Below are 55594 nucleotides of genomic sequence, written 5' to 3'. Positions count from 1 at the left end.
GCCGTCGAACGCCGAGCAGGATCGAAAACACCAGTGTGATGACCGGCGACAGCGTGAACATGATGCCGGTATAGCCGGCGCCGAGATGCGGGATAGCCGAAAACATCAGCAGATTGGGCACGGCGTAGGACACGGCGGCGGTGATGAAGAAATAGCGCAGTCTGTGCGAGGTGAGCCGCATGCGCTCGCCGTTCGCGAGCAACGCGCACAGCAGCACGCCCCCGGCGCCGAACGAGATGACGAAGGCCCAGACCATGGCCGGAACGCCGGCAGCCGTCGCCAGCTTGCCGAACGGCAAGGTCAGGCCGAGCAGGCCGCCGGTGACGACCAGCAGGCCAAGCGCCGATTCCCAGAGAAATTTCATCGGATGGTCCCGTCACTCACTTGCGGCACTGGGTCGAAACTGTATCTTGAGGTAGCATACCACAAAGATTCTTAACGTCAAGATACTTAGCGGTGAGACAAATGGATCGCGCGGCAAAGGCGGTGGAGCAATGGAAGCGGGAACGGCCGGACCTGGAGGTGTCGCCAATGCTGGTGCTTGGGCGGCTGAACGAAGCCTCGTCGCTAATCGCCCGCGAGCGCCTCGCCCCGCTGTTTGCCCGTTTCGGACTGCAGGCCGGCGAATTCGATGTGCTGGCGACGCTGCGCCGCTCCGGCCAGCCCTACGCGCTGACACCGACCGCTCTATACGAGGCGACGATGGTGACCTCTGGGGCCATGACCAACCGGCTCGACCGGCTTGAGAAGGCCGGACTGATCCTGCGCGGCCCGCACCCCAACGACCGGCGTGGCATTGTCGTGCAACTGACCGAAAAAGGTCTGGCCTTGATCGACGAAGCCCTGACCGCCCACGTCGCCAACGAGCATGAAATCCTCGCCGGGCTCACCGGCACGGAGCGGGGGGCACTGGCTCAGTTGCTTGGCAAATTGATCGATAGCGCCAGCTGATCGCTCAATTGCGCTCCTCGGGAAAACTCGGGATCGGCATGAAATCGATGCCATCCTCGGCCAAGCTCTTGGCTTCGTCCAACGTCGCCTCGCCATAGATGCCGCGCGCATCGCTCTCGCCGAAATGGATCTTGCGCGCTTCCTCGGCAAACTTGTCGCCGACATAGTCGGCATTCTCGCGCACCTTCTCGGCCATCGCCTTCAGTTGCGCCAAAGCCTGCTTCTGGGTTTCGCCCATGGCCAGCGCAATTGTTTCCTGCTTCCGCGCGGTGGAGACGGCTGGCGCCATCAGCGCCTTTTGCACCTTGTGCGAGCCGCAGCTCGGGCAATCGACGAAGCCGCGCTTCTTCTGCGTGTCGAAATCGTCATTGCTGCGAAACCAGCCCTCGAATTCGTGCTCGTGCTCGCAGATCAGGGCAAAGCGGATCACGAAGCCGCGCCCCTGAGCCGCGGCGCTTCCACTGCGCCGGCATTGACGGCAAAATCACGCGCGTTCTTGAGATTGGGGATTTTCTTACGCGCGGCCGACGACTGCGCCGTGTCGATCTCGGCGATGATCACCTCCGGATCGTCATGGTCGGCCTCGGCGAGAATTCGACCCCATGGGTCGACGATCAGCGAATGGCCATAGGTTTCGCGGCCATCCTCATGCAGGCCACCTTGTGCTGCAGCAACCACATAGGCGCCGTTCTCGATGGCACGGGCTCGCAGCAGCACATGCCAGTGCGCTTCGCCGGTCTGGCGAGTGAAGGCGGCAGGCACCGACAAGAGGTCGGCGCCGGCCATCGCCTCGGCGCGGAACAGCTGTGGAAAGCGTAGATCGTAGCAGACGGCAAAGCCGAGCCTAGCGCCGTCGATCTCGGTGACGACAGCCTCGGTGCCCGGCTCATAGGCGGCGGATTCGCGCCAGCTCTCGCCATTGTCGAGGTCGACGTCGAACATGTGGATCTTGTCGTAGGTGGCAAGGGTGGCGCCGTCCGGCCCAAACAGCAGCGCCCGGTTGGCGAGCTTGCCGTCGGTGCGCAGGATGGCGGTCGAGCCGATGTGCAGGAAGACGCCGAGTTCGCTGGCGAGCTTGCGCGCGGCCGCCACGACGATGTCCTTGTCTTCCAAGGTGAAGGAAGCAGCCCTGGCTTCCTTGTCGCGGATCAGCGCACCGGTCATTTCCGGGGTCTGGATGTAGGTTGCACCGAGGCCTGCCGCTTCGCGCACCAGCCGTTCGAGATCGACCGCATTGCGCTCGGGGCTCTCGCCCGAACGCATCTGGATCGCCGCCGCCTTGAAAATACCCATCGTCACGTCCTCTTTGAGCAATTCCAGGAAAAGTGTGTAACGGTTTTCCGTCCGGAATTGCGTAAAAACAAAGACATAGAGCGGCGCTACGAACCGCTCTTTGTCGTCGAGCCGTTGGCAAGCAGCCTATCCAGCTGCCCCCGTGCCTCCAACTCGTGGAGGTCGTCGGAGCCGCCGACATGCGTGTCGCCGATGAAAATCTGCGGAAACGTCGAGCGGCCATGCGCCCGCGAAATCATTTCCTGGCGCAATTCCGGCGAAAACGAAGCGTCATGCTCGGTGTAAGCGACGCCCTTGCGGTCGAGCAGCCGCTTGGCCGCCGCGCAATAGCCGCACATCATACGGGTGTAAATCGTCACATCGAGCATCGGTCCGTGCCTTTCCTCGACCTTATATAGTCGCGGACTCGTCGGCCCGAAAGTCCCCCGGCAGGACACGCGCGAAGGTCAGCACATCGACCGCTCCGGCGCCGCCCTTCTTCAGCGCCCTGGCGACCGAGCGCACGGTGGCGCCGGTGGTGTAGACATCGTCGACCAGAAGCACGCGGCGCCCAGTGATCTCGATTTCGGCTTCCGCAGGCACACGGAAGGCGGCGCGGACATTGGCCTCGCGCTCCTGCCGCTCCAGCCCGACCTGCTGGCGCGTGAGCTTGACGCGCCGGACCGCCGAGGGCGAGAAAGGCAGCCCGCTAAGCTGCGCAACCGCCCTTGCCAACTCCGCCGACTGGTTGAACTGCCGGCGAAAGAAGCGCCGCCAGTGCAGCGGCACCGGTACGACGACATCGGCGTCTGCAATTAGCTCAGCGCCGGCGCGCAGCATCCAGCGCGCCATCCACGGCGCCAGATCGGTGCGATCCTGGTATTTCAGACCTTGCACCATCTGGCGGGCGACACCTGAATAGGCCACGGCCGCCCGCGCCCGCTCGAACGGCGGCGGATCGGCGATCGCCTCGGCCGACAGGAATCCCTCGCCCATATCGTGCGTGAATGGCGTGCCCATCACCGCGCACCATGGCCGCTCCAGCAGCCTGAGTTTCGGCCAGCAGGCACCGCACAAAACGCCGGGTTGCGAGACGTGCCTGCGACAGCCGGCACAGACCGGCGGGAACAGCATCCGCGCCGGCCAGTCCAACATGGCCAGTTTCAACATGGTTTGAGCGAGGCTCTTGATCTCCATCACCGGATCGGCCACGTGGTTTTGTCGTCCGCGCCAGGATATCACTAGACGGACAAACAGGGATGTCTACCGTTGCAGCCGATCATCGATACTGAACTTTGGCTGGTGCGCAAGCGCAGGGCGCTGGCCCACCCCGTAGCCGGCGCGGATTTTCTGATGCGGCGGGCGGCGGAAGACCTTGCCGACCGGCTCGGCGCGGTCGAGCGGAAATTCGGCAAGGCCGCGGTGCTGTTTTGCCAGACGCCGGACGCAACGGACGTGGTCGCTGCAAGCGGCAAGGCAGCGGAGATCGTGCGCGTCGAGGCAGATCCAGCGTTTCTGGACGGCCGGCCAGGGCTGATAGCACCGCTGGAAACAATGCCGTTCCAGCCGGAAAGCCTCGACCTCGTCGTTTCGCTCCTGTCGCTCCAGGCGATGAACGACATTCCCGGCATGCTGGTGCAGATCCGCCGCGCGCTCAGGCCCGACGGGCTTTTCCTCGGCGCCTTTGCCGGCGCCGGCACGCTTTCCGAATTGCGCGAAAGCCTGCTCGCCGCCGAGACCGAACTCTATGGCGGCGCCAGCCCGCGTGTCATCCCCTTCACCGATGTTCGCGACGCCGGCGCACTGCTGCAGCGCGCCGGACTGGCGCTGCCGGTGGCCGACGTCGAAACGGTGACCGTCCGCTACGATACCCTCTTCGACCTCATTGCAGATCTCAGGGCGATGGGCGAAACCAGCGCGCTGACCGATCGCAGCCGGCGACCGGGAGCGCGAAAGCTTTTTACCCGTGCCGCCGAAATCTATGCCGAACGCTTTTCGGACGCTGATGGCCGCATCAGGGCAAGCTTTTCCATCGTCTGGATGTCGGGCTGGGCGCCCGATGCCTCGCAGCAAAAGCCCTTGAAACCGGGTTCGGCGAAGGTCTCGCTGAAGACGATACTGGAAAACCCCGGCGGGCGGTGACGGCGCTCCGGATCAGTGCTCGGCGAAGGCGTTTGCGAGCCTGCTGTTGTTGTCGCTGAACAGAAACTGGATCGCATTGCTGGCCTTGCCGACACCCCCGACGATGGCAAGCGACAGCACCGCAACGATCAGGCCATATTCAATGGCCGTGGCGCCTGTTTCGTCCTGCAAAAATCGGCGCAGCAATGGCTTCATGATCGTCGATCCCTCTCATCCCCGACCATATCGCCGACCTGTTAAGAAAGGTTAACGGCACAAGCTTAACAGGCTGTGAAATGGGCCTGCGTTGAGGAAGTTCTCAAGCTGGTGTCGACCTTGTTGGTCAGCAGTCGCCGCTGCGTTGGCCGTCGGCGCGGATGATGCAGACTGAGTTCGGTGAGGGCTGCAGCACGCTTCTGCGCAGCGTATAGGTGGCCCGCGAGCCGATCGAACCCGTGCTCATCGGGTCGAGACCGCCTGCAAGAGCATCGCGGCTGGACGATCGCGTCTGGTTGTCCAGCACGGGGACCGCGATCAGCGCCAGCGCCACTGCGGCCGAGCCGAACAACAGCGTGACGCGCAATAAGCCGACGCCGGCGGCGCGAAAGCTGCGATCTGGCCGGATCGAGTCCCATTCCCTGTCGAGGCTCATGCAATCGCTCCCCGCGAACCCGCTTTGCCGCAATTTTTCACGACGAGATAAATCTTCCATTAACGCTGGCTAGATCAGACCGCGAAATGGCTTTGTATCACAACAGGTCGATGAGGAACTGGATTAGCGGCGCGTCGGCCGGCGGCATGGGATAGTCGCGCATCTGCTTTGGCCGCACCCATTTCAACGCCTGCCCTTCCCTGGGCTGCGCGATGCCGCGGAAGCGGCGGCAGACGAACAGGGGCATCAGGAGATGGAAATCATCATAGGAATGGCTGGCGAAGGTGAGCGGCGCCAGGCAAGGAATGTCAGTCTCGATGCCGATTTCTTCCTGCAGTTCGCGGATCAGGCATTGTTCCGGCGTCTCGCCTGGCTCTACCTTGCCGCCGGGAAATTCCCACAGGCCGGCAAGCTGTTTGCCCTCGGGCCGCTGCGCCAGAAGCACGCGGCCATCGGTATCGACCAGCGCGCACGCGGCGACCAGCAGCAGGCGTTTGCCGGTGATCTCGCTCATGCGCCCGGCGGCCGGCGATAGTGGTAGCGATAGACTTCGTCGAAGCCCAGCGAGCGATAGAGCGCCAGCGCCGGCGCATTGCCGGCCTCGACCTGCAGCCAGGCTTCGCGAGCGCCACGCAGCCTCGCCCACTTCAGCGCCGACAGGATCAGGTTGCGGCCATGGCCCTGATTGCGCGCCGACTTGGCGGTGGCGATCTCGAACAGACCGGCAAGATCGCCGTCATGGACGCAGATCAGCACCGCCAGAGGGTCGGCCCCTTCCTCCAGCGCAAACAGCCCGACTTCGGGTTGGATAGCGCCGATGATTTCCGAAAGACCGGGCCGCAGCGATGCATCCGAGCCGCTGACCTTGAGCGACGCGCCGAGAAAGCGGCTGATATCCTTCAGCGGAATCTGGTCCATGGCCGGCGCCAGTTGCGCGTCCGCCAGCGGCAGCCGCATCACCAGGGATTCGTCGAATGTGCTCCAGCCCTCATTGTCGAGATGCTTGGCTAGGTCCGGCCCCGACAGCGGCGAGATGCGGAAGGTCAGCGGCCTGCCATAGGCGTCGAAGCGCCGGCTGGCGCGGCCGATGCGCTCGGCAATGTGCTGGGTGTCGCCGGGATCGAGCGGGTTGACCGAGTTCAGCCGCTTGGCCGGATGGCCGGCTGTCAGCCGCACCACCCAGGTGCCGTCATAATGCACGGCCGCCGCCGGCCAGGCGCGAAACCCCGCAGCCTCGTAGCGGCGCACGATGGCGAGCATGCTTGCCGGATGCCTGGAAGCCAACTCCATCAGCTCCGGTAATCGCCATTGATGGCGACATATTCCTTGGTGAGGTCGCAGGTCCACACCGTCGCCTTGCCGCGGCCGATACCGATATCGGCGCGGATGCGAATGTCGTCGCGCTTCATATAGGCCGAGGTCGCTTCCTCGGAGTAGCCCGGGTCGCGTTCGCCCTCATGCGCCAGACGGTTGTCGCCGAACCAGATCGACAGCCGGTCGCGATCGGCCGGCTCGCCGGCCTTGCCGACGGCCATGACGACGCGGCCCCAATTGGCGTCCTCGCCGGCAACCGCCGTCTTGACCAGCGGCGAATTGGCGATGGACAGCGCGATGCGCTTGGCCGAGCGCGCCGATTTGGCGCCGGTAACGGTGACTTCGACCTGCTTGCGGGCGCCCTCGCCGTCGCGCACCACTTGCAGCGCCAGCGATTTGAGCACCTTGCCCAGCGCCCGGCGGAACGCGCCGAGACGCGCATCCTTGGGATCGCTGATGGCGGGCGCGCCGCGCTTGGCAGCGGCTCCGGTGGCGAACAACAGCAGCGTGTCGCTGGTCGAGGTGTCGCTGTCGACGGTGACGGCATTGAAGGTCTTGGCCGTGCCGCGCGACAACAAGTCCTGCAGCACGGGGGCGGCGATCGGCGCATCGGTGGCGATGAAGGACAGCATAGTCGCCATATCGGGCGCGATCATGCCGGCGCCCTTGGAGATGCCATTGATGATGACGTCGGTGTCGCCGAGCTTGACCGTCGCTGTCGCCACTTTCGGATAGGTGTCGGTGGTCATGATGGCCTTTGCGGCCTCGGTCCACAGATCCGGCTTGCCGTCCTTGACCAGTCCGGCGAGCAAATGGCTGAATTTGGTGGTGTCGAGCGGCTCGCCGATTACCCCGGTAGAAGCGAGGAACACTTCGCCTGGCGTGCAGCCTGCGGCCTTGGCCGCGGCCTCGCCGGTCAGTTGGGTGGAGGCGCGGCCCTTCTTGCCGGTGAAGGCGTTGGCGTTGCCGGAATTGACGACCAGCACCCGCGCCTTGCCGGCGCCAAGGTTCTCGCGGCAGAAGTCGACCGGCGCCGAGGGGCATTTCGACTTCGTGAACACGCCGGCAACCGCTGTGCCGGCATCGAAGACCATGGCCAAGAGGTCGGTACGGTTCTTGTACTTGATCCCGGCCTCTGCGGTGGCGATGCGCACGCCCTCAATGGCAGGCATTTTGGGATATTTCTTCGGCGCGAGCGGCGAAATCGTTGCGGACATTGGAGACCTCGGGCGAGGGAAAAACGCTGGGCGAAGGCCGGTTTGCCCGATAGCACGGCCCGGCGCAAGGGCGTTTTCTTGGCCGCCGCTGTCGGCAAGCCACCAGGGATTAAGCTTGCATTTCAAATCCGTTGGCGTCACCGGGGCCTCTGGCGTTATGATATCGGCCATGGGCAGGCTGGTGATCTTGGCGGTGGCGTTTATGGGGCTTTTGCTCCTGAGCGCCGATGCGCAGCCGGAACGGCGCGTGGCGCTGGTCATCGGCAATGGCACCTATGCCGAAGCCGGCACGCTCACCAATCCGGTCAACGATGCGCTCGATATTGCCGGCAAGCTGCGCTCGATCGGCTTCGAAGTCATCGAGGGCAACGATCTCGGCAAGCGCGAACTCGAGCGCAAGATCGGCGAATTTTCCGATGCGCTGGAAGGTGCGGGCGTCGGGCTTTTCTATTACGCCGGCCACGGCCTGCAGGTGGAAGGGCGCAACTACATCGTGCCGGTCGACGCCCGGCTCGACATGCCGGTCAAGCTGCAGCTCGAAGCCGTGCCGATCGACGAAGTCCTCGACATCATGGAGCAGCAGACCAAGGTCAGCCTGGTCTTTCTCGATGCCTGCCGCAACAATCCCTTTGCCCGCAGCCTGAGCCGCACCGCCACCACGCGCTCGGCAACGGCGCTTGCCGGTCTGGCGCAGTTCGATTCGACGCGCGGCTCCTTCATCGCCTTCTCGACGGCGCCAGGCGCTGTCGCCATGGACGGCACCGGACGCAATTCGCCGTTCGCCGCCGCCCTGCTGCGGCACATGGCCGAGCCCGGCCAGAGCATCAACGACATGATGATCGCGGTGCGCCGCGACGTGGTCTCCGAAACCCGCGAGGGACAGCGCCCATGGGAACAGGGTTCGCTGCTCGAACGGTTTGAGTTTGTGCCCGGCGGCGAAACGGTCGCACAGCCGAAGCCCGCCGTCCCCCCGGCGCCCGAAACAAAGGTTGCGGCACTCGAACGGTCTGTAGGCGACGACAAGACCGCAATCGAGAAATTCCTGCGCGACGACTATCTTGCGCCCGATGCCGCGGCGATCGGCGAGACCGTCAAGCGGCTCTATGCGCCTTCCGCCACCATCTTCGGCACGCGCTATGACAGCGACGCCGTCGTCAAGCTCAAGACGGACTGGTTCGCGCAATTTGCATCCTGGTCGTTCAGTCTCGAGCCCGGCAGCCTCGAGGTGACGCCGCAGGGCGAGAACCGCGCCGAAGCCGTGTTCGCGATGAGCTACGACTATATGTCGAAAGACAAATCGGCGGCGCGCATGACCGGCAAGGCACGAGTCACGCTTGGGCTGGTGAAGAGCGACGGCCAGTGGCGTATCGCCTCGGAAACCTCGCAAGCGATGAACTGAAATCCCCGCGAAGCGAATGTGAGACCTGCTTCTACAAGCGCTGGAAACGGGCCGTTTCGTTTGCCTGCCAGCTCACCTATATTGCCGGCGAGATTGTTGGCGAGGGCAGACATTGTTGGCGAGGACAGACATGGGCGAGGATCCGGCCCGCAGATCGATCGGGGCGCGGCGCAACCCAGACAGCGCCGAGGCCATTCTCGAGGCCGCGGAGGCGGTGCTGGTCGAGGCCGGCTATGCCGGCTTCTCCATAGAGGCCGTGGCGCGGCGGGCGCGCGCCGGCAAACCCACGATCTATCGCTGGTGGCCGAGCAAGGCGGCCCTGCTGCTGGAGGTTTACAAGCGGCAAAAGCGTGTCGACGTCCCCGATACCGGCAGTCTCGAAGACGACCTCGTCGGTTTCCTGAGGAACCTCTTCGCGCATTGGCGCGACACATCCTCGGGCAGCGTATTCCGCTCGCTGATCGCCGAGGCCCAGTCCGACGAAGCGGCGGCCGCGGCCCTGACTGGCTATGCCGATGGGCGCGTGTCCCACATCGCTCGGATCATCGAGCGCGCCAAGGCGCGCGGCGAGGTTGCGGCCGATATCGACGCAGCGCTGGTCGCCGACCTCATCGCTTCCTATGCCTGGAAACACCTTTTGACCAACCGGCTGGACGAAGATGAGGCGACAATCCGTGCCACTGTCCGCTATGTGATGTCCGGCATCTCCCGCAATTGAAAAGGGCGCCGAACGGCGCCCTTTGCATGTTTTTTCGGTGCCGGCCTTACTTGCCGGCTTCCATCGTGTCGACGGCCTTCTTCAGATTGGCGTCGGGGATTTCAACCTTTGCGGCGCCGCGCAGCTGCTTGACCAGTGCGAAATACTTGTCGCGGATCACCGCCTGCTTGGCCTGGTCCTTGACGTCGTCGAAGGCCGGCGGCTGTTTGGTGCGCTTGTCCTCGAGCTTGATGACATGCCAGCCGAATTGCGTTTGCACCGGCTCCTTGGTGTATTTGCCGATTTCGAGCGCAACTGCCGCCTTGTCGAATTCCGGCACCATCTGCCCCGGGCCGAACCAGCCGAGATCGCCGCCATTGGTCTTGCCCGAGGGATCGCTGGTATGCTCGTTGGCGAGCTTCTGGAAGTCGGCGCCGCCATCGAGCTGCTTGATGATCGCCTCGGCCTCTTCCTTCGTCTTCACGAGGATGTGACGGGCATGAATCTCATTGACCGGCGGCGTGCTGGCGATTTCCTGGTCGTAGCGGGCGCGCACCTCGGCATCGGTAACCTTGTCGACGACGCCCTTCTCGACCATCTCGCCATGCAGCGCGCGCTGCTGCAGGAACGCCATGCGGCGCTGGAATTCGGGATCCTTGTCGAGCCCGGTAGCGACCGCCTGGGCGGCCATGACGCGGATTTCGATGGCCGCCGAAAGGGCCGCGGCGCGGCGCTGCTCGGGTGGCAACTGCGAGAACTGCTGCGACAGCTCGCCCTCGGCAAGCCCAAGGTCCGCCTCGGTCAGCTTCTGGCCATTGACTGTAGCGATAACGGTGTTCGGATCGACGGGGGCTGCCGCCGGCGCTGCTGCGGCATCGGCCGGGGCGGGAGCGGCTTCCTGGGCCATCAGCGGAGACAGCGACAGGGCCGACAGGCCGAAAGCCAGGCCAAGGCTGGCGAGCGACGCACGGCGAAACAGTAGGGACATCAAGATTAACTCCAAGGGGGGATTGGTAGGGCTTGCAGATCAGCCGGATTGTGGCGGAATTTGGCGCTGCCCATAGGGCTAACGCGGCGTTGACATCAGTTGAGCCCCCTCTTATCTGTCCAACGACTTTGCGTCCAGAACCGTTTTCCGGGCGCTTTTTGTGTTTGTCCGCGTTTCACGCGGAATTGATGGGGCCGGCCGGCGCTCATCTCAAGATTGAGAATTCTATCGAAAGGACCATCGGATGGTCAGTCTCGGCGGTCTCGCCCGTAAGGTTTTCGGTTCCTCCAACGATCGTCGCGTAAAATCGACCCGGCCGCGTGTCGAGGCGATCAACGCCATGGAAAACGAGATGCGGGCGCTGTCCGACGCCGAGCTTCAGGCCCGCACGAAAAAATTCCGCCAGGATATCGCCAACGGCGCCACGCTCGATGACCTGCTGGTGCCGGCCTTCGCCACCGTCCGCGAGGCATCCCGCCGCGTGCTCGGCATGCGCCCGTTCGACGTGCAGCTGATCGGCGGCATGGTGCTGCACAATGGCGGCATCGCCGAAATGCGTACCGGCGAGGGCAAGACCCTGGTCGCCACCCTGCCCGTTTATCTCAACGCGCTTGCCGGCAAGGGCGTCCATGTCGTCACCGTCAACGACTACCTTGCCACCCGCGACTCCGAATGGATGGGCCGCGTCTACAAATTCCTCGGCCTCTCGGTCGGCGTCATCGTCCATGGCCTGTCCGACGAGGAACGCCGCGTCGCCTACGCGTCCGATGTTACCTATGCCACCAACAACGAGCTCGGCTTCGACTATTTGCGCGACAACATGAAGTATGAGCGCGCGCAGATGGTGCAGCGCGGCCACAATTACGCGATCGTCGACGAAGTCGATTCCATCCTGGTCGACGAGGCGCGCACGCCGCTGATCATTTCCGGTCCGCTCGAGGACCGTTCGGAAATGTACAACACCATCGATGCCTTCATGCTGCAGCTCGGCCCGGCCGACTACGAGATCGACGAGAAGCAGAAGACCTCGATCTTCACCGAGGAAGGCACCGAGAAGCTGGAAAACCTGCTGCGCGCGGCCGGCCTGCTCAAGGGCGAGTCGCTCTATGACGTCGAGAACGTCGCCATCGTCCACCACGTCAACAACGCGCTGAAGGCGCACCGGCTGTTCCAGAAGGACAAGGACTACATCGTCCGCAACGACGAGATCGTCATCATCGACGAATTCACCGGCCGCATGATGCCGGGCCGCCGCTATTCGGAAGGCCTGCACCAGGCGCTCGAAGCCAAGGAGCATGTGGCGATCCAGCCGGAAAACCAGACGCTGGCATCCGTCACCTTCCAGAACTATTTCCGCCTCTACAAGAAGCTGTCCGGCATGACCGGCACGGCGCTGACCGAGGCCGAGGAGTTCGGCAACATTTACGGCCTCGAAGTCACCGAGATCCCGACCAATCTGCCGGTCATCCGCAAGGACGAGGACGACGAGGTCTACCGGACGGTCGAGGAGAAGTACAAGGCGATCGTCAAGGAGATCAAGGAAGCGCGCGCCAAGGGCCAGCCGACGCTGGTCGGCACCACCTCCATTGAAAAATCCGAGCAGCTGGCCGAGCGCCTGCGCAAGGAAGGGTTCAAGGATTTCGAAGTGCTGAACGCCCGCCATCACGAGCGCGAAGCGGCCATCGTCGCCCAGGCCGGCAAACCCGGCGCCATCACCATCGCCACCAACATGGCGGGACGCGGCACCGACATCAAGCTCGGCGGCAACGCCGAGATGCGCATCGAGGACGAACTGGGCGACATGCCTGCTGGTCCCGAGCGCGAGGCGCGCGAAAAGGAAATCATTGCCGACGTCGAGCGCCTGAAGGAAAAGGCGCTGGCCGCCGGCGGCCTCTACGTGCTGGCCACCGAGCGCCATGAATCGCGCCGCATCGACAACCAGCTCCGCGGCCGCTCCGGCCGCCAAGGCGACCCCGGCCGTTCGAAATTCTTCCTGTCGCTGCAGGACGATCTGATGCGCATCTTCGGCTCCGAGCGCATGGACGGCATGCTGCAGAAGCTTGGCCTCAAGGAAGACGAGGCCATCATCCATCCGTGGATCAACAAGGCGCTGGAAAAGGCGCAGAAGAAGGTCGAAGCGCGCAACTTCGACATCCGCAAGAACCTGTTGAAATACGACGACGTCTCGAACGACCAGCGCAAGGTGGTGTTCGAGCAGCGCATCGAATTGATGGACGGCGAAGGCCTGTCCGAGACGATCGCCGAGATGCGCGAAGGCGTCATCGAGGAGATCGTCACCAAGAACATCCCCGAAAACGCCTATGCCGAGCAGTGGAACGTGGCCGGCCTCAAGGCCGAGGTCGCCGAATTCCTCAATCTCGACCTGCCGGTCGAGGACTGGGTCAAGGAAGAAGGCATTGCCGAGGACGACATCCGCGAGCGCCTGACCAAGGCCGCCGACGACGCCGCCAAGGAGCGCGCCGAGCGCTTCGGCCCAGACGTGATGAGCTATGTCGAACGCTCGGTGGTGTTGCAGACGCTCGATCATCTGTGGCGCGAGCACATCGTCAACCTCGACCATCTGCGTTCGGTCGTCGGCTTCCGCGGCTACGCCCAGCGCGACCCGCTGCAGGAATACAAGAGCGAGGCGTTCGAGCTGTTCCAGGCGCTGCTCGGCAATCTGCGCCAGGCCGTCACCGCCCAATTGATGCGCGTCGAGCTGGTCCGCCAGGCCGCCGAAGCGCCGCCGCCCGAAGCGCCTGAAATGTTCGGCAGCCACATTGACGGCACCACCGGCGAGGACGATTTCGAGGGTGGCGAGACCGCACTTCTGGTCCGCCAGGAGAGCAACGCCATCGTCGCTCCCGAAGACCGCGATCCGAACAACCAGGCGACCTGGGGCAAGATCGGCCGCAACGAAGCCTGCCCCTGCGGCTCCGGCAAGAAATACAAGCACTGCCACGGCGCGTTTGCCTGATTTCGAAGGCTAGGTCGGCGGGACAGCACCCCCCTCTGGCCTGCCGGCCATCTCCCCCTCAAGGGGGGAGATCAGCAGCTTCGGCGCCGTAACTTCTTTCAATTTCGACAATTGGCGAAAGCCACAGTGACAGCCAATCTCCCCCCTTCAGGGGGAGATGTCCGGCAGGACAGAGGGGGGTGCGAAGGATCGCGACCTCTCGGTCCAACCCTCGTCAAAACCTCACAACAACCCCGAATCGCGCGCGGTCGCTGTCGCCTCGCCGCGCGACACCGCATCCAGCTTGCCCAGCACCGCCGAGACATGGTGATCGACCGTCTTTGGCGAAATCGTCAATTGCTCGGCGATCCGCTTGTTGGAGAGGCCGCGTTCGATCAGCTGCAGCACCTGCATCTGGCGCAAGGTGAGGCCGGCGAGGTTGGCGCGCGTCGAGCGGCGCGGGCCGCGGGCGATGCCGCCAACGCCGTTCTTGCGCATGATATCGCGCAGGCGCTGGGCTGCCGGCCTTGCCCCCAGGCCGTCGAAAATATCCAATGCCAGCCGCTGCCCCTCGTCGTCGCCGAGGATGAGCGCCAGTCCGCGCTCGTATGGCGCATTCAATTCGGACCAGAGTGCCGAAGCCGAACGCCAGTCGCCGGTCAGGAGCAGCCGGTATGGTGTCGCCATCTCGGCGGTGTCGCCGGCCGGCATATCGGGAGAGAGCAATGTTCGCCACAGAGCCAGCTCACCGACATGGGCACGCGAGCGCACCGGCGTTTCGGCGCGGGTGATCAGCGCCAGCGCCTCTTGCCTGTCGGCCAGGCCCAGCCATGCCTGCTCCGCCATCAGCGCCGCGTAAGAGCTCAGCATCTGCAGGTCGCCGCCGCTTCCGACCAGACGCGCCATTTCGGCGAACAGCGGCTCGGCCGAGGGATCGCCGCGCCTCAGGCGCAGTTTCGCCAGTGCCAGCAGCGCCGGAAACCGGCCCACGGTGGTTGTCCGCTCATTGTCGATGACATCGCTTGCCGTCGCGGCGGCCTCATCCCATTGGCCCTGACGCAGCTGCACATCGGCCAGCATGCCCCTGAGATAGTCGCGCCAGGTGCCGAGGTCGTTCTCGGTGCAATAGTGGATGCCGCTCTCGAGCACCGGACGTGCCGCGTCGTAGCTCATCTGGGTGATCTCGAAACAGGCGCGGTTGGTGAAGGCGCGCGCGGCATGCTCCTGGAAATTGCCCTGGAGCGCAATTTCAAGGCTTTGGTCGAGGCGCAGGCGTCCCGCATCCGGATTGAGCCACTGCTCGACGCAGCCGACATTGTTGAGGGCATGCGAGGCGATGTCGGGACGGTTCATGCGCGCAGCCAGCGCCGCTGCCTTCTCGCCATAGAACAGCGTGTCTTCCACCCTCTCCGACAGCATCGCCAGATGTGAGAGGTTCGAATAGGCCATGGCGAGTTCGGGACCGGCGGGAGCCGCTTCCAGCATCGCCACAGCCTCGGCGCCGAAGGCGGCCGCCGCCTCGCGGTCATCGCCCATTTCGCTCAGCCGGGAGAGCCATCTCAGGCTGTCGCCCTCCTTCAGCCTGTTGCCGTCTGCCTGATGCAACCGGCGCGCCTGTCCCTGCGCTGCAAGCGCATCATCGATCTTGCCGATGAGATGGCACTCGAAGGCATGACTTTCGTAGAGCGCGGCGCGCTCGATCACCGGCAGGCTGTCGGCCTGCTGCAAGGCGATCTCGTAATAGCCGGCGGCATCGCGATGGGCGCCGACGCGCGACGCCTCGCGCGCGGCGATTGGCGCAAGTTCGCGCACCGCCGCCAGATTGTGCGCCTCGACCGCATGATGCACCAGGCGGCCTGTGGAGACGTCGCCATTTTCGAGCAGTGCCGCCAGCGCACGCTGGTTGAACTGCCGCCTGTGCGACGTCGTCAGCATCATTTCGATGGCGCGTCGCGCGATGTCGTGGCGGAAGGCGTAGCCGTCGCCCAGATCGTCAAGCAGGCCGTTGGCGACACACTCGGCCAACTGGCCGGCGCTGGCGACGCCGCACAGGCCTTGCAAGGCCCAGGCGTCGGCGCGGCGCGGAAACACCGACACCGCGTCGAGCATGGCCCGGGCGCCAACCGACAGCCGCTCGGCCCGCGCCAGCACCGCGTCGCGCACGCTTGCCGGCAGCGCCATTTCGTTTTCGGCGCACAACAATTCGGTGACGAAGAAGGCATTGCCTGCGGTCGCCCGGTAGATGGCGTCGCCATCGCGGCCGGCCGCATCGGCGAGCGACAGCACGGCCGCCTCGCTGAGCAGCGGCACGTCGATGCGCGCCACGCTGCCGGCCGGGATTTCGCCCAGGGCGCGGCGCACCCGCATCTGTCCTTCGCTGCGGTCGGTGCGGGCCGTCAGCAACAGCAGGATGTGGGTGTTGACGATACGCCGGCCGAGGAAGCGCACGAAATCGAGCGTGGCATCATCGGCCCAGTGCAGGTCTTCGATCACCAGCAGGCTCGGTCCCTTGGCCGCAAAGGCGTCGAGCGCATCGGAAAACAGCGGCAGTCTCTGCCCATGCCGGGCGTCGATTGCGCGCGGCAGCGCCCATTGCGCCTCACGGGCCAGATCGTAAAGCGGCCCCAGCGGATCGGGGATCGACAGATCCTCGCAAGCGCTGCGCAACATTGCCGCGCTCTGCCCGACACGGGCCGCGAACGCCTCGACAATCGCCGTCTTGCCGGCGCCGGCCTCCCCCGCCAGCACCGCGACTCGGCCATGGCCGCCTATTGCATCGCCAAGCAGTGTCTCGAGCTGCTGCAGCTGCGTCTGCCGTTCCAGAAGCATCATTGTCATCGTCTCACAGGATCGGAGTTTTCCCACCATGGCGGGCCGCTCACGATTAGCCCGTGAAGAAAGCGACGCAATGTGACTTTGCACACATTGCCGTGCCTCTTTCCACAAAGAACGACGCCAATATAGGGAATCGTCCCGTCCAATATGGGGAATCGTTCCGATGCGCGGGCCGGGCCGGCGTGGTCAACGTCCAGCCGCGCTCCGATCGAGCGTGAACCAATGGAAAAGGAAGTCTTCCATGCCTCGCTATCTGATTGAACGCACATTTCCGGACGGCCTCAACATTCCGATGACCGACATCGGCGCCACTGCGGTCGGCGGGGTCGTCATGCGCAATGCCGAAAAGGGCGTCACCTGGATCCAGTCCTTCGTCACGCCCGACAAGAAGCACAGCTTCTGCATCTACGACGCGCCGACGCCCGAAGCTATCCGCAGCACCGCTCAGAAAAACTCGCTGCCGGTCGACAAGATCACGGAGGTGCGGGTTCTTGACCCTTACTTTTACCTCTGATCCTGCGTTCGGTCGCCACGATGATGAGCATCAAACTGTCCTTCGCGGCCGTGGCGAACTGCCTGATGGCCTGCCGCTCGGTGGAATCGGGCCTGTCCTGGGAAAGACCGGCCGGCCAACCTCCGTGCTCGGCCGTCTATGGCGGTTCGCGTCGAAGCTGCCTGCGTATCTGTCTGAAAGGCGGCGCTTGCCCCCGGAAGGCGGCTATCTGAGGCGCGACATCGGGCTATCGGAGCGGGACGTCCCGCAGGAATATTGGCAATATTACTTTTGGGATCGTTGATTTTGCACGGTTTTTAATGGCTGCGGCCAAAGCCCGGCAACGGAAGCCGCATCGCATGAACCGGGACGGACAAACCAAATCCTAAACCAACGCCGCAGCGTTTCGGGCAGCCTGATCGGCCGCCGTCGCCTCGAGCGTCAACAAACGGACGGAAGACCATGACCATAACTCTTTGGACGACACGCTTCGCGGCTTTCGCCGCCATCTCGATCGCGGCGGGTGCGGCCGCCCAGGCGCACGACGCCAACCCGTTGGCCGAAAAGGTGCGCGCAGCCAACAGCCGCTTCGAGAATGTGGCAGCCGCCACCGCCGAAGGCTATGCCCCCATCCCTTGCGCCAGCGGCATCACCGGCGGCGCCATGGGCATCCACTATGTCAACGGCGCCTATCTCAAGGACGATGCCGTCGATGTCGCCAAGCCCGAGGCGGTGATGTACGAGCCGATGGCCGACGGCGGCCTGAAGCTGATAGCGGTCGAATACATCACCTCGAAGGGCCCGGCCTCGCTCGAAGGCCAGCTGTTCAACTTCAACAGCGCCCCCAATCGCTACGGCCTCGGCCCGTTCTACGAACTGCACGTCTGGGCATGGAAACAGAACCCGACGGGCGCCTTTGCCGACATGAACCCGAACGTGTCGTGCGACGCCATGAAGGGGATGTAACGCCTCACATGTGACACCTCGGGCACCGGACATGCGGTGCCTGGCCATCCCCCTTGGCGGGGGAGGGGCGAGCGAAACGCCGACCGGCTCCCCAGTCTTCCCCGGCGTTCGCTCGCCTTTTATTATGCCCCGGCATACGATGACGCACCTTGCACACGCGGCCGTCCTTGGCCCCTCGGCGCACCCGCACCTGCCCACCCTTTCTTAAGGTGTTTCGGATACATCGAAAGCTTGGAAACAGGCGGAAAACGGAGAGACATCGGGGTGCGCTTTTCCGCGGCGACGACGGCCGGGCGGTTCTTGCCGCAGCGCTTGGCGTTGCGCATGGGGCCGCTGCTTGGCCGGATCGATGCGGTGCTGTTCACCGCCGACGAGCGCGGCGAAGCCGGGCGCATGTCGCTGATTGCCTTTGCCATCCGCATCGTCAGCGCCGTCATCGCCTTCATCAGCCAGGTGCTGATGGCGCGCTGGATGGGCTCGTTCGAATACGGAATCTTCGTCCTCGTCTGGGTGACGATGGTCATCGTCGGCAACCTCGCCTGCCTCGGCTTCCACACTTCGGTGATCCGCTTCATCCCCGAATACCGCGAACGCAACATGCTCGCCGAACTGCGCGGCATCGTGGTCGCCAGCCGCCTGTTCGTGCTGATTGCCTCGACCGCTATCGCCGGGCTTGGCGCACTGGGCGTCTGGCTGTGCGCGAACTGGATCGAGAGCTACTATGTAATGCCCTTCATCCTCGGCCTGTTCTGCCTGCCGATGATCGCCATGGGCGATCTGATGCAAGGCCAGTCACGCGCCAATTCCTGGGCGTTGTTTGCGTTGTCGCCGACCTATCTGGTGCGGCCGGTGCTGATCCTGGCGCTGATGGCGCTGATGCTGGCAATGGGCTATGCGCCCGACGCCAGGACAGCGATCTTCGCCTCGATCGCCGCCACCTACGCCACCACGCTCGGCCAGCTCATCGGCGTGACCACGCGCATGGGCAGGAATATCCCGTCCGGGCCGATGAAGGTGCATTTCGCCGAGTGGTTCATCGTCTCGCTGCCGATCTTCCTGGTCGAAAGCTTCTTCTTCCTGCTCACCAACGCCGACGTGCTGATGGTCGGCGCCTATCTCCAGCCCAATGACGTCGCCGTCTATTTCGCCACCGTCAAAACGCTGGCGCTGGTGCATTTCGTCTATTTCTCCGTCAAGGCCGGCGTTGCCCAGCGTTATGCGCAGTTCACCCATGGCGAACCGGAAAAGCTCGCCGCCTTCGCCCGCGAGACCGTGTCGTGGACGTTCTGGCCGTCGCTGTTGATGGCGCTGCTGGTGCTGGCGCTCGGCGAACCGATGCTGGTTCTGTTCGGCCCGGAATTCACCGCCGGCTATCCGCTGTTGTTCCTGCTGGTGTTCGGCGTCGTGGCGCGCGCCGCCGTCGGCCCGTGCGAAAGCCTTCTGACGATGAGCGGCAACCAGAACATCTGCGCCGCCGTCTATGCCATGACGCTGGCCTTCAACATCGGTCTCAACGTGGTGCTGATCCCGTTCTTCGGCCTGTGGGGGGCGGCGATCGCCACCAGCCTCGCCATGGTCTTCGAGGCCAGCGCCCTGTCCTTCACCGTCTGGCGCAAGCTCGGCATCGTCATGCTGATCTTCGTGCCCGCCGCCAAGGGAGATGCCTGATGGCCGCCATCCCGCTGATCGAGGAAACCAGCGGCGGTCCGGCCGGCGCCATGGTGTCCGGCCTTGCCGGCCTGGCGCGCGACGCCGATCCGGCGCATCTCGAGATCCTCGCCAGCAACCGGCCGCTGCGCAAGCTGGCGATCTATCCGGCTTCGGCCGGCTTCGAGCTGGTCGAGGAACTCGACTTTCTGTGCACCCGCACGATCGAGCCCAACGTCTTCTTCAACCCGCGCTTTCTTGCGCCGGCCATGCCCCGGCTGGAAGATCGCGAGGTCAAGCTGGCGGTGATCCGCGACGGCGACGAATACCGCAACCGGCTGCGCCTGCTGGTGCCGTTCTCGGTCGAAAGGCCGGCCGTGCCGCTCGGCGTTCCGGTGATGCGCACCTGGTCGAGCCCGTTCGGCCCGATCGGCACACCGCTGGTCGACCACGACGACCCGATCGGCGTCGTCGAGGATTTCTTCGGCATGCTGTCGCGGCCGCATCTCAAGCTGCCGAAGGTCTTCGTGCTGCCCGACATGCGCCTCGACGGCCCATTGGCCAGCGTGCTGGCCACCGTTGCCGAGACGCGCGGCCTGACGATGGTCACCACCGGCAAGGCGGACCGGCCGGTGCTCGAAAGTACGCTCGACGGCGAGGCGTATCTGAAGGCATCGCTGCGCGCGCACCACTACCGCGAATTCCGCCGCCTAAAGCGGCGCCTGGGGGATCTCGGCAGGCTGGAACATGTCGTGGCGCGGGGACCGGACGAAATCCGCCACGCCATCGAAAGTTTTTTGACGCTGGAAGCCGCCGGCTGGAAGGGCCGCGAGCGCACCGCCATGGCCATCGACCGCTACCGCGCCGCCTTTGCCCGCGAAGCCGTGCACCGGCTGGCCGAGCACGACATGTGCCGCATCCATTCGCTGACGCTGGACGGCCGCACGATCGCCTGCCTGGTCGTCTTCGTCGAGGCCGGCGTCGCCTACACCTGGAAGACCGCCTATGACGAGACGCTGGCGACCTATTCGCCGGGCACGCTGTTGATGATCAAGGTGACCAGGCAGCATCTCGACGACCCCAACATTATGATGACCGATTCCTGCGCCGTGCCCGACCATCCGGTGATGAGCCGGCTGTGGAGCGAGCGCAAGCCGATGGGCTCGCTGGTGATCGGGCTGACGCCGGATGCCGACCGCCTCGCCCGCCAGGCCGCCTCGCAGCTGCATCTCTACCGCGAAACCCGCAACATGGCCCGCCTGCTGCGCAATCGCGTGAAGAGTTTGCTGGGACGGCGATAGCCACTGGATCAACGGCAAGACACCAGCTATGGGTCGCGCGGCAATTTCGGCCGGCCTTCACGACAAGCCATCCTGATGATCAGAACCTTTTTGCGTCACGCCGGTCCCCGTGCGGCCTTTTCGCTGCTTGCACTGCTGCCTGTCCGCGCCCGGGCCGATAGCTGCCCCGAGGATTGCAGCGAGCCCGCGCCGTCCATCAACATCTACAGCCACACCGCCGCCAGCCATCTCAGCCCGGCCACGCTGGGTGCACTGCCGCGCGTCTATGTGCCGAACCGCTCCTCCAACAGCGTCACGGTGATCGACACCATGACACTCAAGGAAGTCGACAGGTTCCCGGTCGGCAGCAAACCGCAGCACGTCGTGCCGTCCTGGGACCTGAAGACGCTCTGGGTCGCCAACAATGGCACCGGCAAGAACGGCAGCCTGACGCCGATCGACCCGATGACCGGCAAGCCCGGCCCGCAGATCGCCGTGGACGATCCCTACAATTTGTATTTCATGCCGGGCGCGGCCATCGTCGTCGACGAAGCCCTGGAGCGGCTCGATTTCCGCGATCCTCACACCATGGCGCTAATGTCGAGCCTGCCGACGCCCACTTGCCCCGGCATCAACCACGCCGAATTCTCGGTCGACGGGGCCTACGCGATTTTCACCTGCGAATACGGCAATGGCGGACTGGCCAAGATCGACCTGAAGAACCAGAAGGTGCTTGGCCATCTCGACTTTTCGAAAATGGGCATGCCGCAGGACATCCGCCTCTCACCCGACGGCAAGGTTTTTTACGTCGCCGACATGATGAATGACGGCGTGTTCCTCGTCGATGGCGACAGTTTCAAGGAAATCGGCTTCATCCCGACCGGCATCGGCGCCCATGGCTTCGTCGTCAGCCGCGACGGCAAGCGGCTCTATGTCTCGAACCGGGGCTCGCACAAGATGGAGCAGGGTCAGGCAAAGGGACCGGGCAGCGTGACGGTGATCGACTTCGCTACCCGCGCGGTCGTCACGCAATGGCCGATCCCCGGCGGCGGCAGCCCCGACATGGGCAACGTCAGCGCCGACGGCAAACAACTATGGCTGTCCGGCCGCTTCGACAGTGCCGCCTACATGATCGACACGACATCAGGCGCGGTGACCAAGTTTCGGGTTGGCTCAGAGCCGCACGGCCTGACGGTGTGGCCACAGCCGGGGCGGTATTCGCAAGGGCATACGGGGAATATGCGCTAAGTCCGTGTTCGAGGCGCGGCTCGAACGCAAAAGGTCGCAAGGGCAACCGCCCATCGGCCGGGACCCGGAACGAGCAGGGGCTTTCCTTGGAAACCGCGAAGCTGTAGCTCCACACACTGGTTTCGGATACTGCCAGAAGATGAACCTTCGCCGCATCGTCCTCATCGTCGCGCTTCTCAATCTTGCCTATTTCGGGATCGAGTTCGCTGTGGCGCTCGCCATTGGATCAGTGTCCCTGTTCGCCGACAGCATCGACTTTCTTGAAGATGCTTCCGTGAACCTCCTTATCCTGCTCGCACTTGGGTGGTCTGTGCGCTCCCGTGCGCGGGTGGGGATGGCATTGGCGCTCATCCTTCTCATGCCGGGTCTGGCAACGCTCTGGACGGCTTGGGAGAAGTTCAACGTGCCGGTGCCGCCGCAGCCCATCGCCTTGACCTTGGCGGGACTTGGCGCTCTCGCCGTCAACCTGTCCTGTGCCTACATGCTGGCCGCGCACCGGCATCGTGGCGGCAGCCTCACAAAGGCGGCCTTCCTGTCGGCCCGCAACGACGCCTTGGCCAACATCGCCATTATTGCCGCAGGGTTGGTCACGGCCTTGCTCTGGCATTCCGCGTGGCCCGATTTGGCGGTGGGATTGGGGATCGCGGTCATGAACGCCGACGCGGCCCGCGAAGTGTGGGAAGCTGCCCGTGAAGAACACCGTGCGGCGGCCTGAGAGCACGTAGAGCGGGGCTACCGGCCGCCGCTGACTGGCGCTATCACTGTTATCCTCAGCAGCCGCGGTTGGCTCTGTGTTCGAGGCACTGTTCGAACCCGGAGGGTTCGCAAGGGCGGCCGCCCGTCGGCCGGTCAGGCCGCCCCATCGGAGCCCATGAGCGAAGCGAACTGGCGTGAGATCAAAAATGGTGCCCCTAGCCGGAATCGAACCAGCACTCCTTGCGGAACTCGATTTTGAGTCGAGCGCGTCTACCAATTCCGCCATAGGGGCTCAGGCCCAAAGGCCTGGATGGGCGCGGACTATACGGTTGGAGGCCTGTTCGTCAACTGGCCAAATGCGCCGCCGTGCCCTGCTTGCGGCAAAAGCCCGCCTTTCTGTTTCGTGAAGCTCCTGCCATTGTGCGGCGCGGAAAATCTTTCTAGACAGACGCGCATCAAAGCGCGTTGCGTCTGGGCAACCTGCATCCAGGAGAGCCGATGCTTCGCGGACTTTACGACTGGACCTTGTCGCTGGCCGCCCGCAAATCCGCCGAATGGTGGCTGGCCTTCATCGCCTTCGTCGAAAGCTCGGTGTTTTTCATACCTGCCGACGTCTTGTACCTGCCCATGGCGTTGGCGCGGCCCGAACGCGCCTATCGCTATGCGCTGACCGCCACTGTCGCGTCGGTGCTGGGCGGCATTGCCGGCTGGCTGATCGGTTACTATGCCTACGACACGATAGCACGGCCGATGCTGGAGCACTTTGGCGGCCTTGACGCGTTCGAGAGGTGGCAGTCGGCCGGCACCGGGCTGATGCTGGTGCTGCTCGTCACATCGGGTGCCGCCCACCTGCCGCCGATCAAGGTGGTCACCATTCTGGCAGGCGCCCTCCACGTCAATCTTTTCGTCTTCATCGTCTCCGCCATCCTGGCGCGTGGCGCTCGTTTCCTGCTTCTTGCCTGGCTGCTGCGCCGCTATGGCGAAGAGATCAAGGAATTCATCGAGAAGCGTTTGGGATTGATCGTCGGCGCCGGCGCCGCTGCCCTGATTTTGCTCTATATCGTCGTCAAATACGCCTTCTGACCGTCCAAGGCGGGCGGTGGGTCAGGACTATGCCGGCGGACGGCGAATTCAACGGACGAAACATGACAGCCACGATGACAGCCGATACCGGACGCCAGCGGACGCGCACCGCTTTGTTTCTCGCCGTCGCCATGGCCGCCACGGTCGGCTCCGCGCTCGCCTTCCAGCACATAGGCGGCTACATCCCCTGCCATCTGTGCCTGGAGCAGCGCACGCCCTATTATATCGGCGCCCCGCTGATGCTGCTGGCGGTGATTGCCTCGATGCTTAGCGCGCCCGCATGGCTGACGCGCGGCCTGCTTGCCGTCGGCGGCCTGCTGATGCTCTATGGCCTCTATCTCGGCGTCTATCATTCGGGCGTCGAATGGGCCTGGTGGCAGGGCCCGGCCGATTGCACGGCCGGCGCCGGCCCGGTCGACACCGGCGGCAAGGGCGTGCTCGACGCGCTCGACAAATTCGTGCCGCCATCCTGCGATAAGGCAGCCCTTCGTATCCTCGGCCTGTCGCTGGCCGGGTGGAACGCCATCGCCAGCTTCATCCTCGCCGCCGTCGCCTTTCGCGGGGCAATGGCGCGCGATTGAGCTAATTCGATCGAGCGCCACGACGCAGAGTTCGAGCAAAAATTCTGCAGACTGGTTCGCGTGGCGCGGCTTTCGACGTCCGAGCCAGGTCGACCCCCACTCCGTCTCGGCTTCGCCGAACCACCTCTCCCCCGATCGACGGGGTAGAGGAAAGGCGCGAGCCTATTACAGCCGGCGCTACTCTACAGCCAGCGCTCCTCCAGCGGGGCTCCCTTCCTCTCCCTCCGGAGGGGGGAGAGGTGGCGCTGCGAAGCAGCGACGGAGTGGGGGAAGCCGGTCCTTAAAGGCGATGCCGCCGATAAGTGAGCGCAGCCGAGCTGTTCCGATATGGTCTGGCAGGCGTGTGAGCATCGGAAGCGCAAAATCGCTTCAGGCGGCCAGCCTTGCGAATTCTCGAACGATCCCTACGGTTCGAGTTCCACATCCCAGTAGAGATAATCCATCCAGCTTTCATGCAGATGGTTGGGCGGGAACAGCCGGCCATTGTTGTGCAGGTCGTGCACGGTCGGCTGGTAGGGCTTCTGCAACGGCCACATCTTGGCGTGCGCCGGCATCATGCCGCCCTTCCTCAGATTGCAGGGTGAACAGGCGGCCACGACATTCTCCCACGTCGTCGCCCCGCCGCGATGGCGCGGGATGACGTGGTCAAAGGTCAGATCCTCGGGCGTGCCGCAATACTGGCACTGGAAGCGGTCGCGCAGGAACACGTTGAAGCGGGTGAATGCCGGGTGCCTCGACGGCTTCACATAGGCCTTCAGGCTGACGACGCTGGGCAGCTTCATCGAAAAGGTCGGCGAAGACACCGCATGCTCGTATTCGGCGACGATGTTGACCCGGTCGAGGAACACCGCCTTGATGGCATCCTGCCAGGACCAGAGCGACAAGGGGTAATAGCTGAGCGGGCGGTAATCCGCATTCAGCACCAGCGCAGGAAGCCCATCCGGAGATACGGCAACCGTCACCTTGTTGACCTCCTCGTTTTAAAACCGATCGGCGTGGATACTGTAAGCCCGACATGACAGGGATGTGAAGCGGATTGTCATCAGCCAAACGCGGCAAAAATGCAGGGTTTTCATGCTTTTTTGCGGTTTCAGGCCGGAGGTGCCGCGTCCCGGCCCCTGGTTTCGCGATAATAGGACCAGAAAAGCCGCGATGCGACACCTCGCCACGGGCTCCATGATTCGGCCAGGGCGATCAGCGTTTTCTCCGGCGGACGCGGCTCGATACCGAGCGCGTGGCCGACCGCGCTCTGCAGCGCGACGTCGCGCGCGGGGAAAATATCGGGGTGGCCGGCGGCAAACAGGAGATAGACTTCCGCCGTCCACGGGCCGATGCCCGGCACCGCGATCATAGCCGCGATCGCCTCTTCGGCGTCGAGCAAACAGAGGTGATGCAGGTCGAGCCCCTCAACCACGGCCTGCGCAACCGCGATCAGACCGCGCTGCTTCGGCCGCGACAGCCCGGCCTCGCGAAACATGTCCTCGCCGGCGGCAAGGATCGCCTGCGGCGTTAGCGGATCGACCAGTTTCATCAGCCGGCCGAAAATCGCATCGGCACTCGCACGGGATACTTGTTGCGAAACGATAATGGAGGCCAGGCTTCGAAAACCGGGTTCCGACAGCCGCAGCGGCACCTCGCCAGCCATGCCGCGCACCTTTTCCAGGCGCGGATCGATTGCGCAAAGCGCATCCAACCCGCGCGCAATATCGTCCAGTGTCGCGATGCGTTGCATGTTTTCTTGTTCCTGAACCGACCGCACGGTAGCAATTGGCAAAACCGCTGCACAACCCGATTGCCGCTTGTGAGATGACGCTCCTGACATTCCGCTTCGCGCCGAGCCCGAATGGCGAACTGCATCTCGGCCATGCCTATTCGGCACTGCTCAACCAGCAACTGGCGCGTGCGGCCGGCGGCCGCCTGCTGCTGCGCATCGAGGACATCGACACGATCCGCTGCACGCCTGAATTCGAGGCCGGCATCTTTCGCGACCTCGAATGGTTAGGTCTCGAATGGGAACAGCCGGTGCGGCGCCAGGCCGAGCATTTCTCCGACTATCAGGCCGTGCTCGACCGGCTGGTCCGCGAAGAACTCGTCTACCCTGCCTTCATGAGCCGTGGCGAGATCAGGGCCTTCATCGCCGACAGCGAAAAGCGCGGCCGCGGCTGGCCGCGCGACCCGGACGGCGTGCCGCTTTATCCCGCCGCCGACAAGGCGCTGCCGGTCAGCGAACGCAACCGCCGCATCGCCGAAAATGCGCCCTTCGCCTGGCGCCTCGACATCGATGCAGCGCTGGCGCGCGTCGGCACGGATTTGTCCTGGCGCGAATTCACCAACGAGACGCTTTCGGCGACGCAGCGAGTCGAGGCGCGTCCGCAGGACTGGGGCGACGTCATTCTGGCGCGCCGCGACATCCCGACCAGCTATCACCTGGCCGTCGTCGTCGACGACGCTCTGCAAGGCGTCAGCCATGTCGTGCGTGGCCGCGACCTTTATTCCGCGACCGGCATCCAGCGCCTGCTGCAGGAACTGCTCGGCCTCGGCCAGCCGCAGTATTTCCACCACCGTCTCATACTCGGACCGGATGGGCGCAAACTGTCGAAGAGTTTTGCTGATACCGGCCTTGCCGCGCTGAGGCCGGCAGGCATGTCGCCGGACGATGTCAGGCGGCTGGTCGGGCTCTGACTAAAGCCGGGCCAGCCCCGCCTTGAGCAGCGCCAACGCGCCTATAAACGCGAAGGCGCCGCCCAGTCCCCAGGCAACCGCGAGCTTCAGATCTCTCAGGACGATGCCATGTTCGTTCGCGGCCATGACCGCGGCGAAAAAGCCGAGCGTGAACAGCAATGTGTTGCCGGTCGACCCAAAACCGTCCTCCTGCATGATGGCGTCGAGCGCTGAACCGAAGAAGAAGCCGAACACGGCCACACTGGCCACCGTCATCAAAAGCCAGCTTGTGTCGAGATGCAACAGCATGCGCGCTCCCTGTCGAAGCCAAAACGCCATGTCGCCGGATCCATCGACAGAAGTCGATTGCCCTGACGCCGCCCTTTGAATTCGGCCACCTCCTACATCAGGATGAGCTTATGTACCAATTGTTTCGCTTTGCTTGCCGGATTGAACCGCATTAGAGCAATTGCCGTATTTGTCTCTTCACCGAATCGGACCTCTCCACCGGAAACGGCTTCCCCGAAAATGCACAGTCTCAAGCGGTTCATCCCCGCCTCGTTTGTCGTCCTGTGGGCGACAGGTTTCATCGGCGCGCGCTACGCCATGCCCTGGGCCGAGCCCTTCACCTTTCTGGCGGCCCGCTTTGTCATCGCCGCCTTGCTGCTCGCCGGCCTGATGCTCGTGCTTGGCTCGAAGCGAGCCACAAGGGCAGAAGCGCTTCACGCCACGGTCTCCGGCATCCTCATGCATGGCATCTATCTCGGCGCGGTGTTCTGGGCGATCCACAGGGGCATGCCCGCCGGGCTTTCGGCGCTGATCGTCGGCCTGCAGCCACTGATCACGGCCGTGCTTGCCGGCCGGTTCCTCGGCGAAGCCATCCTGCCGCGCCACTGGGCCGGCCTTGCCGTCGGCCTTGTGGGGGTGATCATCGTGCTGTGGCCAAAGCTCGGCGCTCTCGGCGGCGGCGTTACGCCCGAAACGCTGGCGGCGTCGCTGGTCTCGGTGCTGGGCATGAGCGCCGGGACCATCTGGCAGAAGCGCTATGCCTCGGGTGGCGACCTGGTGGCGGCGACGATGTGGCAATATATCGGCGGCGGCTCGCTGATGATCCTGGCTTCGCTGGCCCTTGAGACCCACACGGTGATCATCAACGGCGAACTGATCTTCGCCATGGCCTGGCTGGTCCTGGTGCTGTCGATCGGCGCCATCTTCTTGCTGATGGTGATGATCCGCGACGGCGAGATGTCGAAGGTCGCGTCGCTGTTCTACCTGGTGCCGGCCGTCACCGCTGTCATCGCCTGGGCGCTGTTCGGCGAACGGCTCAGCCTCGTGCAGATCGTCGGCATGGCAATCGCGACGCTCGGCGTCGGGCTGGCCACGGCTCGGCCAGCCAAAACCTAGCTGCCGACACGCGCGCGCGCTTCGAGAAAGCGGCTGATCGCTGCATTGAGTTCGCCGCCGAGGATGAAGATCGCCGACAGCATATAGAGGAAAACCACGGCGATCATGATCGAGGCGAGGCCGGCATAGGTCGTCACATAGGACGAGAAATGGTCGAGGTAGGTCGCGAACATCGTCGAGCCGACAAGCCACGCAGCCAGAGTGAAAATGATGCCAGGCACCAGCGAGACAAAGCGGCGCTTGCCCGCCGGCAGCCAATAGTGGACGGCAAACAAGCCACCAATGATGACGGTTGAGGCGATGACGTAACGCCACAGCGTGATCGTGCCCGTATAGGGTTTGATCCACTCGAAATGAGCTTCCGCCAGCCGCGCCAGCAAGGGCGCAAAGACCAGGAGCACGCTGATCGCCAGGAAACCGGCCGTCGCGATCAGCACGAAGAAAATGCTCTGCACCCGGCGGTAGATGATGCCGCGCGTTTCGGCGACGCGGTAGGCGCGGTTGAGCGAGGTGCGCAGCGCCTCGATGCCGTTGGAGGCGAAATAGGCCGCCAGCAGCACGCCGTAGGTCAAAAGATCGGTGCGCCGCACGGTCAGCACGTTGAGCACTTCGCGCGCGATAGGCTTCGCGATCTGTTCGGGCCAGGTGTCGAAGACCAGGTGCACGGCAGTATCGGCGAACGCCTGCGCGCCGAGGAAGCTCGCCAGCGTGGTGGCGAAGATCAGGAACGGGAACAGCGCCATCAGCGAAGTGATCGCCAGATGGCTGGCCATGGCCCAGCCGTCATCGGTGTTGAAATGGCCAAGCGCGTCATAGAGCACGCGGCGCAGCACGACGATATTCCGCATCAAGAGCCGCGTTCCCTTCGATTGTCTCGACGCCGCGAATATGGGAAGGGATTGTGGCAAATGGCAACCCTTGCTCAAACCACGACGCCGCCTGCCAAAGAGTTGCGCACCATCATCGTCACCGGCGCCTCGTCCGGGATAGGCGCCCACTGCGCCCGTGCGCTGAAGGCGGATGGCTGGCGGGTGCTTGCAACGGCGCGCAAGCCTGAAGACATAGCCTCACTCGAAGCAGACGGCATCGAGGCGTTTTACCTCGATTACCGTGAGCCGGACTCTATCGAAGCCCTTGTGGGCTCGGTGCTGGAGCGGACAGGCGGACGCCTCGACGCCCTGTTCAACAACGGCGCCCATGCACAGCCCGGCGCCGTGGAAGACCTGCCGGTTGCGGCATTGCGCGAGCAGTTCGAGGCCAATTTCTTCGGCTGGCACGACCTCACCCGACGCATCGTACCGGTAATGCGTCGCCAGGGACATGGCCGCCTCGTTCATTGTTCCTCGATCCTTGGGCTAGCGCCGGTGCCTTTTCGCGGCGCCTACTCAGCCTCCAAGCACGCGCTCGAAGGCCTGATGCTGTGCATGCAGCAGGAACTCAGGGGCAGCGGCATCCATGTCTCGCTGATCGAACCGGGGCCGGTGACCTCGAAAATCGCCAGCAACGGGCTGTTCTGGTTCCTGAAAAACATCGACCACGAGAATTCCGTCCACCACCTCGCCTATGCCACGCAGCTGGCGCGGCTTCGGGCCGGCGGCAGCTCATCACGGCTGAAAAAGGGGCCGGAGGTGGTCTATGCGGCCTTGCGCCATGCACTTCTGTCGCGGCGCCCGCGCCCGCACTATGTGGTAACAGTGCCGGCCAGGATCGGCGTGATGCTCAAGCGCATCCTGCCGGCATCGATGCTCTACCGCGTTCTGGCCAGACGCGCCTGACCGCAACAGAACTGGGAACAGATCATGGCAACCGTCATCAAAGTCCTCCTCGTCCTCGTCATGGTCGCCGTGGTGATCGTGCTTGTCCGCGGCCTCATCAACATGATGCGCGGCGGCTCCGGTGTGAGCTCGAACAAGCTGATGCAGGCGCGCGTGCTGTTGCAGGCGCTGGCGTTGGCACTGATCCTGCTGGTGGTGTACTTCACCCGCAAGTGACGGCCGTTCGGGAGGCGACGTGGTCAAGCTCAACAAGATCTACACCCGCACCGGCGATGACGGCACCACTGGCCTCGGCACCGGTGAACGCAGGCTGAAATCCGACCTGCGCGTCGATGCCTACGGCACCGTCGATGAAGCCAATGCCTGCATCGGCATCGCCCGCCTGCACACAGCGGCAAGTTATCCCGCCATCGACGCCATGCTGTCCCGCATCCAGAACGATTTGTTCGACCTCGGCGCCGATCTCGCCGTGCCCGACGACGGCAAGCCGCTTGGCTACGAACCGCTGCGCATCATCGCCTCGCAGACCGACCGCGTCGAAAAGGATATCGACCTTCTCAACAAGGATCTGCAGCCGCTCAAATCCTTCGTGCTCAATGGCGGCACGCCGGCGGCGGCAGCACTTCATCTTGCCCGCACCGTGGCGCGACGGGCCGAGCGGATCATGGTGGCGCTGGCGCAGGACCCGGCCGAACATGTCAATCGCGAGGGGCTGAAATACATAAACCGCGTCTCCGACTTTCTGTTCGTCGCCGCCCGTGCGGTCAATGACAACGGAAATGCCGACGTGTTATGGGTGCCCGGCAAGAACCGCTGAATTTTCTCGAAGGCGGGAAAGGGCTTAGGGCATGTTCATCCCGCTTTACGACTCCAACAGGTTGCGCCACATCCGGCTGCAATATGTGACGATCAGCCTGATCGCGGTCAACGCGCTTGTGTTTCTCATCACCACGATCGGCGGCGAAAATTTCAACAACGCAGCCGTGCTCGGCTTCGGCTTCATTCCTTCGGTTGTCCACGACACGGCAGAACTCTCCCCCCAATTCGTCGTCATTCCCGAGAGCCTGAGTTACCTTACCTATGCCTTCCTGCATGCCGATATCTTTCATCTCGGCGGCAACATGCTGTTCCTGTGGGTGTTCGGCGATAATGTCGAGGACGCACTCGGCCACATCCGCTACCTCATCTTCTACCTGCTTTGCGCCATCGCCGGCGCCTTCTTCCAGGGGCTCGTCGCCTGGAGTTCGGAGGTTCCGCTGATCGGCGCCTCCGGCGCCATTGCCGGCGTCGTCGCCGCCTATCTGGTCCTCTACCCCCGGGTGAAAGTGTGGGTGCTGGTCTTTGCCCGGATTCCGCTGCGTATCCCGGCCTTCATCCCGCTGATCCTGTGGATCGGCTTCCAGGTGGTGATGTTTGCCGCCGGCGGCGAAAACCAGATATCCTGGGCCTGCCATATTGGCGGCATCATTGCCGGTGGCGTGCTGGTGCTCATTATGCGCAGCCGCGGCGTGCCGCTGCTCGCCGGTGGCGACGGCGAGCCGCAACCCGCCGATCAGCCAGCCGCTTCTACTGGGCCGGCGCCAGCCGGTCCCGCTCCCGTGCAACCTGAGACGCGTTGGGGCCGGGGTGGCGCTTCCGGTCACAAGTGAACCGATTTGGGTGGTTTGGCCGCTGCCGTGGCATATTGACGTGTTGCGTCGCCACAACTACGGAGAGCGCCACCGCTAGGCGGCAGAAGACCAGAATTCGTCCGGCCAGGATTCCGTTTGGCCGGAATTCAGTCAGGAATGTCGGCTTTCGACAACTCTGCGGAGGCGCACGCTGCTATAGCGCGCCCGGATATCTCAGGAGAGGTGACAGACAATGAAGATCCTTGTGCCCGTGAAGCGGGTTGTGGATGCGAACGTCAAGGTTCGCGTCAAGGCCGATGGTTCGGCGGTGGAACTCGCCAACGTCAAGATGGCGATGAACCCGTTCGACGAGATCGCGGTGGAAGAGGCGCTCCGGCTGAAGGAAGCCGGCAAGGCCGAAGAGATCATCGTCGTTTCGGTCGGCCCGCAGCAGGCGCAGGAAACGCTCCGCACCGCGCTCGCCATGGGCGCCGACCGCGCCATCCTGGTCAAGACCGACGAGCAGACCGAGCCGCTCGGCGTCGCCAAGGTGCTGAAGGGCGTCGTTGACGCCGAACAGCCCGGTCTCGTGATCCTCGGCAAGCAGGCGATCGATGATGACTCGAACCAGACCGGCCAGATGCTGGCCGCCCTGCTCGGCTGGGCACAGGGCACTTTCGCCTCCAAGGTCGTGATCGACGGCGACAAGGCCAAGGTGACGCGCGAAGTCGACGGCGGCCTGCAGACGGTGGAACTGAAGATGCCGGCGATCATCACCGCCGATCTTCGCCTCAACCAGCCGCGCTATGCCTCGCTGCCCAACATCATGAAGGCCAAGAAGAAGCCGCTCGACGAAAAGAGCCCGGCCGATTACGGCGCCGACGTCAAGCCGCGCCTGAAGGTGCTCAAGACCGAGGAGCCCAGCGGCCGCAAGGCGGGCGTGAAGGTCAACAGTGTCGCCGAACTGGTCGACAAGCTCAAGAACGAAGCCGGCGTGCTCTGAGACTGGAAGGAACAGATAAAATGACCATTCTCCTCATCGCAGAACACGACAACGCCAGCCTTTCCGACCAGACCGCGAAGGCGCTCTCGGCGGCGCTGCAGATCGGTTCGGACGTGCATGTGCTGGTCGCCGGCAAAGGCGCCAAGGGCGCGGCCGACGCCGCTGCCAAGCTCGAGGGCGTGAGCAAGGTGCTGCTGGCCGAGGCCGACGAACTGGCCGAGCGCCTCGCCGAACCGCTCGCCGCACTCGTTGTCTCGCTGGCCGGCGCCTACGACACCATAATCGCGCCGGCGACCTCGTCGGGCAAGAATGTCGCGCCGCGCGTGGCGGCCCTGCTCGATGTCGCGCAAGTCTCCGAGATCATCGAAGTGGTTTCACCAGACACGTTCAAACGGCCGATCTATGCCGGCAACGCCATCCAGACGGTGCAGTCGAGCGACGCCAAGAAGGTCATCACCGTGCGCACCGCCTCCTTCCAGGCTGCCCCGGAGGGCGGCTCGGCAGCTGTCGAGACGGTCAAGGCCGCGGCCAATCCCGGCCTCTCCACTTTCGTCGAGAACAAACTCTCGGAAACCGACCGTCCGGAACTGACCTCGGCCAAGATCATCATTTCGGGCGGCCGCGCGCTCGGCTCCTCGGAAAAGTTCCAGGAAGTCATCCTGCCGGTCGCCGACAAGCTCGGTGCAGCCGTCGGCGCCTCGCGCGCTGCCGTCGACGCCGGCTACGCCCCGAATGATTGGCAGGTCGGCCAGACCGGCAAGGTCGTGGCGCCTGACCTCTATATTGCCGTCGGTATTTCCGGCGCCATCCAGCACCTTGCCGGCATGAAGGATTCGAAGGTCATCGTCGCCATCAACAAGGACGAGGAGGCGCCGATCTTCCAGGTTGCCGATTATGGCCTCGTCGGCGACCTGTTCGTCATCCTGCCGGAACTGCAAAAGGCGCTTTGACGCTTTCTGCCAAAGCGTATTAAATTGTGAAAGGGTGGGGTAGACGAAGCTGCCCCACCCTTTTAGTTTGCACTGCACAAAAAGCAGGCCGCAAAGGCCTTTTCGACGGGATCGCTGCAAATGGCCAAGATCGAGACGATCGGCATCATCGGCGCCGGCCAGATGGGCGGCGGCATCGCGCATGTATCAGCACTTTCGGGTTTCAAGGTGCTGATCTACGACGTCTCGCCCGACCGTATCGAGAAGGGTATTGCCACGGTCAGCGGCAACATGGCCCGCCAGGTCGGCTCCGGCAAGCTTGAGGAAAAGCTGCGTAACGAAGCGATGGCGCGCATTTCCGCAGCCCCCACCATGGCTGATCTCGCCGGTGCCGATCTGGTGATCGAGGCGGCGACCGAGGACGAGACGGTCAAGCGCAAGATTTACGCGCAGCTCTGTCCCCAGCTCAACCCGGAAGCCATTCTGGCGACCAACACCTCGTCGATTTCGATCACCCGGCTTGCGGCGCAGACCGACCGTCCCGAGCGTTTTATCGGCATACATTTCATGAACCCCGTGCCGCTAATGAAGCTGGTCGAACTGGTGCGCGGCATCGCTACCGAGGATCAGACCTTCGAGGCGGCCAAGGCCTATGTGAAACAGCTCGACAAGACGATCACCGTCTCTGAAGATTTTCCGGCCTTCATCGTCAACCGCATTCTGTTGCCGATGATCAACGAGGCGATCTACACGCTCTATGAGGGGGTCGGCTCGGTCGATGCCATCGACACCGCCATGCGGCTCGGCGCCAACCATCCGATGGGACCGCTGCAGCTCGCCGATTTCATCGGCCTCGACACCTGCCTGTCGATCATGCAGGTGCTGCATGACGGCCTGTCGGATTCGAAATATCGCCCCTGCCCGCTGCTGGTGAAATATGTCGAGGCCGGCTGGCTCGGCCGCAAGACCGGGCGCGGCTTCTACGACTATCGCGGCGAGCATCCGGTTCCGACGCGCTAACCACCAGAACGAAAGTTCCGTGCTCCCTCAGGACGCCGCTGCAAGCGGCGGCTCTGCTTGGCCTCTTGACCCGGTATCGTCAGGCGCCACGGAAACACAGCCGCGGCCGGCGGCCTTGGCCGCATAGCAGGCAGCATCGGCCCGGGCGATGATCTCGTCGACTTCACCGCTGTTGCTGTGGATTGGCGCCAGCCCGATGCTGGCATCGATCGCATGCGGCCGGCCGTCCCAGCTGAACTGCAGGCCGCGGATGGCGTCGATGACCGAGCGTGCGGCAATCCTGGCGCCGGCGCTCGGCCCGGCTTTCAGGATGACCGCGAATTCGTCGCCGCCGAGGCGGGCCACGATATCCTCCGGCCCAAGCGCACCGCGAATGGCCTCGGCAACCCGCTTCAGCAAGGCGTCGCCGGCGGCGTGCCCGCCAGTGTCGTTGACCAGCTTGAAATGGTCTAGATCGATGAACATGAAATGATGTTCGCCCGCCGGCCTGGCTGTGCCGGCCTTGCGGCTCCGGTCGACCACTTCCTCCATGGTGCGGATAAAGCTCGAACGGTTGGCAAGGCCAGTCAGCGCATCATGCGCCGCGGCATAGGCGAGCTGGCGCTGCAAGGCGCGCGCATCGGTGAAGTCCTGGAAGACAATGACAAGACCGCAGAACTCCTGGCGGTCGTTCATGATCGGCGACACCACCTGGCGGATGCTGCAGCGTGTGTCGTCGCGACGGATGAGGACGGCGCGACTGTTCTGGTCGACAGGGCTGGCGCTGCCGAGCGCCGGCCGCGTCATGCCGATCCTTTGCCCGGTTTCTTCGTCCACCGCCCAGTACACATGGCCAAGGGTCTTGCCGAGCGCCTCCGCGCCAACCACGCCGGTGAGCTTTTCGGCGACCGGGTTCATGAAGGTGATGCGGTTGGCGGCATCGGTGCAGATGACGGCGTCGCCGATCGACTGCAGCGTCACCCTCAGCCGCTCCTTCTCGTCGGCCAGCATTGCCGCCGATACGATGAGGCTTTCCTCGGTTTGCTTGCGCTGGGTGATGTCGGTCAGGCTGCCGATGGCCCTGACCAGCCGTCCGTCGTTGTCGCGTTCGAGCGTCTTGCCGCGGTCGAGGATCCAGACCCAGTGGCCATCCTTGTGGCGCATCCGGAACTCGGCTTCGAAGAACGGTGTCCTGCCCTCCAGATGGGCACGATCGGCTTCGGCGACGTTTTCGCGATCGTCGGGGTGGATCATCGCCAGCCAGCGGTCGGGGTCGCCGTCCAGTTCGCCATCGGCATAGCCCAGCATCTTCACCCAGGTGGCGGAGTAGGTGGTGCCGCCCTTCCGCATATCAAGATCCCAGACGCCTTGTCCGGCGCTGGCCAGGGCAAAATTCCAGCGCGTTTCGGCTTCGGCTATGCGCGCCTCGGATTGCTTGCGCGCATCGATATCCTCGATCTGGGAGACCAGGTAGAGCGGGCTCCCGCTCTTCTCGTCGCGAATGACGGAACCGGCAAGATGGGCCCATACCGGCGTGCCGTCCTTCCTGAGGTAGCGCTTTTCGAAGTGGAAGGCGTTGACGGTGCCCGCCCGCATGCCGTCCATCGTCTCACGGCCGATCTGCACATCGTCGGGATGGGTGATCTGGAAGAAGGTCAGCGCCTCGATCTCCTGCTTGCTATAGCCGAGCATGGCGGCGAAGGCCGGGTTGGTTTCATGGATGCGGCCGTCGAGGCCGACAATGGCGATGCCGATCGCCGAATCCTCCATGGCGCGGCGGAAACGCTGCTCGCTTTCGGCGATCTGCCGGCGGTCGTCCAGTATCCGGTAAATGAACAGGGAGGCGAGAATCAGCGCAACGGCGGCGACCGGCACCGATATCTGCAGGCAGAGTTTCAGCACTTCGGCGCTGACATCGAGCCGCGACAGCAGGAGCGCGACCACGGCAGCGCAAAGCCCTCCGGCCGCAAGCACCAAAGCCACCTGACTGTCAGCCCGCAGGCTTTTTCGCTCTCGTCGCATCACTGTGCATGCCACCCCATGCGCAACACATTTCTGCAAAAAACACTGGATGATCGATTTTAAGGAAAGGTTGCGCCGGAGCCACCGGCAACACGGTGAACCCGCAAACAATTCCCGGCATGATTAAGGATCGGTGATTATTGGGCGATCTTGAACGGCCCGGTCACCAGCGCACGAAGAACCGTCCCCCGAGCGCGCCCAGACCGGCGAGGACGGCGATGGCGAGCGTGTACCAGGTGGCGACGAAAAGCGGCGAATCGTCGAAGCAGTGCGCGGCGTAGAAGGTCGCCGCCAGGCCGCCGGCGAGCAGTCCCGCGACCGCCCCGGCCAACACCGGCCGCGTCGGCGCGCCATAGCGCAGCATCCACAGGAAGACGGCAAGCGGGCCGATGCCGATCAGCGGGATGAAGCCCATGCAGATCATCATGTTGGAGCCGACCATGCGCGTGCTCCACATCGGCTCCGGCACCATGAACAGTTCGAGAGCCACCGCCACGGCCACCAGCAGCGGCGCCGCCAGCATCCAGGCCGCGGCTCTTGCCGTCGAAGCGCCCGGCGTCGACAACGCCCGGACCAGGCCAAAGGCGGTGACGGCGAGCACGATGGTGAACACGAACTTCGCCAGGAACCGCATCGTGTGCATGGCGGTCATGATGTCGGGACGCGGGCCGATGGTGAGAAAGAAGACCAGAGCCGCGATCACCGCCGCGGCTGCCGCCGCCATCAACCAGGCCGAGCGCAGCGGCATCGCCTTGCTGCTTGTGTCGGCGTCGAGTGCCTTGATGAGATCCTCCGTCCTCATGTCACTGCCGCCCGAAGCGCCCCTGCCCAAATCGCTTGGCGATCGCGGCAAGCCCGCGATGCAGCGACACCCGCACCGCCGTCTCGCTGACGCCGAGCGTGGCCGCCGTCTCGCCGATGGAGCGGCCGTCGACCGAGATCGAAGAAACGACGGAACGCTGCGCAGCCGGCAGTCCGTCCAGCGCCCGGTTGATGTCGCGTTCGCTGACGGTCTCGGTTTCCGGCTCGGCAAAGGTCTCGGCGATCTCGTCGATCTCGATTTCGATGCGCCGTCCGCGCCGCCGGAAAGCATCGATCAGCTTGAAGCGGGCTATCGCATAGATCCATGGCAACACCGGCGCGTCCTGGCGCCAGGTATGCCGTTTCACATGAATGGCCAGCAAGGTTTCCTGCACAACATCCTCGGGATCGACCCCGCCCTGTACGATCTTGCGCCTCGCAAAGCCGCGAACCAGCGCAGCGATCCGGTGCAAAAAGTCGGCGTAGGCCCTTTCATCTCCCGCGATCGCGGCCCGCATCAGCCGGGAAAGCTCGGCCTCATCCTTGCCGCTCACAAGAGTTCACTCCCCGATCTTCGCGCCTCGGCACCGATTTGTTACGTGTCCGGCGAAATGATGTCCAAGCCAAAGTGCCGCAAAATCACGAAAGTTTGCGGGAGCGGCGACCGATTGAAGCAGCCGAGCAATGTTGACTACTGCTGTCAGGTATCGATAGGTGCAGCCTGCGAAACCAGAACCACCGAGATTGAGGATGACGCCATGAGATACACGCTCTCCACCCTAGCGGGGGCCACAGCGCTGGCCGTGAGCATGATCGCCGGGCCGGCGATGGCCGCGGATGCCGGCATCATCGTCTACAACGCCCAGCATGAGAGCCTGGCCAAGGAATGGGTCGAAGGTTTCACCAAGGAAACCGGCATCAAGGTCACGCTGCGCAATGGCGGCGACAGCGATTTCTCCAACCAGATCGTCGCCGAGGGCGCTTCTTCGCCGGCCGACGTGTTCCTGACCGAAAACTCGCCGGCGATGACCCTGGTCGAAGCGGCGGGCCTTTTCGCGCCGGTCGACGCCGACACGCTGGCGCAAGTCCCGGCCGAATTCCAGCCGAGCAGCGGCAGATGGGTGGGTGTCGCGGCGCGCAGCACCGTCTTTGCCTACAACAAAACCAAGCTCACGGCCGAAAAGCTGCCCAAATCGATGCTCGATCTCGCCGATCCGAGCTGGAAAGGCCGCTGGGCAGCCTCGCCTTCCGGCGCCGATTTTCAGGCCATCGTCAGCGCGTTGCTCGAGCTCAAGGGCGAAGCCGCAACCGCCGACTGGCTGAAGGCCATGAAGGAGAATTTCACCGCCTACAAGGGCAACGGCACGGTGATGAAGGCGGTCAATGCCGGCGAGATCGAAGGCGGAATCATCTACCACTATTACTATTTCGGCGATCAGGCAAAGACCGGCGAAAACAGCAAGAACGTCGAACTGCATTATTTCAAGAACCAGGATCCCGGCGCTTTCGTCTCGATCTCCGGCGGCGGCGTGCTCGCCTCGAGCAAACACCCGAAGGAAGCCCAGGCGTTCCTCAAATGGGTGACCGGGAAAGGCGGCCAGGACGTGCTGAAGACCGGCACGTCCTTCGAATACGCTATCGGCAAGGACGCGCAGTCCAATCCCAAGCTGGTGCCGCTGGCCGACCTGCAGGCGCCGAAGGTCGATCCGGCGACACTGAACTCCAAAAAGGTGACGGACCTGATGACGGCAGCCGGCTTGCTTTAGGCTGGGTTCGTCCTAAAAGGGCAACGATTGCGCTCCTGCCGGACTTTCGGCAGGAGCGCTCTGTTTTCGAGATGGCATTGTCCATGACAACACATTGCGTTTCCGGCCGCGCCTGCGGCGCCCCCGCCCCGGCAGCAGTGGCGCGGTCGAGCTGATGCAAACTGCGGTCGATCTCGCACGTTCAGGCCAGACAGTCGGGCGGTCCCGCCGGAAGCCCATGTCCTGGATCGCGCTTGCCGCCATAATTGTCTCGCTGCTGTCGCTGCTGCCGCTGGCGTTCATCATCTGGATCGGTGTGCAGATCGGCTGGGACACTGCTTCGGCCCTGGTCTTCCGGCCGCGCGTCGGCGAACTTCTGGTCAACACCGTGCTTCTGGTGGCGCTCACCGTGCCGATCGCCACCGTGCTGTCGGTGACGCTGGCATGGCTGACCGAGCGCAGCGACCTGCCCGGCGCCCGGCTGTGGGCTTGGCTGTCGGTGGCGCCGCTCGCCATCCCCGCCTTCGTGCATTCCTACGCCTGGATCACCATGGTGCCGACCTTGCACGGCCTGTGGGCCGGCGTGCTGGTCTCGGTTCTCGCCTATTTCCCGTTCCTCTATCTGCCGCTGGCGGCGGCTCTGCGCCGGCTCGATCCTGCTTTGGAGGACGCAGCCGCAGCACTCGGCCTTGGACCATGGCGGGTGTTTTGGCGTGTCGTGCTGCCGCAGCTGAGACTGGCCATTTGCGGCGGCGCGCTGCTGGTCGGCCTGCATCTGCTGGCCGAATACGGCCTCTACGTCTTCATCCGTTTCGACACTTTCACCACGGCGATCGTCGACCAGTTCCAGTCGACCTTCAACGGCCCCGCCGCCAACATGCTGGCCGGCGTCCTGGTGACATGCTGCTTCGTGCTGCTCGCTCTGGAGGTGCTGGTGCGCGGCGAAGAGCGCTATGCCCGCGTCGGCTCAGGCGCGGCGCGCCACCGGCAGCGCTCGAGGCTCGGGCGCGCCACGCTGGCTTGCCTGGCTCTGCCTGCCGTCACCACGCTGCTCGCCATCGGCGTGCCCTTCGTCACCATCGGCCGCTGGCTGGTCGCCGGCGGCGCCGATGTCTGGCGTTTGGACGAGATCGGCCTGGCGCTGGGCCAGACGCTGTTCCTGGCGCTGGCCGGCGCCCTGCTTGCAACCATCGCCGCCATGCCGATGGCCTGGATCTCGATCCGCGCGCCGGGGCCGCTGCAGCGGCTGCTCGAAGGCTGCAACTACATTGTCGGTTCGCTGCCCGGCGTGGTCATCGCGCTGGCTTTGGTCACCATTACCGTGCGCATCGCCATGCCGTTCTACCAGACGCTGTTCACAATCCTGGTCGCCTATGCCCTGATGTTCCTGCCGCGCGCCTTGATCAGCCTCAGGGCCTCGATCGCACAGGCGCCGGTCGAGCTCGAACGTGCCGCCGCCAGCCTTGGCCGGCCTCCGCTGAAAGCGCTGTGGTCGACAACGATCCGCCTGTCGGCGCCGGGCGCGGCGGCCGGCATGGCGCTGGTCGCGCTCGGCATCATGAACGAGCTGACCGCCACCCAGATGCTGGCGCCCAACGGCACGCGCACGCTGGCCATGGCGTTCTGGTCCTATAGCGGCGAGATCGACTATGCGTCGGCCGCCCCTTACGCCTTCATCATGGTGGCGATGTCGCTGCCGCTGACCTGGCTGCTCTATGTCCAGTCGAAACGGATGGCCGGGCGATGAGCTTTCTCGAAATCAGCGGCCTTACCAAGCAGTATGGCCCGGTGGCCGCCCTTGCCGGGGTCGACCTCAGCGCCGCCAGCGGCAGTCGCACCGCCATCGTCGGCCCGTCCGGCTGCGGCAAGACCACCTTGCTGCGGCTGATCGCCGGCTTCGAGGCGCCGGACCAGGGCCGCGTCGTGCTCGACGGCGAAGTGCTGGCCAATGGCGGCCATGCGGTGCCGGCGTATCGCCGCGGCATCGGCCTGGTGGCGCAGGACGGCGCCCTGTTCCCGCATCTCAGCATCGGCGACAATATCGGCTTCGGCATGGCCCGCGGCGAGGACCAGCGCGCCGAGCGCATCGCCGAGCTCGCCTATACCGTTGGGCTCGACAAGGCGATCCTCAAACGCCGTCCGCATCAGCTTTCCGGCGGCCAGCAGCAGCGTGTGGCGCTGGCGCGCGCCATGGCGATGAAGCCCAGGCTGATGTTGCTCGACGAGCCGTTCTCGGCGCTCGACACGGGGCTGCGCGCCTCGATGCGCAAGGCGGTCGCCGAACTACTCGAAGCCGCCGGCATCACCACCATCCTGGTCACCCACGACCAGGCCGAGGCGCTGTCCTTCGCCAGCCAGGTGGCGGTCATGCGCGACGGAAAGTTCTCTCAGATCGGCACACCGCGAGAACTCTATCTGCAGCCGAAAGACCGCATGGTTGCCGAGTTTCTTGGCGACGCCATCATCTTGCCGGCAAAGATTTCAGGCGGCTTCGCCACCTCCTCGCTTGGTCGCATAGCCGTCGACTCGAAGGAGCGGCGCGACATCGCCCGCATCATGCTGCGACCGGAGCAGGTGCAGGTAAAGCGCACGTCGCGCGAAGGCATGTCGGGTCCTGCGGGCACGATATTCGCCGAGGTGACGGACTCGGAATTCGCAGGCTCGATGTGCACCATTGCCGTGCGGCTGTTGAACAACCCCGATCCGCCGGACGCCGCGGCGATCGGCAGCACACCGCTGACCTTACGCAAGCCGGGAATCGACGCGCCTTCCGTCGGCGAGATCGTGCGCCTGACAGTTTCCGGCAAGGCGCATGTCTTCGCCTGAACTGCCGATGCGTCGGATTGGCGCGAGCGGCTGCGTCAATCGACTCGTTTCCCAGCATTGTCGAACCAATGCAGCTTCTCGGCCCTGGCCACGACGCGCAGTTGATCGCCGGGTTTGGCCGTGGCGCGGCCGGCCACACGCACGACGATGCGGTTGCCGCCGGCGGCACAGTGAAGAAAGCTTTCGGCTCCCACAGGTTCGACCGCCTCGACCGCCGCAGGCAGAATAAGCGCGCCGGATGATGCCTCGGCACTGAAGGTGACGTCGGCATCCTCAGGGCGGAAGCCAAGCGTGGCGGCGTTCGTAGGCGCGAAGTCAACCGTCTTGCCGTCGGTCAGCGCCGGACCAGCCGGTCCTTGCGAAAGAGGCAGAAGGTTCATCGGCGGCGCTCCGATGAAGGAGGCGACGAAGGTCGATGCCGGCTTCTCGTAGATGTCGAGCGGCGCGCCCGTCTGCTCGACCAACCCGCCATTCATGACGACGAGAATATCGGCCAGCGTCATCGCCTCAAGCTGGTCGTGGGTGACGTAGACCGAGGTGACACCGAGCGAGCGCTGCAAATTCTTGATTTCGACCCGCATCTGGCCGCGCAGTTTGGCGTCGAGGTTGGAAAGCGGTTCGTCGAACAGGAAGACTTTTGGATTGCGCACGATTGCGCGACCCATGGCCACGCGCTGGCGCTGGCCGCCGGAAAGCTCGCGCGGGCGCCGGTCGAGCAGCGCCGTGAGCTCCAGCACCTTGGCGGTCGAGCGAACCCTGCTGTCGATCTCGTCCTTGGGAGTACCCCGGTTGCGCAACCCGTAGGCCATGTTGTCGTAGACCTTCATATGTGGATAGAGCGCATAGTTCTGGAACACCATGGCGATGTCGCGCTCGGTCGGACCGATCGTGTTGACGATCTTGCCGTCGATGGCGACGGTGCCGGAAGAAATGGTCTCAAGCCCGGCGATCATCCGCAGCAGCGTGGACTTGCCGCAGCCGGACGGCCCAACCAGCACGCAAAGCTCCTTGTCGGGAATGGCGATCGAGACACCCCTCACCGCCTCGACGCCGCCGGGATAGACTTTCTTCACATCCTTCAGATCGATGGTCGCCATCAGCTTCTCACTTTTCGGTATCGACCAGTCCGCGCACGAACCAGCGTTGCATCAGCACCACGATCAGGATCGGCGGCAGTATGGCCAGCATCGCGGTGACCATGACCAGATGCCATTGGGTATCGGCATCGGCGAAGGAGACCATCTTTCTAAGTGCGATGACGATGGTGTTCATGTCATTGCTGTTGGTGACGAGCAGCGGCCACAGGTACTGCGTCCAGCCATAAATGAAGAGGATGACGAACAGCGCCGCGATGTTGGTGCGCGACAGCGGCAGCAGGATGTCGAAAAAGAATCGCCATGGTCCGGCGCCGTCGACACGCGCCGCTTCCACCAACTCACCTGGGATGGTCATGAAGAACTGGCGAAACAGAAGCGTGGCGGTGGCCGAGGCGATCAGCGGAATGATCAGGCCGGCATAGGTGTCGATCATGCCGAGATCGACCATCACCTTGTAGGTCGGCAGGATGCGCACCTCGACGGGAAGCATCAGCGTGATGAAGATCAGCCAGAAGAAGACCATCCGAAGCGGAAAACGGAAGAACACGATCGCATAGGCCGAAAGGATCGAGATGAAAATCTTCCCCACCGCGATGCCGAGCGCCATGATCGTGGTGTTGAGCAGCAATCGGCCGACACTGACGCCGCCGATGCGGCCGACACCGCCGAACAGCGCCTCGCTGTAATTGTTCCAGACCTGGTCGCCGGGCAAAAGAGGCAATGGCGGCTTGAGGATGGTCTGCAGCGTCTGCGTGGAGGCAACGAAGGTGTAGTAGATCGGGAAAGCGACGATCAGGATGCCCAGGATGAGCACGGCGTGGGCGATGAGGGCGCGAAGCGGGGACTGACCAATCATCGCTCGCGCTCAACCGTAGTGGACTTTGCGTTCCACATAGCGGAACTGGATGGCCGTGAGTGAGATGACGATGACCATCAGGATGACCGACTGCGCGGCCGAATCGCCGAGGATCAAATTGACGAAACCGTCATTGTAGACCTTGTAGACCAGCGTCTCGGTGGCCTTGCCTGGCCCGCCGCCGGTGACGGCATGAACGATACCGAAAGTGTCGAACAGCGCATAGACAGTGTTGACGACCAGCAGGAAGAAGGTCGTCGGCGCGAGCAGCGGGAAAACGATGGTCCAGAAGCGCTTCGTCTCCCCGGCGCCGTCCATGGCCGCCGCCTCTATCAACGTCTTCGGCACTGCCTGCAGCCCGGCGACGAAGAACAGGAAATTGTAGCTGATCTGCTTCCAGGCAGCCGCGGACACCAGCAGGATCATGGCTTGGTTGCCGTTGAGCAAGGGATCCCAGGCGATGCCGAGACCTCTCAAGGCGTAGGCCAGCGAACCGATCGAGGGGTTGAACAGAAACAGCCACAACATGCCGGCAACCGCCGGCGCCACCGCATACGGCCAGATCAGCAGCGTGCGATAGAGGCCTTTGCCGCGCACCACCTTCTCGGCCATGACGGCAAGCAACAGGGCCACACCCATGGCGACGATCGCGGTCGCCAGAGAGAACACCAGCGTGACTTTGATCGAGTTGAGGTAGGCCGGGTCGGCCAGCACCTTGCGAAAGTTGGCGAGCCCGACGAACTTGCTCTTCAGCCCGAACGGGTCTTCCCTAAGCATCGACTGGTAGAGCGCCTGCCCGGTCGGCCAGTAGAAAAAGATCAGCGTAATGGCGAGTTGCGGCGCCACCAGCAGGTAAGGCAGGGTCTTGTTGGGGAAGACGACGCGTGGAGACAGGGTGATTCCCTCGCTATTCAGGAAATCGTCCACGCGGGTCCGCGTGGACGAGGTTCAACTGACAAATCGCTTCAGTTTCCGATCGCTTCCTGAATCGCCTTGTTGCCGCGTGCGACCGCGTTGTCGAGCGCCTGCTGCGCAGTCTGCTGGCCGGCCAGCATCTTCTCGAACTCCTCATTCTCGATGTCGCGCACCTGCGGCAGGTTGACGAGGCGCACGCCCTTCGAGTTCTCGGTCGGCGCCTTGCCCAGCATCTGCAGGATCGGCGTCTCACGGCCCGGGTTCTTGTCATAGAAGCCGGACTTCTTGGTCGCCTCATAGGCAGCGAGCGTCACCGGCAGATAACCCGACTTCTGGTGCAGATACTCCTGCACTTCGGTCTTGGACAGGTAGGAGAAGAACGCCGCGACGCCCTTGTATTCCTCGTCCGATTTGTTGCCGAACACCCACAGGCTGGCGCCGCCCGGCGTGGTGTTCTGGGGCGCGCCCTTGGCGTCACTATCATAGGGAAGCTGGCCGATGCCGTAGTTCATGCCCGACTTGACGATGTCACCGAGACCCCCCGACGATTCGGTGAAGATGCCGCATTCTCCGGCAAGAAAGATCTGCTTGGCTTCGGATGTACGGCCGCCATATTTGAAGGTGCCGTCCTTGGCCAGGTCGGCGAGCGCCTGGAAATGATTGACGAAGATCGGCGCATTGATCTTGAGCTCGACGTCGGTTCCGGCAAGTCCGTTCTGGTTGGTGCCATAGGAAACGTCGTTCCAGGCCGCGAAGGCCTCAAGGTGGATCCAGGTCAACCACGTCGAGGTATAGCCGCAGGAAGCGGCGCCGCTCGCCTTGATCTTCTTGGCGGCTTCCCACACCTCGTTCCAGGTCTTTGGCGGGTTGTTCACATCAAGCCCGGCCTTCTGGAAAATATCCTTGTTGTAGTAGAGGATGGGCGACGAGGAATTATAGGGGAAGGACAGCATGGTCCCGTCCGGCTTCGAATAGTAACCGACGATGCCGGGCAAATACTGGCTCTTGTCGAAGGTCACGCCGGCGCTGGTCAGCACATCGGCCACCGGTTTGATCGCACCTTCGGCTGCCATCATGACGCCGGTACCCACGTCGAACACCTGGATGATGTCGGGCGCTTGCCCCGCACGAAAGGCAGCGATGCCGGCATTCAGCGTTTCGGGATAGGTGCCCTTGAAAACAGGGAGAATTTCATAGTCGCTCTGGCTGGCATTGAAATCCTTGGCGATCTTGTCGACCACCTCGGCATTCGCGCCGGTCATGGCATGCCACCAACTGATCTGGGTGGCGGCGAAGGCGGAGGTGGTGGAAAGCAGGGTCAAGGTGGCGGCAACACCGGCCGCAAAGCCGAACAACTTCATGTTTCATCTCCCGTTTGTCATTGGCGAAAGGGGCGCTCCCGCGAACGCAATATGTGTCGCTGATGACAATCGGACAACGGATTTGTTGCTGTTTCGTGAATTTCATACCCGGCTAACTTCGCGCCCCCTCGCCTTGCAACGAGGACAGAGAGAAATGCCAAGCCGGCTCAGCGATAGAATGGGGCATGGTGGGCCTGCAAGGATCGCCGACCGCCCAGCGATGCGTGAAGGGCCCGCGTGACAGCGCCACGCACCTGCACCGTGCGGCCGCCAAACCGGCGCTCGGCCAGATCGAGATCGGCCGAGCGGCATCGCGCCAGGCGCTGCTGTAACCGTGCGTCTGGAATGAGACAGGATCGCCGCAACATACAACCCGAAAAACCCGCTGTAGTTGTAGTTCCCATAACCGATTCTTCGTCAAGCGTGGCATACTAATCAAGTGGACGGCTTGATTGCTGTGGGAGAGCAGGTGGGGCGAGATGCTGACGGTCTATAATTGTATCGTGCATGAGCACGATCTGAGACTGGTCGCACTGGCAGCGCTCATTTGCGGTATTTCTTCCTTCTCGGCGGTCAACCTGCTTCGCCATGTCGACCGCTCGAGCGAGCGCAACCGCTATACCTGGCTGATGATAGCAGCCACTTCCACCGGCTTCGGTATCTGGGCGACGCATTTCATCGCAATGCTTGCATTTTCTCCCGGAATCCCCAACGCCTACAATACGGAAATGTCGGCGCTTTCGCTCGCCGGTTCCGTCGCCCTGACCGCCGCGGGCATGTGGATCGCCACCTTGCGCCGGGGCATCGACTACCCTCTGGTCGGCGGCGCGGTACTCGGCGCCGGTATCGCCGCCATGCACTATATCGGCATGGCCGCCTTCGAGGTCGAAGGGCGCATCGTCTGGAACCCGCTGCTGGTCGGCGTCTCGGTGCTGACAGGCGTCACCCTCGCCGCGCTGGCGCTGCTGGTCGTGTTGCGACGGCCGTCCATGCAGGCCACAATCGCCGCCGCCATCCTGTTGACGCTGGCGATCTGCAGCCTGCACTTCATCGCGATGGGCGCGGTGTCGATCTTCCCGGACTCCTCCATCGAGATATCGCAGTTCACGGTCGAACCGATGTCGCAGGCCTTCGCCGCCGCTGCAGTCAGCATGGCTATCCTGGTGCTTTCAGCCGCAGCATTGTGGATCGACCTTCGCTTCCGGCGTCACAAGCTCGAGGCCGAGCGCATGCACGGCCTCGCCAACGCCGCCGTCGAGGGGCTGATCGTCTGCGACGGCGCCCGCATCGTCAGCGCCAATGACAGCATCGCCGCGCTAACCGGCATGGCGCCGGAAGTGCTGAACGCGATGCTGCTTGGCGACCTCTTCGGCGAACGCACCGCGGCCGGCATGTCCGACTGCAGCGGACAGGCACAGGAAGCGGAGCTCAGAGCCCATGACGGCGCCACCATCCCCGTCGAACTTATCGCCAGGAGCATCGACTATTGCGGCAAGCGGCACAGCGTTGTCGCCGTGCGCGATATCCGCGAACGCAGGAAGGCCGAGCAGGAGATACTGCGCCTCGCCCATTTCGACCCGCTGACCGGGCTCCCCAACCGCCGCAGTTTCTCCGGCCGGCTCGAGGCCGAAATTGCCGCAATGGACCGCGGCGGCAAGGGCGGGCATCTTGCGCTGCTGCTGCTAGACCTCGACCGCTTCAAGGAAGTGAACGACCTGTTCGGGCACGGCGCCGGCGATGCCATGCTGCAGAAGGTGGCGCTATGCGCCTCCGCCGTGCTCCGCCACGGACAGATGCTGGCGCGTCTCGGCGGCGACGAGTTCGCCATCATCGCTCCGAACCTCCCCGATCCGCAGGCGGCCGGCCGCATCGCCGAGGCGGTGCTGGCGGCCATGCGCGAGGAAAACCGGCTGTCGGTCGGTGGCGGGCTGGTGTCGGCCAGCATCGGCATTGCACTTTATCCGCTCGACGCCGATGAGCCGACACTCCTGGTCAGCCACGCCGACACCGCGCTCTACCGCGCCAAGGCCGAGGGCAAGGACACCTACCGTTACTTCGAGGCCTCGATGGGCGCCGAGGCGCGAGACCGGCGCGTGATGGAGCACGAACTGCGCCAGGCCATGGCGCGCGATGAGTTTCGCCTCGTCTACCAGCCACAAAAGGAGATCAGCAGCGGGCGGATGGTCGGGTTCGAAGCGCTGATCCGCTGGCGCCATCCGCAGCGCGGCGACGTGTCGCCGGCGACCTTCATCCCGGTGGCCGAAGACAGCGGCGTCATCATCCAGATCGGCGAATGGGTGCTGGCGACGGCCTGCGCCGAGGCTGCGCGCTGGAAGAACCCTCTCACCGTCGCGGTCAATGTCTCGGCGGTGCAGCTCCACAATCCGAATTTCAGCCGCAAGGTGCATGAAGTCCTGCTCGGCTCCGGCCTGACGCCCGGCAGGCTCGAACTCGAGATCACCGAAACGGCGCTGGTCAAGGACATGCCGCGCGCGCTGGCGACCTTGCGCCAGGTGAAGGCGCTTGGCGTGCGTGTGGCGATGGACGATTTCGGAACCGGCTACTCCTCGCTGTCCAATCTCCGCGCCTTCCCCTTCGACAAGATCAAGATCGACGGCTCATTCATCAAATCAGTCGACAGCAACGGCCAGGTGGCAGCCATCGTGCGCGCCGTTCTGGGGCTTGGCCGCGGTCTCGGCCTGCCGGTTTTGGCCGAGGGCGTCGAGACGCTGGGCGAGCTGAAATTCCTCGACGCCGAGGCCTGCGAGATCGGCCAGGGCTACTATCTAGGCCGGCCGAGCCCGATCGAGGCGTTCAGCGAACTGACCGGCGTCGCGGCGCCGGCGGCACAAGAGGACGCCAGCGTCAAACAACGCGGCGGCAGCATCTTGATGCTGCCGCCGGCGGCGGCCCTGCGCTCAGCCTAGAGCAATTTCAGGAAAAGTGTGAAACGGTTTTCCGTCCGAAATTGCGTCGAAACAAAAAAGTTAGCGCGGGTAGCCGTTTCGACGAAACGGTGAACCGCTCTAAGGGGCGAGTGCGGCCTCGACCAGGCGCTTGGCATCCGGTCCCGACCATTCCGCCGGTCCGTTCATATGCGCGACCAGGCAGCCTTCGCCATCGATCAGCATGGTGACGGGGAGGCCTAGCGCCAAGCCACGCGTCTTGACGTCGTTGAACAGCGCCAGCGTCGAATCGCGGTAGTAGCCGAGCGACCCGATGCCGATATCGGCGAGGAACTTCTTCGGCTTCACATCGTCGCCGGCATCGACATTGACCGCGACCACTTCGAAGGCATCGCTGCCCTTTTCCTTCTGCAGCGTATCGAGCGCCGGCATTTCGGCGCGGCAGGGCGCGCACCACGTCGCCCACAGGTTGAGCAGCACGGTCTTGCCGACATGATCGGCGATCGTCATCGGCTTGCCGTCTGGGCCGTTGAAGGCGAGGCTTTTCAGCGATTGCGGCGGATCGGCGGGCAGCAATGCCGCCACCTGGCCGGTGGCCGCGGCGGCAACCTTTTTGGCGCGGTCGCTCTTGGCGGCGCAGGCGACGTCGTCCTTGCTGTTGCCCGCGCCGGCCGCAGGTGCGCTGCCGGTGGCTGCGTTGTTGCCAGACCCGCTCTCGCTGACATATACCGCGACCACGCCGGCCAGCACCCCCGCCAGCAAAGCGGCGAGGATCAGGCGCGGGGCCGGGAAGTATCTGCTACCGTCTGCCATTTTCTAAGACTGCTCCGGAGCACGGGTTATAGCGATGAGCGACAAGAAGGCCAGCAACCAGATGTGGGGCGGACGTTTTGCCTCGGGTCCGGCCGCGATCATGGAAGCGATCAACGCGTCGATTTCGTTCGACCGCAAACTCTATGCGCAAGACATAAGAGGTTCGATCGCCCACAGCGAGATGCTGGCTGAAACGGGCATTATTTCGGCGGCCGATCAAGAAAAGATCGCTCACGGGCTGAACACGATCCTGAAAGAGATCGAGGCCGGCACGTTCGAGTTCTCGACCCGGCTGGAAGACATTCACATGAACATCGAGGCCCGCCTCGCCGATCTGATCGGCCCGGCCGCCGGCCGCCTGCACACGGCGCGGTCACGCAACGACCAGGTGGCGGTGGATCTCCGGCTCTGGGTCAAGGACGAGTGCTTTCGCGTCGCCGAGGCGCTGAAGGGGCTGATCTCAGCCTTGCTCGATCGCGCCGAGGAGCATGCGGCGACCGTGATGCCCGGCTTCACCCACATGCAGGCGGCGCAGCCGGTGACCTTCGGCCACCATTGCATGGCCTATGTCGAGATGTTTTCGCGCGACCTGTCGCGCGTCCGCGACGCCATCGAGCGGATGGATGAAAGCCCGCTCGGCGCGGCAGCGCTTGCCGGCACCAGTTTTCCGATCGATCGCCACAAGACCGCCAAGGCGCTCGGCTTCCGCGAGCCGATGCGCAATTCGTTGGACAGCGTCTCCGACCGCGATTTCGCGCTGGAGTTTTTGAGCCTGGTGGCGATCTCCGCCACGCATCTGTCGCGGCTCGCCGAAGAAATCATCATCTGGTCGACGCCGCAATTCGGCTTTGTCAGACTGTCGGACAGTTTCTCCACCGGCTCCTCAATCATGCCGCAGAAGAAGAACCCGGACGCCGCCGAACTGGTGCGCGGCAAGACCGGCCGCGTCACCGGCCATCTCGTCGGGCTGCTGACCGTGATGAAGGGCATGCCGCTGACCTACGGCAAGGACATGCAGGAAGACAAGGAATCGGTCTTCGACGCTGCCGAAACACTCGATTTGATGCTGGCTGCGATGACGGGCATGGTGCGCGACATGACGGTCAATGCCGCCGCCATGAAAAAAGCCGCCGGCTCGGGCCACGCGACCGCGACCGACCTCGCCGACTGGCTGGTGCGCGCGCTGGGCCTTCCCTTCCGTGAGGCACACCATGTCACCGGCCGCGCGGTGGCGGTGGCCGAAGAGAAGAAGGTGAGCCTTGAAAAGCTGTCGCTGGAAGATCTGCAGTCGATCAACCCCGGCATCACGGCAGACATCTTCTCGGTTCTGGCGGTGCAGAATTCGGTGAAGAGCCGCACCAGTTTCGGCGGCACGGCGCCGTCGGAGGTCAGGAAGCAGATCCGCAGCTGGAAAAAGCGCATCGCCAAGGCATGATGCCGGGGTGCAATGCGCCTAAAACTCGGTTAAAAGCGCAGCACATAAAGTTTCGGACGGATGGATCGATGACCGCAAGCAGGATTTTGGTGACGCTGACGCTGCTGACGGCGATGGCTGCCGTGACCGCTTGCGGCCGTAAGGCCGGTCTCGACACGCCCTATGAAGCGGCCGTCCAGGCCCGCAAGGACGCCGAGCGCGCCAAACAGCCGGTGCCGCCGGAGCCGGAAAAACCGGTCGTGGACAAGAAATTCATCCTCGACCCGCTGATCTAGAGCCGATGAGACCGGCTTGGTCTTTCTGACCAGGTCTCGTGCTAACCAGGTCTCGTGCTCCAACTTCCGGAAACACTCTCGTGAACCATTTCGATTACCGCGACGGCGTGCTCCATGCCGAGGACGTGGCGATACCAGACATCGCCGCAAGCGTCGGCACGCCGTTCTATTGTTATTCGGCGGCAACCTTGACGAGGCACTACCGGGTGTTCTCCGGGGCCTTTGCCGGGCTCGACACGCTGGTCTGTTACGCCTTGAAGGCGAATTCCAACCAGGCGGTGCTGCGGACGCTGGCAAAGCTCGGCGCCGGCGCCGATACCGTCTCGGAAGGCGAAATGCGCCGCGCGCTCGCCGCCGGAATCCCGGCCAACAAGATCGTGTTTTCCGGTGTCGGCAAGACCGCGCGCGAGATGGATTTCGCGCTCGAGGCCGGCATTCTCTGTTTCAATGTCGAATCCGAGCCGGAGCTTGAATTGCTGTCGGCCCGCGCCACCGCGCTCGGCAAGGTGGCGCCGGTGTCGCTGCGCATCAACCCGGATGTCGACGCCAGGACGCACAGGAAGATCTCCACCGGCAAGGCCGAGAACAAGTTCGGCATTCCCTGGCAACGGGCGCGCCAGGTCTATGCCCGCGCGGCCGGTTTGCCGGGCACCAAGCCCATCGGCATCGATACCCATATCGGCAGCCAGATCACCGAGTTGCAGCCCTTTGACGATGCTTTCGCGCTTCTGGCGGAACTGGTCGGCGCGCTGCGCGCCGATGGCCACGCCGTCGAGCATGTCGATCTCGGCGGCGGCCTCGGCATCCCCTACCGCACCGACAACAGCCCGCCGCCTCTGCCCGATGCCTATGCCGAGATCGTCAGGAAGCACCTGACAAAGCTTGGAGTGAAGGTGATGTTCGAGCCGGGCCGGCTGATCGTCGGCAATGCCGGCATCCTGGTCTCGGAAGCGATCTTCGTGAAGGAAGGCGACGCCAAGAACTTCCTCGTCGTCGACGCCGCCATGAACGATCTGATCCGGCCGACGCTCTACGATGCCTTCCACGACATCAAGCCGGTGGTGCAGCCGCCGGCCGACACGCCGCGCATGGCGGTCGACGTCGTCGGCCCGGTCTGCGAGACCGGCGACTATCTCGGCCTCGACCGTGACTTGCCCCGGCTCAAGTCTGGCGACCTCATTGCCGTCACCACCGCCGGCGCCTATGGCGCGGTGCAATCCGGCACCTACAACACCCGCCTACTTGTGCCTGAGGTTCTGGTCGACGGCGACCGTTTCCATGTCGTACGCCGGCGCCAGACCTATGACGAGCTTATCGGCCTGGATTCGGTGCCCGACTGGCTTGCATAGGAGCCGCCACGGCGGCTGCGCTACAGCCGGTTTTGGATGAGCATCCTTGTGTCGGCGATCCTGTCCTCGTCGCGGCGGTAGAACGTCCATTGCTTGATGCGCTTGGGCCGCAGCAGGCCGGCCTGGGTAAGCACGCGCATATGTTCGGAGAGCGTCGCCTGAGTAATGCCGAGCTTCTCCGCGATCAGCAGCGCGCAAACGCCGTCCTCGACCAGATCGCCGTCTGCCTGGGCCGGGAAATGGGCCTGCGGATCCTTCAGCCAGTCGAGGATCTGCAGCCTGCGTTCATTGGCGATCGCCTTGAAGACATCAACCTCTTGCATTTAGCCATTTTGCCAAGTTACTAATTGCTGTCAATCCCAAGGAGATGGTCATGACGAACGGCAACACCGTCACGCGCGAACGCATTGCCGCGATGGAACCGCGCATCCGCCGCTATATCAGGCACACGCCGGTGCTGCGCGTCGACATGGCCGATTTCGACCGGCCGCCGCTGGCGGTCGACCTCAAGCTCGAATGCCTGCAGCATTCCGGTTCGTTCAAGGCGCGCGGCGCCTTCACCAATCTGCTCGAACGGCCGGTGCCTGCGGCCGGCGTGGTTGCGGCTTCGGGCGGCAATCACGGCGCCGCAGTCGCCTATGCCGCCATGCGGCTTGGCCACAAGGCGACGATCTTCGTTCCCGAAGTCAGCCCGGCGGCCAAGCTGCAGCGCATCCGCGGCTACGGCGCCGAACTGATCGTCGGCGGCGCCCGCTATGCCGAGGCGCTGGCCGCCAGCGAGGCTTTTGCCGAAAAGACCGGCGCGCTGCAGATCCATGCCTTCAACCAGGAGGAAACATTGGTCGGCCAAGGCACGCTCGGCCTCGAAATCGAAACCGATCTGCCCGACATCGACACGCTGCTGGTCGCTGTCGGCGGCGGCGGCCTGATCGGCGGCATCGCCGCCTGGTTTGCCGGCCGCATCAGGATCATCGCCATCGAGCCCGAAGGCGCGCCGACGCTGCATCGCGCCTTCGAAGCCGGCCACCCCGTCGATGCGCCCGCCGAAGGCGTTGCCGCCGATTCGCTGGCGCCCAAACGCGTCGGCGAGATGATGTTCCCGATCGCCGAGGCTTTTGTCGAGCGCTCCATTCTGGTCACCGACGACGCCATCATTGCCGCGCAGAAGGCGCTGTGGGAGCGGGTGCGGATCATCGCCGAGCCGGGTGGCGCCGCAGCCTTTGCGGCTCTCTTGTCCGGCCGCTACACACCGGCGCGGGGCGAGCGGATTGCCGTCCTTGTCTGCGGCTCGAATACCGATCCGGCGAAATTCTAAACCTTGCTTCGACTGAAGTGGGACGCAAACCCGTCAAAGCTTTTCAAGTTTTCCGGAACCGCCTCGCCTTTGCCGTGTTTGCTGGTAAACTTCTGCTTGTTGAGTCCGGGCTATCCCGCCCGGGCAGGAAGGGCCGATGACGGAACGCCCCATTTCCAGTGGCGATCGCAGCCTGGCCGGGCGGCTTGCCCTGAGCCGGCTGGCGACACGGGTCTCGATGACGGTCGAGCGCGGCTGGCCGCTGCTTCTGCCGCTGCTCATCATCGCCAGCCTGTTTCTCAGCCTCTCCTGGCTCGGCCTTTTCCCCCGGCTGCCTGACATTGCGCGCATTATCCTGGTCACTGCGTTCGGTATTGCCACGCTGGCGGCGCTCTATCCGCTGCGTTTCTTCAAGCTTCCATCCGCCGCTGAAATCGACCGCCGTATCGAGGCCGCCAACCAGCTGCAGCACAGCCCGGTGCTGGTGCAGACCGACCGTCCCAGCGGCAAGGAAAGCATCTTTTCCCAGGCGTTGTGGCGCGAACACCAAAAGCGCATGGCCGATAAGCTCGGCAGCCTTGGCGCCGACCTGCCGCGTACCCGCGTGCCGGAGCGCGATCCGTGGGCATTGCGTGCCGTGGCGGCGCTGCTGTTGGTCACCGCTTTTGCCTTTTCCTTCGGACCGTCCGGCGGCAGGCTGTCCGATGGTTTCAGTGCCCATGCGGCGCGCGACATCGTACCGCCGCGCATCGATGCCTGGGTGACCCCGCCGGCCTATACCGGCAAGCCGCCCATCTTCTTGACCGCGCCAGTCATCGATGGCAACGCCAAGCAGGCGGTTGCCACCTTCACCGTGCCGCAAGGCAGCGACGTCTCGCTGCGCGTGACCGGCGGCTCCGGCGAGGAAACGCTAAGCTTTGCCGACAAGGGCGGCAATGCTCGCGCCATCGACCCGTCGGGACCACAGGTGGCGGCCGTCAAGGCAGCGGCGGTCAACCCCGCGACCCCCAAGCTGCGCCAGTTCACCGGCAAGCTGACCGCCGACGGGACACTGACGCTGAAGTCGGGCGAAGCCGATCTCGGTCGCTGGGCCTTCGCGGTGATCCCCGACAAGCCGCCGAC

57 protein-coding genes and 1 tRNA gene (2 of these 58 cut by a window edge) are annotated in these 55594 nt (G+C 64.0%); 32 read left to right on the top strand and 26 right to left on the bottom strand.

Going from position 1 to position 55594, the window contains the following annotated elements; genetic code table 11:
* Positions 1–364, bottom strand: the beginning of a protein-coding gene (locus tag NKJ64_RS20335) for a DMT family transporter (protein WP_023693996.1). Its footprint begins 527 nt before the window's first position; the window shows 364 of its 891 coding nt (coding positions 1–364); the start codon lies at positions 362–364; its stop codon lies off the left edge, out of view.
* A 101-nt stretch (positions 365–465) separates the two neighbouring features.
* Here NKJ64_RS20335 and NKJ64_RS20330 point away from each other — a divergent pair, with 101 nt between their 5' ends.
* Positions 466–951, top strand: a complete 486-nt coding sequence (locus NKJ64_RS20330) for a MarR family winged helix-turn-helix transcriptional regulator (protein WP_023672979.1) — start codon at positions 466–468, stop codon at positions 949–951.
* Positions 952–955: 4 nt separating this feature from the next.
* Here NKJ64_RS20330 and NKJ64_RS20325 read toward each other — a convergent pair whose 3' ends face one another.
* The 4 genes from NKJ64_RS20325 to NKJ64_RS20310 all read right to left on the bottom strand — a co-directional run bounded on the left by NKJ64_RS20325 (position 956) and on the right by NKJ64_RS20310 (position 3420).
* Positions 956–1381, bottom strand: a complete 426-nt coding sequence (locus NKJ64_RS20325; RefSeq protein WP_023672980.1) for a DUF1178 family protein — start codon at positions 1379–1381, stop codon at positions 956–958.
* On the bottom strand, positions 1378–2244 hold the full coding sequence (locus NKJ64_RS20320) for a carbon-nitrogen hydrolase family protein (RefSeq protein WP_023748462.1): 867 nt from the start codon (positions 2242–2244) through the stop codon (positions 1378–1380). Before NKJ64_RS20320 ends, NKJ64_RS20325 begins: the two co-directional genes overlap by 4 nt.
* Before the next feature lie 86 nt (positions 2245–2330).
* Positions 2331–2612, bottom strand: coding sequence for a glutaredoxin 3 (grxC, locus tag NKJ64_RS20315; protein WP_023672982.1), 282 nt, complete (start codon positions 2610–2612; stop codon positions 2331–2333).
* Between the two features lie 22 nt (positions 2613–2634).
* Complete coding sequence (locus NKJ64_RS20310; protein ID WP_196814971.1) at positions 2635–3420, bottom strand: ComF family protein; 786 nt, start codon at positions 3418–3420, stop codon at positions 2635–2637.
* Positions 3421–3492: 72 nt separating this feature from the next.
* On the opposite strand from NKJ64_RS20310, the gene NKJ64_RS20305 reads away from it, so the two are divergent.
* The gene (locus NKJ64_RS20305; RefSeq protein ID WP_352463216.1) at positions 3493–4365 is read left to right on the top strand and encodes a methyltransferase domain-containing protein; all 873 of its coding nucleotides are present in this window, start codon (positions 3493–3495) and stop codon (positions 4363–4365) included.
* Between the two features lie 12 nt (positions 4366–4377).
* On the opposite strand, the gene NKJ64_RS20300 is transcribed toward NKJ64_RS20305, so the two are convergent.
* The 5 genes from NKJ64_RS20300 to argJ all read right to left on the bottom strand — a co-directional run bounded on the left by NKJ64_RS20300 (position 4378) and on the right by argJ (position 7527).
* Positions 4378–4560: a Flp family type IVb pilin gene (locus NKJ64_RS20300; protein WP_023672984.1), complete on the bottom strand. Its 183-nt coding sequence runs from the start codon at positions 4558–4560 to the stop codon at positions 4378–4380.
* A 127-nt stretch (positions 4561–4687) separates the two neighbouring features.
* A complete protein-coding gene (locus NKJ64_RS20295; protein ID WP_023686679.1) occupies positions 4688–4996 on the bottom strand; it encodes a hypothetical protein in 309 nt (102 codons plus the stop codon).
* Between the two features lie 97 nt (positions 4997–5093).
* Positions 5094–5510 carry an 8-oxo-dGTP diphosphatase MutT gene (gene mutT, locus NKJ64_RS20290; protein WP_023685791.1) on the bottom strand — a complete coding sequence of 139 codons (417 nt, stop codon included), beginning with the start codon at positions 5508–5510 and terminating at the stop codon, positions 5094–5096.
* Positions 5507–6256 carry a GNAT family N-acetyltransferase gene (locus NKJ64_RS20285; RefSeq protein WP_023713717.1) on the bottom strand — a complete coding sequence of 250 codons (750 nt, stop codon included), beginning with the start codon at positions 6254–6256 and terminating at the stop codon, positions 5507–5509. Before NKJ64_RS20285 ends, mutT begins: the two co-directional genes overlap by 4 nt.
* 29 nt (positions 6257–6285) lie before the next feature.
* The gene (gene argJ / locus NKJ64_RS20280) at positions 6286–7527 is read right to left on the bottom strand and encodes a bifunctional glutamate N-acetyltransferase/amino-acid acetyltransferase ArgJ (protein WP_023672988.1); all 1242 of its coding nucleotides are present in this window, start codon (positions 7525–7527) and stop codon (positions 6286–6288) included.
* Positions 7528–7696: 169 nt separating this feature from the next.
* On the opposite strand from argJ, the gene NKJ64_RS20275 reads away from it, so the two are divergent.
* Together NKJ64_RS20275 and NKJ64_RS20270 are read left to right on the top strand one after the other, a co-directional pair.
* A complete protein-coding gene (locus NKJ64_RS20275) occupies positions 7697–8926 on the top strand; it encodes a caspase family protein (protein ID WP_023731046.1) in 1230 nt (409 codons plus the stop codon).
* A 130-nt stretch (positions 8927–9056) separates the two neighbouring features.
* Positions 9057–9644, top strand: a complete 588-nt coding sequence (locus NKJ64_RS20270) for a TetR/AcrR family transcriptional regulator (protein WP_352463222.1) — start codon at positions 9057–9059, stop codon at positions 9642–9644.
* A 46-nt stretch (positions 9645–9690) separates the two neighbouring features.
* On the opposite strand, the gene NKJ64_RS20265 is transcribed toward NKJ64_RS20270, so the two are convergent.
* Positions 9691–10611, bottom strand: coding sequence for a peptidylprolyl isomerase (locus NKJ64_RS20265; RefSeq protein ID WP_023804562.1), 921 nt, complete (start codon positions 10609–10611; stop codon positions 9691–9693).
* Between the two features lie 244 nt (positions 10612–10855).
* On the opposite strand from NKJ64_RS20265, the gene secA reads away from it, so the two are divergent.
* Complete coding sequence (secA, locus tag NKJ64_RS20260) at positions 10856–13588, top strand: preprotein translocase subunit SecA (protein ID WP_352463215.1); 2733 nt, start codon at positions 10856–10858, stop codon at positions 13586–13588.
* A gap of 222 nt (positions 13589–13810) precedes the next feature.
* On the opposite strand, the gene NKJ64_RS20255 is transcribed toward secA, so the two are convergent.
* On the bottom strand, positions 13811–16399 hold the full coding sequence (locus NKJ64_RS20255) for a helix-turn-helix transcriptional regulator (protein ID WP_352463214.1): 2589 nt from the start codon (positions 16397–16399) through the stop codon (positions 13811–13813).
* A 244-nt stretch (positions 16400–16643) separates the two neighbouring features.
* On the opposite strand from NKJ64_RS20255, the gene NKJ64_RS20250 reads away from it, so the two are divergent.
* The 6 genes from NKJ64_RS20250 (at position 16644) to NKJ64_RS20225 (ending at position 22751) form a co-directional block, all read left to right on the top strand.
* Positions 16644–16916, top strand: a complete 273-nt coding sequence (locus NKJ64_RS20250; RefSeq protein ID WP_023685308.1) for a DUF4242 domain-containing protein — start codon at positions 16644–16646, stop codon at positions 16914–16916.
* A 441-nt stretch (positions 16917–17357) separates the two neighbouring features.
* Positions 17358–17861, top strand: coding sequence for a hypothetical protein (locus NKJ64_RS20245; protein ID WP_023815701.1), 504 nt, complete (start codon positions 17358–17360; stop codon positions 17859–17861).
* A 264-nt stretch (positions 17862–18125) separates the two neighbouring features.
* Complete coding sequence (locus NKJ64_RS20240) at positions 18126–19529, top strand: lipopolysaccharide biosynthesis protein (protein WP_352463213.1); 1404 nt, start codon at positions 18126–18128, stop codon at positions 19527–19529.
* On the top strand, positions 19529–20809 hold the full coding sequence (locus NKJ64_RS20235) for a GNAT family N-acetyltransferase (RefSeq protein WP_023731050.1): 1281 nt from the start codon (positions 19529–19531) through the stop codon (positions 20807–20809). The genes NKJ64_RS20240 and NKJ64_RS20235 overlap by 1 nt, the downstream gene beginning before the upstream one ends.
* A gap of 75 nt (positions 20810–20884) precedes the next feature.
* Positions 20885–22036: a YncE family protein gene (locus NKJ64_RS20230; RefSeq protein WP_023828417.1), complete on the top strand. Its 1152-nt coding sequence runs from the start codon at positions 20885–20887 to the stop codon at positions 22034–22036.
* A gap of 139 nt (positions 22037–22175) precedes the next feature.
* Positions 22176–22751: a cation efflux transmembrane domain-containing protein gene (locus NKJ64_RS20225; protein WP_023673757.1), complete on the top strand. Its 576-nt coding sequence runs from the start codon at positions 22176–22178 to the stop codon at positions 22749–22751.
* A gap of 188 nt (positions 22752–22939) precedes the next feature.
* Here the strand turns inward: NKJ64_RS20225 and NKJ64_RS20220 are convergent.
* Positions 22940–23024, bottom strand: a tRNA-Leu gene (locus NKJ64_RS20220).
* A gap of 206 nt (positions 23025–23230) precedes the next feature.
* On the opposite strand from NKJ64_RS20220, the gene NKJ64_RS20215 reads away from it, so the two are divergent.
* Both NKJ64_RS20215 and NKJ64_RS20210 read left to right on the top strand, forming a co-directional pair.
* Positions 23231–23815: a YqaA family protein gene (locus NKJ64_RS20215; RefSeq protein WP_023673756.1), complete on the top strand. Its 585-nt coding sequence runs from the start codon at positions 23231–23233 to the stop codon at positions 23813–23815.
* A 62-nt stretch (positions 23816–23877) separates the two neighbouring features.
* Entirely contained in the window at positions 23878–24396 is a 519-nt protein-coding gene (locus tag NKJ64_RS20210; RefSeq protein ID WP_023737462.1) for a disulfide bond formation protein B, read from the top strand.
* 404 nt (positions 24397–24800) lie between these two features.
* Here the strand turns inward: NKJ64_RS20210 and NKJ64_RS20205 are convergent, their stop codons facing one another.
* Together NKJ64_RS20205 and NKJ64_RS20200 are read right to left on the bottom strand one after the other, a co-directional pair.
* Complete coding sequence (locus NKJ64_RS20205; RefSeq protein ID WP_008874122.1) at positions 24801–25358, bottom strand: HNH endonuclease; 558 nt, start codon at positions 25356–25358, stop codon at positions 24801–24803.
* A 128-nt stretch (positions 25359–25486) separates the two neighbouring features.
* A complete protein-coding gene (locus tag NKJ64_RS20200; RefSeq protein ID WP_023671679.1) occupies positions 25487–26128 on the bottom strand; it encodes a DNA-3-methyladenine glycosylase family protein in 642 nt (213 codons plus the stop codon).
* Positions 26129–26202: 74 nt separating this feature from the next.
* Here NKJ64_RS20200 and gluQRS point away from each other — a divergent pair, with 74 nt between their 5' ends.
* Positions 26203–27078, top strand: a complete 876-nt coding sequence (gene gluQRS / locus NKJ64_RS20195) for a tRNA glutamyl-Q(34) synthetase GluQRS (RefSeq protein WP_023671678.1) — start codon at positions 26203–26205, stop codon at positions 27076–27078.
* On the opposite strand, the gene NKJ64_RS20190 is transcribed toward gluQRS, so the two are convergent.
* On the bottom strand, positions 27079–27396 hold the full coding sequence (locus tag NKJ64_RS20190) for a hypothetical protein (RefSeq protein WP_245260927.1): 318 nt from the start codon (positions 27394–27396) through the stop codon (positions 27079–27081).
* A 189-nt stretch (positions 27397–27585) separates the two neighbouring features.
* On the opposite strand from NKJ64_RS20190, the gene NKJ64_RS20185 reads away from it, so the two are divergent.
* Positions 27586–28461 (top strand): DMT family transporter, encoded by an 876-nt coding sequence (locus NKJ64_RS20185; protein ID WP_023671676.1) that lies wholly within the window; start codon positions 27586–27588, stop codon positions 28459–28461.
* Here the strand turns inward: NKJ64_RS20185 and NKJ64_RS20180 are convergent.
* Positions 28458–29309, bottom strand: coding sequence for a YihY/virulence factor BrkB family protein (locus NKJ64_RS20180; RefSeq protein WP_023671675.1), 852 nt, complete (start codon positions 29307–29309; stop codon positions 28458–28460). The genes NKJ64_RS20185 and NKJ64_RS20180 overlap by 4 nt on opposite strands.
* Positions 29310–29369: 60 nt before the next feature.
* Between NKJ64_RS20180 and NKJ64_RS20175 the strand changes: the two genes are divergently transcribed.
* The 7 genes from NKJ64_RS20175 (at position 29370) to NKJ64_RS20145 (ending at position 34798) form a co-directional block, all read left to right on the top strand.
* On the top strand, positions 29370–30236 hold the full coding sequence (locus tag NKJ64_RS20175; RefSeq protein ID WP_023671674.1) for an SDR family oxidoreductase: 867 nt from the start codon (positions 29370–29372) through the stop codon (positions 30234–30236).
* A 24-nt stretch (positions 30237–30260) separates the two neighbouring features.
* Entirely contained in the window at positions 30261–30452 is a 192-nt protein-coding gene (locus NKJ64_RS20170; protein ID WP_023671673.1) for a twin transmembrane helix small protein, read from the top strand.
* 19 nt (positions 30453–30471) lie between these two features.
* Positions 30472–31053: a cob(I)yrinic acid a,c-diamide adenosyltransferase gene (locus NKJ64_RS20165; protein ID WP_023671672.1), complete on the top strand. Its 582-nt coding sequence runs from the start codon at positions 30472–30474 to the stop codon at positions 31051–31053.
* A gap of 31 nt (positions 31054–31084) precedes the next feature.
* Positions 31085–31885 (top strand): rhomboid family intramembrane serine protease, encoded by an 801-nt coding sequence (locus NKJ64_RS20160; RefSeq protein ID WP_352463212.1) that lies wholly within the window; start codon positions 31085–31087, stop codon positions 31883–31885.
* Between the two features lie 214 nt (positions 31886–32099).
* Positions 32100–32849: an electron transfer flavoprotein subunit beta/FixA family protein gene (locus NKJ64_RS20155; RefSeq protein ID WP_023685322.1), complete on the top strand. Its 750-nt coding sequence runs from the start codon at positions 32100–32102 to the stop codon at positions 32847–32849.
* A gap of 20 nt (positions 32850–32869) precedes the next feature.
* A complete protein-coding gene (locus NKJ64_RS20150; RefSeq protein ID WP_023685323.1) occupies positions 32870–33799 on the top strand; it encodes an electron transfer flavoprotein subunit alpha/FixB family protein in 930 nt (309 codons plus the stop codon).
* 120 nt (positions 33800–33919) lie between these two features.
* The gene (locus NKJ64_RS20145; protein ID WP_023671668.1) at positions 33920–34798 is read left to right on the top strand and encodes a 3-hydroxybutyryl-CoA dehydrogenase; all 879 of its coding nucleotides are present in this window, start codon (positions 33920–33922) and stop codon (positions 34796–34798) included.
* Positions 34799–34825: 27 nt separating this feature from the next.
* On the opposite strand, the gene NKJ64_RS20140 is transcribed toward NKJ64_RS20145, so the two are convergent.
* From NKJ64_RS20140 to NKJ64_RS20130, 3 genes are all read right to left on the bottom strand, one after another.
* The gene (locus NKJ64_RS20140; protein WP_352463211.1) at positions 34826–36751 is read right to left on the bottom strand and encodes a PAS domain S-box protein; all 1926 of its coding nucleotides are present in this window, start codon (positions 36749–36751) and stop codon (positions 34826–34828) included.
* A gap of 211 nt (positions 36752–36962) precedes the next feature.
* Positions 36963–37601 (bottom strand): NrsF family protein, encoded by a 639-nt coding sequence (locus tag NKJ64_RS20135; protein ID WP_023671666.1) that lies wholly within the window; start codon positions 37599–37601, stop codon positions 36963–36965.
* Position 37602: 1 nt separating this feature from the next.
* Positions 37603–38154 carry a sigma-70 family RNA polymerase sigma factor gene (locus NKJ64_RS20130; protein WP_023685326.1) on the bottom strand — a complete coding sequence of 184 codons (552 nt, stop codon included), beginning with the start codon at positions 38152–38154 and terminating at the stop codon, positions 37603–37605.
* A 204-nt stretch (positions 38155–38358) separates the two neighbouring features.
* Here NKJ64_RS20130 and NKJ64_RS20125 point away from each other — a divergent pair, with 204 nt between their 5' ends.
* From NKJ64_RS20125 to NKJ64_RS20115, 3 genes are all read left to right on the top strand, one after another.
* A complete protein-coding gene (locus NKJ64_RS20125; RefSeq protein WP_023685327.1) occupies positions 38359–39366 on the top strand; it encodes an iron ABC transporter substrate-binding protein in 1008 nt (335 codons plus the stop codon).
* 154 nt (positions 39367–39520) lie between these two features.
* Positions 39521–41092, top strand: coding sequence for an ABC transporter permease (locus NKJ64_RS20120; protein ID WP_352463210.1), 1572 nt, complete (start codon positions 39521–39523; stop codon positions 41090–41092).
* Positions 41089–42171, top strand: a complete 1083-nt coding sequence (locus tag NKJ64_RS20115; RefSeq protein WP_352463209.1) for an ABC transporter ATP-binding protein — start codon at positions 41089–41091, stop codon at positions 42169–42171. The genes NKJ64_RS20120 and NKJ64_RS20115 overlap by 4 nt, the downstream gene beginning before the upstream one ends.
* 35 nt (positions 42172–42206) lie before the next feature.
* Here the strand turns inward: NKJ64_RS20115 and NKJ64_RS20110 are convergent, their stop codons facing one another.
* From NKJ64_RS20110 to ugpB, 4 genes are all read right to left on the bottom strand, one after another.
* A complete protein-coding gene (locus NKJ64_RS20110; protein ID WP_023673333.1) occupies positions 42207–43268 on the bottom strand; it encodes a sn-glycerol-3-phosphate import ATP-binding protein UgpC in 1062 nt (353 codons plus the stop codon).
* 7 nt (positions 43269–43275) lie between these two features.
* Positions 43276–44124, bottom strand: a complete 849-nt coding sequence (gene ugpE, locus NKJ64_RS20105; RefSeq protein WP_023694018.1) for a sn-glycerol-3-phosphate ABC transporter permease UgpE — start codon at positions 44122–44124, stop codon at positions 43276–43278.
* A gap of 9 nt (positions 44125–44133) precedes the next feature.
* Positions 44134–45018, bottom strand: a complete 885-nt coding sequence (gene ugpA, locus NKJ64_RS20100) for a sn-glycerol-3-phosphate ABC transporter permease UgpA (RefSeq protein WP_352463221.1) — start codon at positions 45016–45018, stop codon at positions 44134–44136.
* A 71-nt stretch (positions 45019–45089) separates the two neighbouring features.
* A complete protein-coding gene (gene ugpB, locus NKJ64_RS20095) occupies positions 45090–46400 on the bottom strand; it encodes a sn-glycerol-3-phosphate ABC transporter substrate-binding protein UgpB (protein ID WP_023685331.1) in 1311 nt (436 codons plus the stop codon).
* Between the two features lie 185 nt (positions 46401–46585).
* Here ugpB and NKJ64_RS20090 point away from each other — a divergent pair, with 185 nt between their 5' ends.
* Positions 46586–46732 carry a hypothetical protein gene (locus NKJ64_RS20090; protein ID WP_023685332.1) on the top strand — a complete coding sequence of 49 codons (147 nt, stop codon included), beginning with the start codon at positions 46586–46588 and terminating at the stop codon, positions 46730–46732.
* A 147-nt stretch (positions 46733–46879) separates the two neighbouring features.
* Positions 46880–49327 (top strand): bifunctional diguanylate cyclase/phosphodiesterase, encoded by a 2448-nt coding sequence (locus tag NKJ64_RS20085; protein ID WP_352463208.1) that lies wholly within the window; start codon positions 46880–46882, stop codon positions 49325–49327.
* Between the two features lie 99 nt (positions 49328–49426).
* On the opposite strand, the gene tlpA is transcribed toward NKJ64_RS20085, so the two are convergent.
* Complete coding sequence (tlpA, locus tag NKJ64_RS20080; protein ID WP_352463207.1) at positions 49427–50119, bottom strand: thiol:disulfide interchange protein TlpA; 693 nt, start codon at positions 50117–50119, stop codon at positions 49427–49429.
* Between the two features lie 34 nt (positions 50120–50153).
* Between tlpA and argH the strand changes: the two genes are divergently transcribed.
* From argH to lysA, 3 genes are all read left to right on the top strand, one after another.
* Positions 50154–51554, top strand: coding sequence for an argininosuccinate lyase (gene argH / locus NKJ64_RS20075; protein WP_352463206.1), 1401 nt, complete (start codon positions 50154–50156; stop codon positions 51552–51554).
* Positions 51555–51622: 68 nt separating this feature from the next.
* Positions 51623–51829: a hypothetical protein gene (locus tag NKJ64_RS20070; protein WP_023673325.1), complete on the top strand. Its 207-nt coding sequence runs from the start codon at positions 51623–51625 to the stop codon at positions 51827–51829.
* Positions 51830–51909: 80 nt separating this feature from the next.
* Positions 51910–53178 (top strand): diaminopimelate decarboxylase, encoded by a 1269-nt coding sequence (gene lysA, locus NKJ64_RS20065; protein ID WP_352463205.1) that lies wholly within the window; start codon positions 51910–51912, stop codon positions 53176–53178.
* A 20-nt stretch (positions 53179–53198) separates the two neighbouring features.
* On the opposite strand, the gene NKJ64_RS20060 is transcribed toward lysA, so the two are convergent.
* Positions 53199–53501 carry an ArsR/SmtB family transcription factor gene (locus NKJ64_RS20060; RefSeq protein WP_023694025.1) on the bottom strand — a complete coding sequence of 101 codons (303 nt, stop codon included), beginning with the start codon at positions 53499–53501 and terminating at the stop codon, positions 53199–53201.
* 50 nt (positions 53502–53551) lie between these two features.
* Between NKJ64_RS20060 and NKJ64_RS20055 the strand changes: the two genes are divergently transcribed.
* Positions 53552–54493 carry a threonine/serine dehydratase gene (locus NKJ64_RS20055; RefSeq protein ID WP_352463204.1) on the top strand — a complete coding sequence of 314 codons (942 nt, stop codon included), beginning with the start codon at positions 53552–53554 and terminating at the stop codon, positions 54491–54493.
* A gap of 136 nt (positions 54494–54629) precedes the next feature.
* Positions 54630–55594, top strand: the start of a protein-coding gene (locus NKJ64_RS20050) for a TIGR02302 family protein (protein ID WP_023711721.1). It continues 1624 nt past the right edge of the window; 965 of the gene's 2589 nt are visible here — the first part of the coding sequence; its start codon is at positions 54630–54632; its stop codon lies off the right edge, out of view.

It is taken from the genome of Mesorhizobium sp. M0062 (assembly GCF_040323125.1).
In the GTDB taxonomy this organism is placed as follows: domain Bacteria; phylum Pseudomonadota; class Alphaproteobacteria; order Rhizobiales; family Rhizobiaceae; genus Mesorhizobium.
The sequence above is the reverse complement of the archived record's forward strand: the minus strand, read 5'-3'. Positions and strand labels throughout refer to the sequence as shown.

Coding starts and splice junctions, on each gene's coding strand:
- NKJ64_RS20330 (WP_023672979.1), top strand. CDS start 466: ATGGATCGCGCGGCAAAGGCGGTGGAGCAATGGAAGCGGGAACGGCCG.
- NKJ64_RS20320 (WP_023748462.1), bottom strand. CDS start 2,244: ATGGGTATTTTCAAGGCGGCGGCGATCCAGATGCGTTCGGGCGAGAGC.
- grxC (WP_023672982.1), bottom strand. CDS start 2,612: ATGCTCGATGTGACGATTTACACCCGTATGATGTGCGGCTATTGCGCG.
- NKJ64_RS20310 (WP_196814971.1), bottom strand. CDS start 3,420: ATGGAGATCAAGAGCCTCGCTCAAACCATGTTGAAACTGGCCATGTTG.
- NKJ64_RS20300 (WP_023672984.1), bottom strand. CDS start 4,560: ATGAAGCCATTGCTGCGCCGATTTTTGCAGGACGAAACAGGCGCCACG.
- NKJ64_RS20295 (WP_023686679.1), bottom strand. CDS start 4,996: ATGAGCCTCGACAGGGAATGGGACTCGATCCGGCCAGATCGCAGCTTT.
- mutT (WP_023685791.1), bottom strand. CDS start 5,510: ATGAGCGAGATCACCGGCAAACGCCTGCTGCTGGTCGCCGCGTGCGCG.
- NKJ64_RS20285 (WP_023713717.1), bottom strand. CDS start 6,256: ATGCTCGCCATCGTGCGCCGCTACGAGGCTGCGGGGTTTCGCGCCTGG.
- argJ (WP_023672988.1), bottom strand. CDS start 7,527: ATGTCCGCAACGATTTCGCCGCTCGCGCCGAAGAAATATCCCAAAATG.
- NKJ64_RS20275 (WP_023731046.1), top strand. CDS start 7,697: ATGGGCAGGCTGGTGATCTTGGCGGTGGCGTTTATGGGGCTTTTGCTC.
- NKJ64_RS20270 (WP_352463222.1), top strand. CDS start 9,057: ATGGGCGAGGATCCGGCCCGCAGATCGATCGGGGCGCGGCGCAACCCA.
- NKJ64_RS20265 (WP_023804562.1), bottom strand. CDS start 10,611: ATGTCCCTACTGTTTCGCCGTGCGTCGCTCGCCAGCCTTGGCCTGGCT.
- secA (WP_352463215.1), top strand. CDS start 10,856: ATGGTCAGTCTCGGCGGTCTCGCCCGTAAGGTTTTCGGTTCCTCCAAC.
- NKJ64_RS20255 (WP_352463214.1), bottom strand. CDS start 16,399: ATGATGCTTCTGGAACGGCAGACGCAGCTGCAGCAGCTCGAGACACTG.
- NKJ64_RS20250 (WP_023685308.1), top strand. CDS start 16,644: ATGCCTCGCTATCTGATTGAACGCACATTTCCGGACGGCCTCAACATT.
- NKJ64_RS20245 (WP_023815701.1), top strand. CDS start 17,358: ATGACCATAACTCTTTGGACGACACGCTTCGCGGCTTTCGCCGCCATC.
- NKJ64_RS20235 (WP_023731050.1), top strand. CDS start 19,529: ATGGCCGCCATCCCGCTGATCGAGGAAACCAGCGGCGGTCCGGCCGGC.
- NKJ64_RS20230 (WP_023828417.1), top strand. CDS start 20,885: ATGATCAGAACCTTTTTGCGTCACGCCGGTCCCCGTGCGGCCTTTTCG.
- NKJ64_RS20225 (WP_023673757.1), top strand. CDS start 22,176: ATGAACCTTCGCCGCATCGTCCTCATCGTCGCGCTTCTCAATCTTGCC.
- NKJ64_RS20215 (WP_023673756.1), top strand. CDS start 23,231: ATGCTTCGCGGACTTTACGACTGGACCTTGTCGCTGGCCGCCCGCAAA.
- NKJ64_RS20210 (WP_023737462.1), top strand. CDS start 23,878: ATGACAGCCACGATGACAGCCGATACCGGACGCCAGCGGACGCGCACC.
- NKJ64_RS20200 (WP_023671679.1), bottom strand. CDS start 26,128: ATGCAACGCATCGCGACACTGGACGATATTGCGCGCGGGTTGGATGCG.
- gluQRS (WP_023671678.1), top strand. CDS start 26,203: ATGACGCTCCTGACATTCCGCTTCGCGCCGAGCCCGAATGGCGAACTG.
- NKJ64_RS20190 (WP_245260927.1), bottom strand. CDS start 27,396: ATGGCGTTTTGGCTTCGACAGGGAGCGCGCATGCTGTTGCATCTCGAC.
- NKJ64_RS20185 (WP_023671676.1), top strand. CDS start 27,586: ATGCACAGTCTCAAGCGGTTCATCCCCGCCTCGTTTGTCGTCCTGTGG.
- NKJ64_RS20180 (WP_023671675.1), bottom strand. CDS start 29,309: ATGCGGAATATCGTCGTGCTGCGCCGCGTGCTCTATGACGCGCTTGGC.
- NKJ64_RS20175 (WP_023671674.1), top strand. CDS start 29,370: ATGGCAACCCTTGCTCAAACCACGACGCCGCCTGCCAAAGAGTTGCGC.
- NKJ64_RS20170 (WP_023671673.1), top strand. CDS start 30,261: ATGGCAACCGTCATCAAAGTCCTCCTCGTCCTCGTCATGGTCGCCGTG.
- NKJ64_RS20160 (WP_352463212.1), top strand. CDS start 31,085: ATGTTCATCCCGCTTTACGACTCCAACAGGTTGCGCCACATCCGGCTG.
- NKJ64_RS20155 (WP_023685322.1), top strand. CDS start 32,100: ATGAAGATCCTTGTGCCCGTGAAGCGGGTTGTGGATGCGAACGTCAAG.
- NKJ64_RS20150 (WP_023685323.1), top strand. CDS start 32,870: ATGACCATTCTCCTCATCGCAGAACACGACAACGCCAGCCTTTCCGAC.
- NKJ64_RS20145 (WP_023671668.1), top strand. CDS start 33,920: ATGGCCAAGATCGAGACGATCGGCATCATCGGCGCCGGCCAGATGGGC.
- NKJ64_RS20135 (WP_023671666.1), bottom strand. CDS start 37,601: ATGAGGACGGAGGATCTCATCAAGGCACTCGACGCCGACACAAGCAGC.
- NKJ64_RS20125 (WP_023685327.1), top strand. CDS start 38,359: ATGAGATACACGCTCTCCACCCTAGCGGGGGCCACAGCGCTGGCCGTG.
- NKJ64_RS20120 (WP_352463210.1), top strand. CDS start 39,521: ATGCAAACTGCGGTCGATCTCGCACGTTCAGGCCAGACAGTCGGGCGG.
- NKJ64_RS20115 (WP_352463209.1), top strand. CDS start 41,089: ATGAGCTTTCTCGAAATCAGCGGCCTTACCAAGCAGTATGGCCCGGTG.
- NKJ64_RS20110 (WP_023673333.1), bottom strand. CDS start 43,268: ATGGCGACCATCGATCTGAAGGATGTGAAGAAAGTCTATCCCGGCGGC.
- ugpE (WP_023694018.1), bottom strand. CDS start 44,124: ATGATTGGTCAGTCCCCGCTTCGCGCCCTCATCGCCCACGCCGTGCTC.
- ugpB (WP_023685331.1), bottom strand. CDS start 46,400: ATGAAGTTGTTCGGCTTTGCGGCCGGTGTTGCCGCCACCTTGACCCTG.
- NKJ64_RS20090 (WP_023685332.1), top strand. CDS start 46,586: ATGGTGGGCCTGCAAGGATCGCCGACCGCCCAGCGATGCGTGAAGGGC.
- NKJ64_RS20085 (WP_352463208.1), top strand. CDS start 46,880: ATGCTGACGGTCTATAATTGTATCGTGCATGAGCACGATCTGAGACTG.
- tlpA (WP_352463207.1), bottom strand. CDS start 50,119: ATGGCAGACGGTAGCAGATACTTCCCGGCCCCGCGCCTGATCCTCGCC.
- argH (WP_352463206.1), top strand. CDS start 50,154: ATGAGCGACAAGAAGGCCAGCAACCAGATGTGGGGCGGACGTTTTGCC.
- NKJ64_RS20070 (WP_023673325.1), top strand. CDS start 51,623: ATGACCGCAAGCAGGATTTTGGTGACGCTGACGCTGCTGACGGCGATG.
- NKJ64_RS20060 (WP_023694025.1), bottom strand. CDS start 53,501: ATGCAAGAGGTTGATGTCTTCAAGGCGATCGCCAATGAACGCAGGCTG.
- NKJ64_RS20055 (WP_352463204.1), top strand. CDS start 53,552: ATGACGAACGGCAACACCGTCACGCGCGAACGCATTGCCGCGATGGAA.